This is a genomic window from Caulobacter sp. LARHSG274 (assembly GCF_052871235.1).
On sequence record NZ_JBIXJO010000006.1, the window covers coordinates 1 to 57,671 of the forward strand.

At 68.6% G+C, this 57,671-nt stretch carries 39 protein-coding genes (1 of these 39 running past the window's edge); 26 read left to right on the top strand and 13 right to left on the bottom strand.

Annotated features, from left to right (window positions below; translation table 11 throughout):
• Positions 1-583: 583 nt before the first annotated feature.
• From cysT to ACIPQB_RS12670, 3 genes are all read left to right on the top strand, one after another.
• On the top strand, positions 584-1,480 hold the full coding sequence (cysT, locus tag ACIPQB_RS12660; RefSeq protein ID WP_446485774.1) for a sulfate ABC transporter permease subunit CysT: 897 nt from the start codon (positions 584-586) through the stop codon (positions 1,478-1,480).
• Positions 1,480-2,352, top strand: a complete 873-nt coding sequence (cysW, locus tag ACIPQB_RS12665) for a sulfate ABC transporter permease subunit CysW (protein WP_446485592.1) — start codon at positions 1,480-1,482, stop codon at positions 2,350-2,352. The genes cysT and cysW overlap by 1 nt, the downstream gene beginning before the upstream one ends.
• A gap of 65 nt (positions 2,353-2,417) precedes the next feature.
• The gene (locus tag ACIPQB_RS12670) at positions 2,418-3,437 is read left to right on the top strand and encodes a sulfate/molybdate ABC transporter ATP-binding protein (protein WP_446485593.1); all 1,020 of its coding nucleotides are present in this window, start codon (positions 2,418-2,420) and stop codon (positions 3,435-3,437) included.
• Positions 3,438-3,443: 6 nt separating this feature from the next.
• On the opposite strand, the gene ACIPQB_RS12675 is transcribed toward ACIPQB_RS12670, so the two are convergent.
• From ACIPQB_RS12675 to ACIPQB_RS12685, 3 genes are all read right to left on the bottom strand, one after another.
• Positions 3,444-4,427, bottom strand: a complete 984-nt coding sequence (locus ACIPQB_RS12675; protein ID WP_446485594.1) for a transglutaminase family protein — start codon at positions 4,425-4,427, stop codon at positions 3,444-3,446.
• A gap of 18 nt (positions 4,428-4,445) precedes the next feature.
• Positions 4,446-5,387 (bottom strand): alpha-E domain-containing protein, encoded by a 942-nt coding sequence (locus tag ACIPQB_RS12680; RefSeq protein WP_446485595.1) that lies wholly within the window; start codon positions 5,385-5,387, stop codon positions 4,446-4,448.
• 65 nt (positions 5,388-5,452) lie between these two features.
• Positions 5,453-6,964, bottom strand: coding sequence for a circularly permuted type 2 ATP-grasp protein (locus ACIPQB_RS12685; RefSeq protein ID WP_446485596.1), 1,512 nt, complete (start codon positions 6,962-6,964; stop codon positions 5,453-5,455).
• A 256-nt stretch (positions 6,965-7,220) separates the two neighbouring features.
• Here ACIPQB_RS12685 and ACIPQB_RS12690 point away from each other — a divergent pair, with 256 nt between their 5' ends.
• From ACIPQB_RS12690 to ACIPQB_RS12720, 7 genes are all read left to right on the top strand, one after another.
• The gene (locus tag ACIPQB_RS12690; RefSeq protein WP_446485597.1) at positions 7,221-9,005 is read left to right on the top strand and encodes an autotransporter assembly complex protein TamA; all 1,785 of its coding nucleotides are present in this window, start codon (positions 7,221-7,223) and stop codon (positions 9,003-9,005) included.
• Positions 9,002-13,177, top strand: a complete 4,176-nt coding sequence (locus ACIPQB_RS12695; RefSeq protein WP_446485598.1) for a translocation/assembly module TamB domain-containing protein — start codon at positions 9,002-9,004, stop codon at positions 13,175-13,177. The genes ACIPQB_RS12690 and ACIPQB_RS12695 overlap by 4 nt, the downstream gene beginning before the upstream one ends.
• A 186-nt stretch (positions 13,178-13,363) precedes the next feature.
• Positions 13,364-14,623: a hydrolase gene (locus ACIPQB_RS12700; protein ID WP_446485599.1), complete on the top strand. Its 1,260-nt coding sequence runs from the start codon at positions 13,364-13,366 to the stop codon at positions 14,621-14,623.
• 1 nt (position 14,624) lies between these two features.
• Positions 14,625-15,629: an arginine N-succinyltransferase gene (locus ACIPQB_RS12705; RefSeq protein ID WP_446485600.1), complete on the top strand. Its 1,005-nt coding sequence runs from the start codon at positions 14,625-14,627 to the stop codon at positions 15,627-15,629.
• Positions 15,626-17,080, top strand: coding sequence for a succinylglutamate-semialdehyde dehydrogenase (astD, locus tag ACIPQB_RS12710; RefSeq protein WP_446485601.1), 1,455 nt, complete (start codon positions 15,626-15,628; stop codon positions 17,078-17,080). Before ACIPQB_RS12705 ends, astD begins: the two co-directional genes overlap by 4 nt.
• Positions 17,077-18,420 (top strand): N-succinylarginine dihydrolase, encoded by a 1,344-nt coding sequence (gene astB, locus ACIPQB_RS12715; protein WP_446485602.1) that lies wholly within the window; start codon positions 17,077-17,079, stop codon positions 18,418-18,420. Before astD ends, astB begins: the two co-directional genes overlap by 4 nt.
• 2 nt (positions 18,421-18,422) lie before the next feature.
• Entirely contained in the window at positions 18,423-18,935 is a 513-nt protein-coding gene (locus ACIPQB_RS12720) for an N-acetyltransferase family protein (RefSeq protein ID WP_446485603.1), read from the top strand.
• A gap of 142 nt (positions 18,936-19,077) precedes the next feature.
• Here the strand turns inward: ACIPQB_RS12720 and ACIPQB_RS12725 are convergent, their stop codons facing one another.
• Positions 19,078-19,881 carry a LytTR family DNA-binding domain-containing protein gene (locus ACIPQB_RS12725; RefSeq protein ID WP_446485604.1) on the bottom strand — a complete coding sequence of 268 codons (804 nt, stop codon included), beginning with the start codon at positions 19,879-19,881 and terminating at the stop codon, positions 19,078-19,080.
• A 135-nt stretch (positions 19,882-20,016) separates the two neighbouring features.
• Between ACIPQB_RS12725 and ACIPQB_RS12730 the strand changes: the two genes are divergently transcribed.
• Positions 20,017-21,225: an acyltransferase family protein gene (locus tag ACIPQB_RS12730; protein WP_446485605.1), complete on the top strand. Its 1,209-nt coding sequence runs from the start codon at positions 20,017-20,019 to the stop codon at positions 21,223-21,225.
• Here ACIPQB_RS12730 and phhA read toward each other — a convergent pair.
• Together phhA and hspQ are read right to left on the bottom strand one after the other, a co-directional pair.
• A complete protein-coding gene (gene phhA / locus ACIPQB_RS12735; protein WP_446485606.1) occupies positions 21,183-22,064 on the bottom strand; it encodes a phenylalanine 4-monooxygenase in 882 nt (293 codons plus the stop codon). The genes ACIPQB_RS12730 and phhA overlap by 43 nt on opposite strands.
• A gap of 81 nt (positions 22,065-22,145) precedes the next feature.
• Positions 22,146-22,475: a heat shock protein HspQ gene (gene hspQ / locus ACIPQB_RS12740; RefSeq protein ID WP_446485607.1), complete on the bottom strand. Its 330-nt coding sequence runs from the start codon at positions 22,473-22,475 to the stop codon at positions 22,146-22,148.
• A 160-nt stretch (positions 22,476-22,635) separates the two neighbouring features.
• Between hspQ and ACIPQB_RS12745 the strand changes: the two genes are divergently transcribed.
• From ACIPQB_RS12745 to guaA, 8 genes are all read left to right on the top strand, one after another.
• The gene (locus tag ACIPQB_RS12745; RefSeq protein WP_446485608.1) at positions 22,636-23,766 is read left to right on the top strand and encodes a Ppx/GppA phosphatase family protein; all 1,131 of its coding nucleotides are present in this window, start codon (positions 22,636-22,638) and stop codon (positions 23,764-23,766) included.
• Positions 23,763-24,470, top strand: a complete 708-nt coding sequence (locus ACIPQB_RS12750; protein ID WP_446485609.1) for an RlmE family RNA methyltransferase — start codon at positions 23,763-23,765, stop codon at positions 24,468-24,470. Before ACIPQB_RS12745 ends, ACIPQB_RS12750 begins: the two co-directional genes overlap by 4 nt.
• 222 nt (positions 24,471-24,692) lie before the next feature.
• A complete protein-coding gene (locus tag ACIPQB_RS12755) occupies positions 24,693-24,896 on the top strand; it encodes a hypothetical protein (protein WP_446485610.1) in 204 nt (67 codons plus the stop codon).
• A gap of 137 nt (positions 24,897-25,033) precedes the next feature.
• Positions 25,034-26,497 carry an IMP dehydrogenase gene (gene guaB, locus ACIPQB_RS12760; RefSeq protein WP_446485611.1) on the top strand — a complete coding sequence of 488 codons (1,464 nt, stop codon included), beginning with the start codon at positions 25,034-25,036 and terminating at the stop codon, positions 26,495-26,497.
• A gap of 3 nt (positions 26,498-26,500) precedes the next feature.
• On the top strand, positions 26,501-26,896 hold the full coding sequence (locus ACIPQB_RS12765; RefSeq protein WP_446485612.1) for an MAPEG family protein: 396 nt from the start codon (positions 26,501-26,503) through the stop codon (positions 26,894-26,896).
• A 7-nt stretch (positions 26,897-26,903) separates the two neighbouring features.
• Entirely contained in the window at positions 26,904-28,175 is a 1,272-nt protein-coding gene (locus tag ACIPQB_RS12770) for an RsmB/NOP family class I SAM-dependent RNA methyltransferase (protein ID WP_446485613.1), read from the top strand.
• Positions 28,172-28,696 (top strand): hypothetical protein, encoded by a 525-nt coding sequence (locus ACIPQB_RS12775; RefSeq protein WP_446485614.1) that lies wholly within the window; start codon positions 28,172-28,174, stop codon positions 28,694-28,696. The genes ACIPQB_RS12770 and ACIPQB_RS12775 overlap by 4 nt, the downstream gene beginning before the upstream one ends.
• On the top strand, positions 28,686-30,245 hold the full coding sequence (gene guaA / locus ACIPQB_RS12780) for a glutamine-hydrolyzing GMP synthase (RefSeq protein WP_446485615.1): 1,560 nt from the start codon (positions 28,686-28,688) through the stop codon (positions 30,243-30,245). The genes ACIPQB_RS12775 and guaA overlap by 11 nt, the downstream gene beginning before the upstream one ends.
• Positions 30,246-30,400: 155 nt before the next feature.
• Here guaA and ACIPQB_RS12785 read toward each other — a convergent pair whose 3' ends face one another.
• The 3 genes from ACIPQB_RS12785 to ACIPQB_RS12795 all read right to left on the bottom strand — a co-directional run bounded on the left by ACIPQB_RS12785 (position 30,401) and on the right by ACIPQB_RS12795 (position 35,372).
• Positions 30,401-31,243 carry an NmrA family NAD(P)-binding protein gene (locus tag ACIPQB_RS12785; protein ID WP_446485616.1) on the bottom strand — a complete coding sequence of 281 codons (843 nt, stop codon included), beginning with the start codon at positions 31,241-31,243 and terminating at the stop codon, positions 30,401-30,403.
• A gap of 529 nt (positions 31,244-31,772) precedes the next feature.
• Positions 31,773-34,478, bottom strand: coding sequence for a glycoside hydrolase family 2 TIM barrel-domain containing protein (locus ACIPQB_RS12790; protein WP_446485617.1), 2,706 nt, complete (start codon positions 34,476-34,478; stop codon positions 31,773-31,775).
• 90 nt (positions 34,479-34,568) lie between these two features.
• Complete coding sequence (locus tag ACIPQB_RS12795; protein ID WP_446485618.1) at positions 34,569-35,372, bottom strand: FadR/GntR family transcriptional regulator; 804 nt, start codon at positions 35,370-35,372, stop codon at positions 34,569-34,571.
• Positions 35,373-35,603: 231 nt separating this feature from the next.
• On the opposite strand from ACIPQB_RS12795, the gene ACIPQB_RS12800 reads away from it, so the two are divergent.
• Positions 35,604-37,850, top strand: a complete 2,247-nt coding sequence (locus ACIPQB_RS12800) for a TonB-dependent receptor (RefSeq protein ID WP_446485619.1) — start codon at positions 35,604-35,606, stop codon at positions 37,848-37,850.
• A 924-nt stretch (positions 37,851-38,774) separates the two neighbouring features.
• Here the strand turns inward: ACIPQB_RS12800 and ACIPQB_RS12805 are convergent.
• Positions 38,775-41,543: a TonB-dependent receptor gene (locus ACIPQB_RS12805; RefSeq protein ID WP_446485620.1), complete on the bottom strand. Its 2,769-nt coding sequence runs from the start codon at positions 41,541-41,543 to the stop codon at positions 38,775-38,777.
• A gap of 222 nt (positions 41,544-41,765) precedes the next feature.
• On the opposite strand from ACIPQB_RS12805, the gene ACIPQB_RS12810 reads away from it, so the two are divergent.
• The 5 genes from ACIPQB_RS12810 (at position 41,766) to ACIPQB_RS12830 (ending at position 48,567) form a co-directional block, all read left to right on the top strand.
• The gene (locus ACIPQB_RS12810; protein WP_446485621.1) at positions 41,766-42,527 is read left to right on the top strand and encodes a DeoR/GlpR family DNA-binding transcription regulator; all 762 of its coding nucleotides are present in this window, start codon (positions 41,766-41,768) and stop codon (positions 42,525-42,527) included.
• A gap of 83 nt (positions 42,528-42,610) precedes the next feature.
• Complete coding sequence (locus ACIPQB_RS12815; RefSeq protein ID WP_446485622.1) at positions 42,611-43,192, top strand: RNA polymerase sigma factor; 582 nt, start codon at positions 42,611-42,613, stop codon at positions 43,190-43,192.
• Complete coding sequence (locus ACIPQB_RS12820) at positions 43,156-44,106, top strand: FecR family protein (protein ID WP_446485623.1); 951 nt, start codon at positions 43,156-43,158, stop codon at positions 44,104-44,106. The genes ACIPQB_RS12815 and ACIPQB_RS12820 overlap by 37 nt, the downstream gene beginning before the upstream one ends.
• 70 nt (positions 44,107-44,176) lie before the next feature.
• Entirely contained in the window at positions 44,177-47,029 is a 2,853-nt protein-coding gene (locus tag ACIPQB_RS12825; RefSeq protein WP_446485624.1) for a TonB-dependent receptor, read from the top strand.
• Positions 47,030-47,106: 77 nt separating this feature from the next.
• The gene (locus tag ACIPQB_RS12830; RefSeq protein WP_446485625.1) at positions 47,107-48,567 is read left to right on the top strand and encodes a CehA/McbA family metallohydrolase; all 1,461 of its coding nucleotides are present in this window, start codon (positions 47,107-47,109) and stop codon (positions 48,565-48,567) included.
• Positions 48,568-48,803: 236 nt separating this feature from the next.
• Here the strand turns inward: ACIPQB_RS12830 and ACIPQB_RS12835 are convergent, their stop codons facing one another.
• From ACIPQB_RS12835 to ACIPQB_RS12845, 3 genes are all read right to left on the bottom strand, one after another.
• Complete coding sequence (locus ACIPQB_RS12835; protein ID WP_446485626.1) at positions 48,804-51,824, bottom strand: TonB-dependent receptor; 3,021 nt, start codon at positions 51,822-51,824, stop codon at positions 48,804-48,806.
• Between the two features lie 374 nt (positions 51,825-52,198).
• Positions 52,199-53,713 carry a glycoside hydrolase gene (locus ACIPQB_RS12840; RefSeq protein ID WP_446485627.1) on the bottom strand — a complete coding sequence of 505 codons (1,515 nt, stop codon included), beginning with the start codon at positions 53,711-53,713 and terminating at the stop codon, positions 52,199-52,201.
• A gap of 1 nt (position 53,714) precedes the next feature.
• Positions 53,715-55,301 (bottom strand): DUF5597 domain-containing protein, encoded by a 1,587-nt coding sequence (locus ACIPQB_RS12845; RefSeq protein ID WP_446485628.1) that lies wholly within the window; start codon positions 55,299-55,301, stop codon positions 53,715-53,717.
• A gap of 261 nt (positions 55,302-55,562) precedes the next feature.
• Here ACIPQB_RS12845 and ACIPQB_RS12850 point away from each other — a divergent pair, with 261 nt between their 5' ends.
• Positions 55,563-57,671, top strand: the 5' portion of a protein-coding gene (locus ACIPQB_RS12850; RefSeq protein WP_446485629.1) for a TonB-dependent receptor. It continues 687 nt past the right edge of the window; the window shows 2,109 of its 2,796 coding nt (coding positions 1-2,109); its start codon is at positions 55,563-55,565; its stop codon lies off the right edge, out of view.

Consider the following 57,671-nt stretch of genomic DNA (forward strand, 5'->3'; position numbering starts at 1 on the left):
AAAGGGCGCATGGCCAGCGACCGATGCGGCGGCGGGGGGCGATCGAGCGGGACTGGGCTGGAGGGGGTTACTTCAGCGTGTCCGGGGAGCCTGGCGTTGCAGGCCCCGCCCGCCGTCGGCGTCGACGAGGATAAAGCGCGTGTGTCGAAGATCCGCGCCCTCGTCGCCGGAGCCCGTCGGAAACGGCGGGTTCCGGAGTCCGGCTAGGCCTTAACAGGGCCGCCTACCGGACGCGGACGGAAAACGAGCGCGCGGAGCGATCGGCTTCGTCGAAACGGTACTCACTCAAACACTCCGGACGTCGTCCGGCGCTCCGCGACCCTTTCCATTCCCTCAGCGGTCAGCCGCGTGAGGCGGTCGAAATGCGCCTGCGCCATGGCGCGCGCGCAACGCGGGAGGGTGCTACGGTCCGCGAGAGTTTTTCTGCAAGGCGCGTTTGGCTAACTCTGTTGACCCCACTGGCGTGGTGGGGATTTAAGCCGAGCCAACTTCACCGCGTCCGGGCGCCGTTCGGCGGCCTGGCGCGTTCCTGTCTTCATGGCTCCGTGCGGAGCCCCGCCGGATGCTGGACGACGATCACCTGATGACCGCCGAAACGATTTCCGCGCCCCGTTCCCCTGCGCCCCCCGCCGGACCCAGGCCGCCCGCCGTCCGCCGGCCGCTGTTTCGCCGCCGCTCGGCCATTCCGGGCTTCGGCCTGACCCTGGGCGTCACCCTGACCATCCTGTCGCTGATCGTGCTGATCCCGCTGTCGGCCGTGGCCATCAAGGCCTCCAGCCTGTCGCCGGCCCAGTTCCTGGCCGCCGCGTTCTCGGAGCGGGCGGTGGCCGCCTATCGCCTGACGTTCGGGGCGGCCTTCGTGGCGGCGGTGATCAACGGGGTGTTCGGGGTGCTGACCACCTGGGCCCTGGTCCGCTACGACTTTCCGGGCAAGGCGGTGGTCAACGCCCTGGTCGACCTGCCGTTCGCCCTGCCCACCGCCGTGGCCGGCATCGCCCTGGCCACCCTCTACGCCCCCAACGGCTGGATCGGGCAGGTCCTGACCCCGCTGGGGATCAAGGTCGCCTACAACCCGGTCGGCGTGACCATCGCCCTGACCTTCATCGGCCTGCCGTTCGTGGTCCGCACGCTGGAGCCGGTGATGCGCGACCTGTCGGCCGACGTCGAGGAGGCCGCCGCCAGCCTGGGGGCCGGGCGCCTGGCCACCATCGTCCGGATCATCCTGCCAGCCCTGGGCCCGGCCTGGCTGACCGGCTTCGCCCTGGCCTTCGCCCGCGGGGTGGGCGAGTACGGCTCGGTGATCTTCATCGCCGGCAACATGCCCTACAAGTCGGAGATCGCCCCGCTGCTGATCATCATCCAGCTGGAGCAGTTCGAATACGCCAACGCCGCGGCCATCGCCCTGGTGATGCTGGGCGTGTCGTTCCTGATGCTGCTGGTCATCAACGCGGTCCAGGCCTGGGCCCGGAGGTTCGCCTGATGGCCGTCCCAGCGTCCCCCGTCCAAGCGTCTAAGGCCCGCCACCCGACCGAGGATCCGGTCTGGGCCAAGATCGTCGTCATCGGCCTGGTCCTGGCCTTCCTGGGCCTGGTGCTGATCCTGCCGCTGACGGTGGTGTTCGTCGAGGCGCTGCGCAAGGGCCTGGGCCCGGCCCTGCAGGCCATCGCCGATCCCGACGCCGTGGCGGCCATCAAGCTGACCCTGATCGCGGCCGGCATAGCCGTGCCGTTCAACGTCGTCTTCGGCCTGTGCGCCGCCTGGGCGATCGCCAAGCACGAGTTTCCGGGCAAGCCGCTGCTGATCACCCTGATCGACCTGCCGTTCTCGGTGTCGCCGGTGGTCGCCGGCCTGATCTATGTGCTGGTGTTCGGCATGCAGGGCTGGTTCGGCGAGCGGCTGATCGACCACGACATCAAGATCATCTTCGCCACCCCCGGCATCGTGCTGGCGACGATCTTCGTGACCTTCCCGTTCATCGCCCGCGAGCTGATCCCGCTGATGCAGGAGCAGGGCGTGGCCGAGGAGGAGGCCGCCGTCTCGATGGGCGCCTCGGGGATCTACACCTTCTGGCGGGTGACCGCGCCCAACGTGCGCTGGGGCCTGCTGTACGGCGTGCTGCTGTGCAACGCCCGGGCCATGGGCGAGTTCGGCGCGGTGTCGGTGGTCAGCGGCCACATCCGCGGCCTGACCAACACCATGCCGCTGCACGTGGAAATCCTCTACAACGAATACAGCTTCGTGGCCGCCTTCTCAGTCGCGGCCCTGCTTTGCCTGCTGGCGGTGGTGACCCTGGCGCTCAAGAGCCTGCTCGAGATCGCCCAGCCCGCGGTCAAGCGCGGCGGCGGGCACTAGGGGCGCGCCCATGCCATCGCCGCCTCGCCTGACAACGTTTTGACAGACCGGAACGAAACGACCCCATGACCATCTCCATCCGTTCCGTCGAAAAGAAGTTCGGCCGCTATCCGGCGCTGAACAAGGTCGACCTGGAGATCGCCGACGGCGAGCTGCTGGCGCTGCTGGGGCCGTCGGGCTCGGGCAAGACCACCCTGCTGCGCACCATCGCCGGCCTGGAGTTCCCCGACCAGGGCCAGGTGCTGTTCGAGGACCGCGACGTCACCTTCGCCTCGGCCGCCGCCCGCCGGGTGGGCTTCGTGTTCCAGCAATATGCGCTGTTCAAGCACATGACCGTGGCCAAGAACATCGCCTTCGGCCTGGACGTCCGCAAGGGCGGCGACAAGCCGTCCAAGGCCGAGATCAAGGCCCGGGTCGAGGAGCTGCTGAAGCTGGTCGAGCTGGACGGCCTGGGCGGTCGCTATCCCTCGCAGCTGTCGGGCGGCCAGCGCCAGCGGGTGGCGCTGTCGCGGGCCCTGGCCGTGCAGCCCAGCGTGCTGCTGCTCGACGAGCCGTTCGGGGCTCTGGACGCCACGGTGCGCAAGTCGCTGCGCAAGGAGCTGCGCCGGGTGCACGACGCCACCGGCGTCACCACCATCTTCGTCACCCACGACCAGGAAGAGGCGCTGGAGCTGGCCGACCGGGTGGCGATCCTCAACGCCGGCCGCATCGAGCAGATCGGCACGCCGCACGAGGTGCACGACGATCCGGCCTCGCCCTTCGTCTGCGGCTTCGTCGGCGAGGCCAACCGCTTCGAGGGCACAGTGTCGGGCGGCCGATTCACCGCCGGGCCGGTGGCGCTGCCGGCGGCCCAAACCGTCGACGGCCCGGCCGTGGCCTTCGTGCGGCCGCACGACTTCGTGCTCGAGGCCGGCGGCTTCCCGGTCCAGGTCCAGCGCGTGGTCATCCAGGGGCCGCTGGCCCAGGTCGACGCCCGGCTGCCGGACGGCCGCCACATCGAGATCTGCGCCGCCCGCGACGAGGCGGCCAACTTCACCGGCGAGGTGACGCTGTCGGCCCGCCGGGTCCACGTGTTCGCGGTTTAGGCTGACCTACTGCTGCTGCTGCTGGCGCTGCTGGTGCTCGCGGATGGCGTCGGCGTTGGCCCGGCGGCGGTTGGAGCCGAACGGCGTCGAGGGCCGCGGCAGGCGCAGGAACTCCGGCTCGGCCAGGGCGGCGCGGGCCCGCCGCACCGAGACTCCGACCGCCAGGTGGCTCTCGGAATCGCCCTTGTAGACGCCGCGCGACGGGGTGACGTCGCCATAGTCCCGCCCGACCGCCACCGCCACGTGCCGCTCGCCGGTCATGACATTGTTGGTCGGGTCGAAGCCGATCCAGCGATAGCTGGGCAGGAACACCTCGACCCAGGCGTGGGTGGCGTCGGGATCGGAGCGGTCGCCGGCCTCGCGGTCGGTGAACAGATAGCCCGAGACGTAGCGGGCCGGCACGCCCCAGGCGCGGCAGATGGCCAGCATGATGTGGGCGAAGTCCTGGCAAACGCCGCGGCCGGCGCTGAGGGCCAGGTCGATCGGGCTGTCGGCGTCGGTGACCCCGGGCTGGTACTCGAAGGCCTTGTAGAGCGTGTCGCACAGGGCCTGGACCGCCGAGAACGGGTCGCGCCGGCGCAGCTCGTCGATCCCGTGCTCGGCGATGAAGGTCTCCAGGGCGGGGGTGACCCGCACGAAGCCGTGGGGCTGCAGATAGTCGAAGCACTCGCCGCGCACGAAGCCGCTCTTCAGCCGCTCCCACTCGCCCATGTCCAGGGCCGTCGGCAGCTCGTGCACCGGCTCGGTCTCGACCGCCGAGCGGGCGATGATGGTCAGGCCGTCGTGCGGCTGGGGGACGTCGAAATGGTAGACGGCGTTGCCGAAGCTGTCGGCGTAGGAGAACACCTGGGCGGCCGGCTCGATCTCCAGCTCGAAGCTGACCAGCCGCTGGCGGGCGCCCTTCTGGGGCTGCATCCACAGCTCCATCAGGCTTTCGCGGACCGGCCGCTCATAGTGATACTGGGTGATGTGGCGGATCTCGAGCAGCACGGGAACGTCTTTCTGGGCCTAGGCGGGAAGGCGCATTTCGAGGGGATAGGCGACGAAGGTCTCATAGATCGCCTCGTGAATGCGCGAACATTCGTTGACCACGGTGGTCAGCAGGGCGCTGGCCCCCTGGGCCTGCAACTCGTCGAGATCGGCGAACTGCAGCCGGGCCTTCAGTCGCCCGGCCAGGCGTTCCGGACCGGTGCGGCCGTTGGCCTCGGTGTGGCGGGCCAGGACCGCCAGGTGCTCCTCGATGCGCGAGGTGACGAAGCGGATCGAGCGCGGGAAGTCCTCGTCGAAGACCAGGAACTCCAGGATGTGCCGCGGCTCGATCTCGGCCGTGTAGACCCGCAGATAGGGCTCCAGGGCGCAGGCCATGCGCAGCAGGCTGACCAGGGCGATGTGGTCGTTGATCTCGCGACCCGGACCCTCGGCGAAGCACACCTCCAGCAGGCTGGAGACCAGCTGGGCGCGCTCCAGGTACATGCCGACCATCATGAACCGCCAGCTCTCGCCATGGCTCATGGTGGCGTCGGCCGCGCCCTTGAACAGATGCACGTCGGAGATCATGTCGTGCAGGAAGTTGTCGGCCCCGTCGGCGAACTCGCGCCCGGCCCGCTCGTCGGTGACCTTCAGATAGAGCAGGTTCAGCCGCTCCCAGGTCTCGGTGGTGATCTGGTCGCGGACCTGGCGGGCGTTCTCGCGGGCCCGGGCCAGGGACGAGACCACCGAATTGGGGTCGGCCCGGTCGAGGACCAGCGAGCGCGCGGCCTCGAACGGGGCGACGGCCCCGATCTCGGTCTTGCCAACCGCCGACAGGGCGATCCACACCGCCTGGGCCCCGGCGTCGGTCTGGTCGAGGGTGGCGTTGAGCATGACGCTCGACAGCCGCGCCAGGTGTTCGGCCCGCTCCATGTAGCGGCCCAGCCAGTAGAGGCTGTCGGCGACCCTGGCGAGCATCATGCGAGCACCCCCTTGCTAAACAAGTCGAGCATCATCGACGCCTCTTTTCGTCAGGGAACCGGGCCTCATGCGTGCCCTCCCGCGCCGTTGGTCGGCGCCTCTTCGGCGAGCACCCAGGTGTCCTTCGATCCGCCGCCCTGGCTGGAATTGACCACCAGGGAGCCGCGCTTGAGGGCCACGCGGGTCAGGGCCCCGGGGGTGACCACGGTCTTCTCGCCCGACAGGATGAACGGCCGCAGGTCGACGTGGCGCGGCTCGATCCGCCCGTCGACCAGGCAGGGGGCGGTCGACAGCTGGATGGTCGGCTGGGCGATATAGTTGGCCGGGTCGGCCCGCAGGGCGTCGGCGAAGTCGGACCGCTCCTTGGCCGAGGCGTGCGGCCCGACCAGCATGCCGTAGCCGCCCGACGCGCCCACGGCCTTAACCACCAGCTTGTCGAGATTGGCCAGCACGTGGCTGAGCTGGGCCGGCTCGCGGCACAGGAAGGTCTCGATGTTCGGCAGGATGGCGTCCTCGCCGAGATAATAGCGGATGATGTCGGGCACGAAGGCGTAGACGGCCTTGTCGTCGGCCACCCCGGTGCCGGGCGCGTTGCACATCACCACATTGCCGGCGCGGTAGGCGTTGAACAGGCCCGCCGCCCCCAGCGACGAATCACGGCGGAAGGCGAGGGGGTCAATGAAGTCGTCGTCGACCCGGCGATAGATCACGTCCACCCGCCGCAGGCCGGTGGTGGTGCGCATGTAGACCATGTTGTCATGGACCACGAGGTCGCGCCCCTCGACCAGCGGCACGCCCATCAGTCGCGCCAGGTAGGCGTGCTCGTAATAGGCCGAGTTATAGACACCGGGGGTCAGCACCACGACCTGCGGATTCGGCCGCCAGTCGGCGCTCATGCTCTTGAGCGTGGCCAGCAGCAGGTCGGGATAGCGCTCGACCGGCCGCACCCCCGCCTCGCGATAGGCGCCGGGGAAGGTGCGCTTGGAGGCGTCGCGGTTGGCCAGCATGTACGAGACGCCCGAGGGCACCCGCAGATTGTCCTCCAGCACCGCGAACTCGCCGTCCTGGCCGCGGATCAGGTCGCTGCCGCAGACATTGGCGTAGGCCTTGTGCGGCACATAGACGTTCTGCATCTCGCGACGGTACGAGGGCGCGCCCAGCACCAGTTCGCGCGGCACCACCCCGTCCATCAGGATCTGCTGCTCGCCATAGATGTCGGCCAGGAACATGTTCAACGCCTGCAGGCGCTGGATCAGCCCGGCCTCTATCTTGGCCCATTCCTGAGCCGGCAGGATGCGCGGGAAAAGGTCGGTGGGGATGATCCGTTCGGTGGCGCTGTCGGCCCCGTAGACCGTGAAGGTGATGCCCTGCAGCAGGAACGACCGCTCCAGCATGCGCTGGCGATCGGCCAGCTCTCCGGCCCCGAGGGTCGAGATTCGGGTCTGCAGCGCCGCATAATGCGCCCGCACGTCGCCGCCCTTGGCGATCATCTCGTCATAGGCGACGCCCGGCAGATAGGCCGCCCCGGTCATCGGCAGGCTGGGAGTATCGTCGATGGTCTGGATTTTCACCGGCACGCCCGTGTCCACTTTGTCCGCCCTCCACGCCGAATTGGGCGGCGTGTTCGCCCCAACCTAGAACGTCGGATCGCCGCAAGGCGCGCTTTTCTTGTCGCGTCGCTCCGATGTGCACGACTGCCCATCATTTGGGCGCCATTCTCGGCGAGAGAGAAGGGGCTGGTTGTCAGGTTTGGATACATTTCGTCGCGTGACACGCGACGGGGGGGCGACTACAGGGGTTCAGGGGCGCTCCGCGCGGGGATTTGAAGGCTTGGTGCGTAAGAGATTTGCCCTAGGTGCGACCCTGGCGATCTTGCTGATCGCCGGCCACGCCAGCGCGGAAGAGCCGGCGGCGACCGTCACCGGCGTCGACGACCGTTCGCTGCGCGAGGCGATCCAGCGGGCCATGACGCAATCCAAGATCCCGCCCCGCAGCCGTTCGGAGGCCCGGCGCCGCGCCCGCGACGCCGGCGACCAGGCCGTCGCCGTGTTGCGGGCCGAAGGCTATTACGCCTATGTCGTCGAGCCCGAGGTCAGCGAAGCCAATCCGCCGCGCGCCATCCTGAAGATCACCCCGGGTCCGGTCTTCGTCTTCGCCGATCCCAGGCTGGCCTGGAGCGGCGCGGCGCCGGACGAGGGCGTCGTGCAGCGCGCCCAGGCGGCCATGCACCTGACGCCGGGGGCGCCGGGCCGCGCCGCCGACGTCCTGGGCGCCGAAGGGCGGGTGATCGCCCAGGTGCAGCAGCTGGGCTATGCGGACGCCGTGGCCGAGCCGCGCGAGGTGATCGTCGACCACGCCGACCACACGGTGCGCCCCACCTTCAAGATCGCCGCCGGCGACCTGACCCGGGTCGACGGCGTCCAGGTGATCACCCAGGGGCGCTCCAGTCTGGAATGGGTGCAGCGGCTGGCCCCGTGGAAGCCGGGCGACGTCTACGAGCCCGACGACGTCGCCGAGCTTGAGCGCCGGCTGCGCGACACCGGGGTCTACGACACGGTGTCGGTGGCGCTGGCGCCAAAGGAAAAGGCCACTGCCGACGGGTTGCGACCGATCATGGTGACCCTGGCCGACCGCAAGGCCCACACGATCGAACTGGGCGCCGGCTATTCGACCACCGACGGTCCGGGCGTCGACGCCAAGTGGATCCGCTACAACCGCCTGCATCGCGCCGACACCACCACCCTGACCGCCAGGCTGGCCAAGCTGGACAGCCGGCTGGAGGCCGAGCTGGCGCTGCCGCACTGGCGGCGCAGCCAGCAGACCCTGAAGCTGAACACCGCCATCTTCCGCGACAACACCGACGCCTATCTCGAAACCGGGGCCCATGTGGGCGTCGACCTGACCCGTCGGCTGCAGCCGACCATTTACCGCACCTATGGCGTGTCGCTGGACCTGTCGCAGATCGATTCGCCCACCGCCGTGACCGGCGGGACCGCCAATGTCCGCCAGAACTTCGCGACCCTGACCACCCTGGCCGCCTATGCCTGGGACCGCTCCGACAGCGTGCTCGATCCCACCCGCGGCTGGCGCGTGGCGTTCCGCGGCGAACCCACGGCCCTCACCGGCGACATCACCATGGCCTTCGTCAAGGCCCAGGCCCAGGGCTCGGCCTATCTGCCGTTCGGCGAGGGCGCGCGCACCGTGCTGGCGGCCCGGGTGAAGGCGGGGCAGATCCTGGGCGGGACCATGCCGGAGGTGCCGGCCTCCAAGCGCTTCTATGCCGGCGGCGGCGGCTCGGTGCGCGGCTATTCCTACCAGGCGATCGGGCCGCGGATCGGAACCACCAGCACGCCGCAGGGCGGGCTTTCGCTGCTCGAATCCTCGGTCGAGCTGCGCCACCGGTTCACCGACCACTGGGGCGGGGTCGCGTTCATCGACGCCGGGGCGGTGGGCGTCGACAAGTGGCCCAACGGGGCGGATTTCGGGGTGGGCGTCGGGCTTGGCGTCCGCTACGACCTGGGCTTCGGACCCATCCGCGCCGACTTCGCCGTGCCGATCGACAAGCGCCAGGGCGACCCGGCGTTCCAGATCTATATCAGCATCGGGCAGAGCTTTTGACCGACGCCGCGCCGCCGCCTGAAGACAGCTCGGAAGCCGCCGCCGAGGCGGTGGTCAAGGTCGCGCGCAAGATCGGCGGCCCCGGTTGGCTGATCATTATTTCGGTGAGCCTGGTGGTGCTGGTCGCCGCCCTGCTCGGCGGGGTGCGGTTGGGCGTCCTCACGCCCCAGGGGCGGGCCTTCCTGGAGGCGCGGACCAGCGGCCTGAAGCTGGGCCGCATCGGCCGCCTGAAGATCGAAGGCCTGACCGGCGACATCTGGAGCGATTTCGCCGTCCGCCGCCTGACCATCGTCGACGAGAAGGGCGTCTGGCTGGAGGCCGCCGACGTCAAGGTCGCCTGGCGGCCGGCCGAGCTGTTCGGCCGCCGATTCCACGCCGACTCCATCGCCGCGCGCCAGGTGCTGCTGCTTCGCCGCCCGACCCTGGGCCCCAAGGGCAAGTCCAGCGCCGCTCCGCTGTCGGTCGATCTCGACCGCGTCGCTCTGCGGCTGACCTCCCGGCCCGAGTTCAGCCGCCAGGCCGGCGACTTCGACCTGAGCGGCGACTACGAGTCCGAGCGGAACGGCGGCCAGAAGGGCGCCCTGACGGTGCTCAGCCGCATGCACGCCGGCGACCACCTGAAGCTGGTCTTCGACCTGGGCCGCAACCAGACCCTGCTGCTCGACGCCCAGGCGCGCGAGGCCAATGGCGGGGCCCTGGCCGGGGCGCTCGGCCTGGCCCCGGACCGCGCGTTCGACCTGGACGCCAAGGCCAGCGGCACGACCAGCCAGGGCGCGTTCACGGTGCTGGCGCGATCGGGCCAGGCGACGCCGCTCAAGGCCGGCGGGGCCTGGAGCCCGCAAGGCGGCTCGGCCTCCGGCGACATCGACCTGTCGGCCTCGACCCTGACCCAGCGCGAGGCGGCGATGTTCGGCGCCAGCGCCCGGTTCTCGATCGTCGGCCGCAAGGCCGGGGCGTTCAGCGCTCTCGACCTCAAGGTCGCCGCGCCCAATCTCGACCTGGTCGCCCACGGCCCGGCCGACCTGGCCAAGCGGCTCACCGGCCCCGAAGGCCTGGCCTTCACCGCCAAAGTCGCCAACCTCTCCAAGGTCACGCCCCTGCCGACGATGGGCGCAGGCGTCGCCGACGGCGTCTTCCACCTGGACGACCAGGGCTTCGCGATCGACGGCCGGGTCGACGTGCGCAACCTGTCCTGGCTCGGCTACCGCCTGGCCCGGGCCAAGGGGCCGGCCAGCCTCGCCTGGAAGCGCGGCGAGCTGACGATCAAGGCCGACGCCACGACCGAGGGCGGCGGCGGCGAGGGCCTGCTGGCCGTGCTGGGCCGCGCGCCCTCCGCCCGGTTCGAAGGGGCGCGGCTCAAGGACGGCCGTTTCCTGATCCGCTCGGCCAAGGTGACCGCCCCCAACCTGGTCGTCGACGCCGCCGGCGAACGCGGCGTACTGGGCGGGCTGTCGTTCAAGGGCGAGGCCAGGGTCGCGTCCCTGGCCCCCGTCCATGCCGGCATGGCCGGCCAGGCCAGCGCCCGCTGGTCGGCCAGCCAGGCGGTCAACCGGCCCTGGCTGCTGTCGGTCGAGGCGCGGGGCGCCAATTTCGCCTCCGGCCTGCCGGAGTTGGACCGGCTGCTGGGCAAGACGCCCCGGCTGAACGCCCGCGGCGACTGGGCCGACAACCGCCTGTCGATCGCCGACGCCAAGCTCGACGGAACCGCCGCCGCGGTGCGGGCCTCCGGCGTGCTCGGCCCGGGAACGGCCCTGGGCTTCAAGCTCGACTGGACGGCCAGCGGGCCGTTCAGCGCCGGCCCGGTCGAGGTGGCCGGCAAGGCCAAGGGCACCGGCGCGATCACTGGAACCCTGGCGGCGCCCAAGGCCGACCTGGTCGCGGACTTCGACGCCATCGACGTGCCGCGCCTGCCGCTGAAGAACGCCCATGTGGTGCTGTCCTTCGCCAAGGGCGCGGACGGAACCGACGGCGCGGCGTCGATCGAGGCCGGCAGCCAATATGGCCCGGCCCGCGGCCGCACCGCATTCCGCTTCGCGCCGGGCGGGCTGGAGCTCTCCGGCCTCGACGTCGACGCCGGCGGGGCCAAGGCCAAGGGCGGGGTCAGCCTGCGCAGCGGCCGTCCGGCGACCGCCGACCTGACCCTGGCGGTCGGGCCCGGCGCCTTCCTGCCCCAGGGCACGGTCACGGGCGCGGCGCGGATCACCGACGGCGCGGGCGGGGCGATGGCCCAGCTCGACCTCGTCGCCGACGACGTGATCGGCGGGGCGTGGAAGGTGCGGCACGCGGCGATCAAGGCCTCCGGCCCCATGGCCCGCCTGCCGCTGACCGTCGACGCCCGCGGCGAGGCCTCGGCCGGGCGCTGGAAACTGGCCGGTTCGGGCGTGCTCAGCCAGGAGGGCGAGCAATATCTGCTGGGCCTGGACGCGGCCGGGAGCATGGCCCGCACCGAGATCAAGACCCGCGAAGCCGCCCAGATCCGCTTCGGCGGCCCGCGCACGGCCGCGCGGCTGCGGCTGTCGGTCGGCGACGGCCAAGCCGATCTCGACGCCGACGTCGGCGGCGACCTGGCCAATCTGAAGGCCGAACTGACGGGGGTCAGCCTGACGGCCCTGAATCCCGACCTGGCCGGCAAGATCGACGCCCGGGTCGCTCTCAACGGTGCGGGGCCGGCGCTGTCGGGCGAGTTCAACGCCGTCCTGGCCGGAGCCCGCGAGCGCGGGTCCCGCCCCGACCAGGCCTTGAACGCCCAGATCCGCGGCGCGCTGCGCGACAGCCAGATGACGATCACGGCCACCAGCTCCAACAGCCTGGGTCTGCGGGCCGAAGCCGAGGTGACCCTGCCGACCGAGGCTTCGGCCAAGCCGTTCCACCTGGCGATCGACCGCACCCGCGCCGTGCACGGCCAGTTCCTGGCCCAGGGCGAAATCAAGCCGCTGTGGGACCTGCTGGGCAGCTCCGAGCGCAGCGTGTCGGGCAAGGTCGACGCCCAAGGCACCCTGGCCGGCACCCTGGCCGACCCGCGCCTGACCGGCCGGGCCAGCCTGGAGGGCGGCCGGGTCGACGACGGCCAGACCGGCTTCAGCCTGCGCGACGTGTCGGTGCAGATGGCTCTGGCCGACAACGCCATCGACGTCAGCCAGGCGTCCGGCGGCGACGGGCAGGGCGGTTCGGTCTCGGGCTCCGGCCGCATCAGCCTGGCCCGCGACGGCGTCGGCAGCTTCCGCCTGGACCTGAAGGGCTTCCGGGTCATCGACAACGACCTGGCCTCGGCCACGGCCACCGGCCAGACGACGATCAACCGCGGCGCCGACGGCAAGGTCAAGCTGGTAGGGGCCCTGACCATCGATCGGGCCGACGTCTCGGCCCAGAGCAAGACCCCGGCCGGGGTGGTGACCATGGACGTGGTCGAGCGCAACCGGCCGGACGAAATGGACCAGGGCGTCGAGGCCCGCAAGGTCGCCCCTGGCAGCGGCATGGCCCTGGACGTCACCTTGAAGGCGCCGCGCCGGATCTTCGTCCGCGGGCGCGGCCTGGATGTCGAGCTGTCGCTGGACGCCCATGTCGGCGGCTCGACCAACAGCCCCACCCTGACCGGCGAGGCGCGGGTGGTGCGCGGCGAATACGACTTCGCCGGCAAGCGCTTCGAGTTCGACGACGGCGGCACGGTGCGGCTGGCCACCCAGATCGACCGCATCCGCCTGGACCTGACCGCGACCCGCGAGGATCCCACCCTGACCGCCGTGGTGCGGATCCAGGGCACCGCCGCCAAGCCGGAGATCACCCTGACCTCCAAGCCCGAGCTGCCCAGCGACGAGGTGCTGTCGCAGGTGCTGTTCGGGTCGTCGGCGGCCAACCTGACCCCGATCGAGGCGGCGCAGCTGGCCTCGGCCCTGGCGGCGCTGGCCGGCGGCGGCGGCTTCGACGTGATCGGCAACCTGCGCAGCCTGGCCGGCCTGGACCGCCTGTCCTTCGCCGAGAGCGCCACCGGCATGACCGTGTCCGGCGGCAAGTACGTCACCGACGACGTCTATGTCGAGATCATCGGCGGCGGCCGCGAAGGCCCCTCGGCCCAGGTCGAATGGCGGATCCGGCGGGCCCTGTCCCTGGTCTCCAAGATCGCCAGCCAGGGCGACACCCAGCTTTCGGTGCGGTGGAGAAAGGACTACAAGTAGCCCGCTGCCGCCGAATCCGCAGGAATTCGGCGCGGCATGCAGTAGCGATCCGGACTTCGCCCTCGCGGCCCGATGCGAGCCCGTCCGGAGCAAGGCTGTTGCGCGGACGTCCGGTTTCCCCCAGCCAGGAAGCACGAATTGTCCGCGGCCCTTGGTTTAGTTTGAACTGAGGGAGACCACGACTTCATGCGACTCAATGACGAGGATCGCGCCGTCCTGGGGCGTCTGGCCGCGCAAGGTCCGCTGATCATCGACCGGGCGGTGGCCTGGTGCGCGATCAATTCGGGAAGCCGGCACCTGGCCGGACTGGAGCGTCAGCGGCAGGTCCTGCTCGACGCCTTCTCGGGCCTGCCCGCCGCCCCGGCCGACATCCCGCTGGCCGCCTCGCCCGAAATCGACGCCGACGGCAAGCTGGGCGAGCAGCCGCATCCCTGCGCCATCGCCGTGGTGGTGCGGCCCGAGGCGGCGGTCCAGGTCGTGCTGACCGGCCACTACGACACCGTCTATCCGCAGACCAGCCGCTTCCAGACCGTCTCGACCCGGCCGGACGGAGCTCTGCACGGCCCGGGGATCGCCGACATGAAGGGCGGGATCTCGGTGATGCTGGCGGCGCTGGAGGCCTTCGAGCGCCATCCGCTGGCCGATCGCGTCGGCTACCGGGTGCTGCTGTCGCCGGACGAGGAGATCGGCTCGGTCGCCTCGGCCCCGGTCCTGGCGCAGTTCGCGCGCCTGGGCCATGTGGGCCTGACCTATGAACCGGCCCTGGCCGACGGCGCCCTGGCCAGCGCCCGCAAGGGTTCTGGCAATTTCCACATCGTCGTCCACGGCCGCGCCGCCCACGCCGGCCGCGACTTCGCCGCCGGCCGCAACGCAGTGATGGAGGCCGCGCGTCTGGCCCAGGCCCTGCACGCCCTCAACGGCCAGCGTGACGGCGTGACGGTCAATGTCGCCAAGATCGACGGCGGTTCGCCGCTGAACATGGTGCCCGATGTGGCGGTGGTGCGCTTCAATGTCCGCTTCCCCGCCGCCCAGGACGCGGTCTGGTTCGAGGGCGAGGTCGACGCGATCGTCGCCTCGGTGACCGGCGAGGGCCTGCACGCCCACTTGCATGGCCACGTCACCCGCGGCGCCAAGCCGTTCAACGCCGCCCAGCGGCAGCTGTTCGGGGCGGTGCGCGAGGCCGGCGCGCTGCTCGGCCAGGACATCGCTTGGAAGCCGTCCGGCGGGGTCTGCGAGGGCAACAACCTGTTCGCCTCCGGCCTGCCCAATGTCGACACCCTGGGGGTGCGCGGCGGCGACATCCACAGCGAGGCCGAGCACGCCTGGCCCGACAGCTTCGTCGAGCGCGCCCAGCTCTCGGCCCTGATCCTGATGAAACTGGCGAGCGGCGAGATCGATGGTCCCGCCCTGCGCGCCGCCATGACCGACCTTGCGGAGTCCCGTTAGCATGCTCGTCGTCCGTCCCGCGCTGCCCGCCGATTTCGACAGCCTGATGGAGCTGGCCGTGCTGTCGGGCCGCGGCTTCACCAGCCTGCCGGCCGACGAGCAGACCCTGCGCTCGCGCCTGGCGCTGTCCCAGGCCAGCTTCCATTCCGAGGTCGCCGCGCCCGAGGCCTGGTACACCCTGATGCTGGAGGATCTCGAGGCCGGCGATATCGTCGGGGTGGCCGGGATCAAGGCCGGGGTGGGCCTGAAGCGGCCGCATTTCTCGTTCCGCGTCGTGACCCTGGCCCAGTCTTCTCCCACCCTGGACAAGCGCTTCGACCACCGGGCCCTGGTGCTGGTCAACGAATGCGCCGGCTGGTCGGAGGTGGGCTCGCTGTTCCTCAAACCCGAGCGCCGCAAGGGCGGGGCGGGCCGGCTGCTCGCCCAGTCGCGCTACATGCTGATCGGGCTGGAGCCGCAGCGCTTCGCCGAGATGGTGCTGGCCGAGCTGCGCGGCTGGTTCGACGAGGACGGCGGCTGTCCGTTCTGGGACCACGTGGCCAGCAAGTTCTTTCGCCTGGAGTTCGACGAGGCCGACCGGATGAGCGCCTCCACCGACGGCCAGTTCATCCTCGACCTGGCACCGCGCCATCCGATCTATGTCGAACTGCTGCCGTCGGCCGCCTCGGAGACCCTGGGCCGGGTGCACCGCGAGGGCGAGGCGGCGCGGGCCATGCTGGAGGCCGAGGGCTTCCGGTTCTCGGGCCTGGTCGACATCTTTGACGCCGGCCCGACGGTGGCGGCGCGGCGGGATGACATCAAGACGGTGCGCGAGGCGCGGCGGCTGCGGGTGCGGCTGGGCGAGGACGCCTATGGCGAGGAGGCCCTGATCTCCTCGGGCGCGGTCGCCAGCTTCCGGGCGGTGCGGGCGCCGGTGCTGATCGACGGCGAGACGGCGATCATCGGCCGCGACGCGGCGGCGGCCCTGGGCGTGAGCGAAGGCGAAATGGTGCGGGTGAAGGCATGAGCGGCAGCGTGTTCATCGACGGGGTCTGGCGCGCGGGCGCCGGACCGGAGGCGGTTTCGGTCGATCCGACGACCGGCGAGATCATCTGGCGGCAGGCGGTCGCCGACGGCGCGGACGTCGTCGATGCGGTCGCCGCCGCGCGTCGAGCGTTCCCGGCCTGGGCCGACCGGCCGCGCGACGAGCGGATCGCCATCCTGCGCCGCTACAAGGAGGTGCTGACCGCCCGCACCGCCGACTATGCCCAGGCCCTGAGCCGCGAGACCGGCAAGGCGCTGTGGGAGACCAAGGCCGAGCTGGGCTCGATGGCCGGCAAGGTCGACGCCTCGATCAAGGCCTATGAGGAGCGCACCGGCGAGCACGAAAACGCCATGGTCTTCGGCCGGGCGGTGCTGCGCCACCGGCCGCACGGGGTCATGGCGGTGCTGGGACCCTTCAACTTCCCGGGCCACCTGCCCAACGGCCACATCGTGCCGGCCCTGCTGGCCGGGGACACGGTGGTGTTCAAGCCGTCGGAAGAAACGCCCTTGGCCGGGCAGCTCCTGGTTGAGGCCTTGGAGGCGGCCGGGGTTCCGGCCGGGGTCGTCAATCTGGTGCAGGGCGGCCGCGCAGTCGGCCAGGCCCTGATCGACCAGGAGATCGACGGCCTGCTGTTCACCGGCTCGGCCGCCGCCGGGGCCTTTTTCCGCCGCCACTTCGCCGACCGGCCGGACGTGATCCTGGCCCTGGAGCTGGGCGGCAACAATCCGCTGGTGGTCTGGGACGCCGGCGACGCCGAGGCCGTGGCCGCCCTGGTCGTGCAGTCGGCCTTCATCACCACCGGCCAGCGCTGCTCCTGCGCCCGGCGGCTGATCGTCTCGGACGACGCGGCCGGGCGGGCGGTGATCGACGCGGTGGCGGCCCTGGCCGAGCGCCTGGTCATCGGTCCGTGGAATGGCGGCGAGGAGCCGTTCATGGGCCCGCTGATCTCCGACCGCGCCGCCGCCATGGCCCTGGCCGGAGCCAACGCCATGGGCGGCCGAACGGTGCGCGCCATGGCGCCCGTCGACGGCCTGAGCAAGGCCTTCGTCTCGCCGGGCCTGGTCGAGGTCACCGGCCTGGAGATTCCCGACGAGGAGCTGTTCGCGCCCCTGCTCCAGGTGCGCCGGGTCGCTTCGTTCGACGAGGCGATCGCCGCCGCCAACGCCACCCGCTACGGCCTGTCGGCGGGGCTGATCTCAAACGAAACAGCGCATTGGGAGCATTTCCTCAGGCGCATCCGGGCCGGCGTCGTCAACTGGAACCGGCCGACCACCGGGGCGGCGGGGACCATGCCGTTCGGCGGCCTGGGCACCTCGGGCAACCACCGGCCCAGCGCCTATTACGCCGCCGACTATTGCGCCTATCCCGTCGCCAGTTTCGAGGCCGCCAGCGTCAGCGACACCCTGGGCGACATCAAGGGGCTGCGCGCGTGAGCCCGAAGGCGGTCGAGGCCAATTGCGACGGCCTGGTCGGACCCACCCACTCCTATGTCGGCCTGTCGCCCGGCAACATCGCCAGCCAGGCCAACGCCGGCGAGGTCTCCAATCCGCGCGCCGCGGTCCTGGAGGGCCTGACCAAGATGCGGCAGCTGGCCGACTGGGGCGTGCCGCAGTTCGTGCTGCCGCCGCATGAACGGCCGGACCTGGCCCTGCTGCGATCGATCGGCTTTTCGGGCTCCGACGCCCAGGTGCTGGAAACGGCCTGGAAGGACGCCCCGGCCCTGGCGGCGGCGGCCTGTTCGGCCTCGCCGATGTGGGCGGCCAACGCCGCCACCGTCACGCCCAGCGCCGACGCCGCCGACGGCCGGGTGCATTTCACCCCGGCCAACCTGCTGACCAATCTGCATCGCAGCCTGGAGGGGCCGCAGACGGAGCGTTCGCTGCGGCGGTTGTTCCCCGACCAGGCCCGGTTCGCCGTCCATGATCCGCTGCCGGCCCAGCCGCATTTCGCCGACGAGGGCGCGGCCAACCATGTGCGGCTCTGCGCCGACCATGGCGAGCCAGGCGTCAACCTGTTCGTCTGGGGGCGCGAGGCCTGGGAGCACTGGGACGGCCGCTACCCGGCCCGCCAGACCCATGAGGCTTTCGAGGCGGTCGAGCGCCGCCACGGCGCGGCGCGCGGCGTCTTCGCCCGCCAGGGCCGGGCGGCGATCGACGGCGGGGCGTTCCACAACGACGTGGTCTGCGTCGGCACGCGCCAATGCCTGCTGTTCCATGAGCGCGCGTTCGAGGACCGCGCGGCGATGGAGGCCGACGTCCGCCGCGCCGCCGACGGCCTGTTCGAACCGGCCTTCGTCGAGATCAGCGAGGCCGACCTGCCGATGGACGACCTGGTGAAAAGCTATCTCTTCAACTCCCAGCTCCTGGTCCTGCCCGGCGAGGACCGCCTGGTGCTGCTGGCCCCCGGCGAGACCCGTGACAACCCGCGGGCCCACGCCGTCGCCCAGGCCCTGGCCAGCTCCAACGGACCGATCGGCCGGGTGGACTATGTCGACGTGCGCCAGAGCATGCGCAATGGCGGCGGTCCCGCCTGCCTGCGCCTGCGGGTTGTGCTGACCGACGCCGAGCTGGCGGCCGCCAACCCGGCCCAGAGGCTCGACGCCGTCCTGCACGCGCGGCTCAACGCCTGGGCCGAGCGCCGCTATCGCGACCGCCTGGCCCCCGCCGACCTGGCCGATCCGGATCTGATCGTCGAGGGGCGCGAGGCGCTGGACGAACTGACGGCCATCCTCGATCTTGGCGGCGGCTTCTACCCGTTCCAGAGGGCCCTCTGACCGTGAGCGACTTCACTATCCGTCCGGCGACGCCCGACGACGCCGACGCCATCCTGGCCCTGCACCGCAGGGCCGCCGCCCAGCCTGGCGGCCTGGCGCGGCAGCCCGAAGAGGTGACGGCCGACTATGTCGCCCACGCCCTGGCGGCCGCGGCCGACGGCGGCGTCAACCTAGTGGCCGAGAGCGCCGACGGGACGCTGTGCGGCGAGCTGCATGTCGAGCGGATGAAGGTGGCGATCTTCGCTCACGTGCTGACCGACCTGACCGTGGCGGTCGATCCGGACTGGCAGGGCCGGGGCGTCGGCTCGGCCCTATTCCGCGCCCTGATCGCTGCGGCCCGGACGATGACCCCGCCGGTCGGGCGGATCGAGCTGTGGACCGGCGCGGCCAATATCGGCGCCCAGCGGCTCTATGAGCGGCTGGGGTTCAGGATCGAGGGCCGGATGATCGGCCGCGGCCGGCTGCCGGACGGCACGGTGGACGACGACATCGTCATGGGACTGCTGTTGGATTAGGGCGGATCGACATTCAGGCGGTGCGTGGTCCTCGTCCTTCGACAGGCTCAGGATGAGGACCATGTGCGAGCTCGGCGCTTAGAAATCCTCATCCTGAGCTTGTCGAAGGACGAGGTTTTCGGCCGCCACGGCTGAAGCCGTCCTACCCACGCAACGCCGCCAGGGCCTGCGGGAAGCGCCTCGACAGGGGCGCCTCCACCCCGCCGAGTTCGACCGCGTAGTCGCCCGAGCCTTCGGGGCGCAGGCCGGTCACGCGGACCGGATTGACGAGCCAGGAGCGATGGGTGCGCACGAAGCCGTGCTCGGCCATGCCGGTCTCCAGCGCGCTGAGGGACGAGCGCATCAGCGGTCGCCGGCCGTCGGCCAGCAGGAACTCGGCATAGTTGCCGGCCGAGCGCACGGCCAGGATCTCGGAGGCCGGCACGCGCACCAGCCGGGCGCCGTCGCGAATGTCGAAGCTGACGGCGGCCGTCGCCGTCTGGGCGTGGGCCGCGGCCTCGCGGGCGCTGCGTCTCAGCGACAGATAGAAGATGATCGACGCCAGGCCGTAGGCCAGCAGGTCCTTGCGGAACTCGTAGGGAAATTCCGTCGACAACGGCCCGAACCGATAGGGCTCGTGCATCACGGCCAGATAGGCCAGCTTCCGCAGGGCCACGAAACCGGCGACGTGCAACACCGAATAGAGCACGACCGCGGCCAGGTGAACGGGCAGCGCTCGCCACCAGCGCGGCGCCGTTCGCGTGGTCCACACCGCCACAGCAGCGGGAAGCAGGAAGATCACCATCGTCACCAGGGCGCTGCTGGCCTCCCAGATGGTTGGCGCAAGCGCGCCCAGGCGCGGCGCGTCGTGGCGGACGGTCAGGACATTGACCACGGCGAAGCAGCAGACCAGGCCTGCGCCCAAGAGCCAGGCGCGCCAGACGCCCTGGCGCTCTTCGCCGCTCATCCCGAAGAGCGCGCCGCTGGTCCCTGGGGGTTTTCCGTTCGTCCCTGCCGGCGGCCGCCGGTCCCCGGGCGCTTGGCTGCCGGCGGCGGTCCGGGCCACGACGGTCGCATCATCTTTCACGCCGGACGCCTCGCCATGCCTCTGACCGCTTCAAACCCTGACCGCCGCCATGACCTCGACTGGATTCGGGTCGGGGCGTTCTTCCTACTGATTCTGTATCACGTCGGCATGTTCTACGTGCCCTGGGACTGGCACGTGAAGTCGCCGCATCCGGTCGAGGCGCTGGAACTGGCAATGTTCCTGACCAATCCCTGGCGCCTGACACTGTTGTTCCTGGTGTCGGGCGCGGCGACCCGGTTCATGGCCGACAAGGTCACGGTCGGGAAACTGACCGGCGCGCGGATCGCCCGCCTGCTGCCGCCGCTGCTGTTCGCGATGGTCGTGATCGTGCCGCCGCAGTCCTATTATCAGATCGTCGAATATGCGGCCGCCCATCCGGGGAGTTCGCTGACGGTGGACAATTTCTGGGTCCGTTACATCACCGCCTCGGGCCACTGGTGCACCCCCGAGGGCTGCCTGATCACCCCGACCTGGAACCACATGTGGTTCGTGGCCTATCTGCTGTTCTACACCCTGGTGCTGGCTGGCCTGCTGCTGGTCTGGCGGCGACTGGGCGCCCATCTCCAGGCCGCCGCCGAGCGCGTGCTGCGCGGTCCCGGCCTGATCCTGTGGCCGATCCTGTTCCTGGGCCTGCTGCGCGCCACCCTCTATCCGCGCTTCGGCGAGACCCACGCCCTGGTCGGCGACCACTATGTGCATGCGGTGTCGTTCTCGGCCTTCCTGCTGGGGTTCGGCCTGGCCAAGTCCGAAGCGCTGCGCCAGCGGCTGATCGCGGCGCGCTGGCCGGCCATGGTCCTGGCGATCGCCGGCTATCTGGGCTGGGCCACCTACGCCTATGTCTATCGCAACGACACGCCGATCCCGCCCGAGTGGCTGCGCCCGATCATGCGCTTCGTCCAGGCCACCGACGCCTGGTGCTCGATCGCCGCCATCCTGGGTTTCGGGGCCAGGCATCTGAACCGCGGCGGCCCGGTCCTGCGTTACCTGACCCTGGGCGTGTTCCCGTTCTACCTGGTGCATCAGACCCTGATCGTGGTGATGGCCCACCACCTGGCCAAGCTGGGCCTGCCGCAGCCGCTGGAGGCGCTGATCCTGATCGTCTTCACCTTCGCCGGCTGTTTTGCGACCTACGAGATCGTCCGGCGCGTTCCCGGGGTGCGGATCCTGTTCGGCCTGAAAGGTCAGCCGGCCGCCGAGGCCAGCCGGCCGCCGGTTTTCGCATAGGCCTGGGTTCCGGTGGTGATCACCCGGTCGGCGGCGGTGATCTCGGCGATGCCGAGGTCGCTGGCGCCGGCCAGCCGGTCATAGAGCGGGGCGAAGTCGCGCAGGGTCACCTCCTGCAGGGTCTGGATCGACGGGATGACGAAATAGACCTGCTGGAAGTCGTCGATCCGGTAGGGGGTGCGCATCACCCGCTCCAGGTCGAAGCCCAGCCGGTTGGGGGAGGGATCGTCGAGGGCGAAGATAGACTCGGCCCGGGAGGAGGCGATGCCAGCCCCGTAGATACGCAGGCCGGCCGGGGTCTCCATCAGCCCGAACTCGACGGTGTACCAGTAGAGCCGCGCCAGGTTGGCCAGCCGGCCCAGGCTCAAGGCCCGCCGCCCGCCCTGGCCGTAGGCTTGCATATAGTCGGCGAACACCGGGTCGGTCAGCATCGGCACGTGGCCGAACACGTCGTGGAAGACGTCCGGCTCCTGCAGGTAGTCCAACTGGTCGGGCTTGCGGATGAACTGGCCGGCCGGGAAGCGGCGGTTGGCCAGATGGTCGAAGAACACGTCGTCGGGCACCAGGCCCGGCACGGCGACCACGCTCCAGCCGGTCAGGCGCTGGAGTTCCTCGTTGATCCGCCGGAAGTCGGGAATGCCCGACCGGTGCAGGTCCAAGGCGTCGAGGCCGCGCAGGAAGGCGTCGCAGGCCCGGCCCGGGAGCAGGGCGGTCTGGCGCTCATAGAGGGTGATCCAGACCTCGTGCTCGGCCTGGCTATAGGTTTCCCAGCCCTGGTCGATCGTCCAATCGGCCCTCGCCCCCGGGGGCGGGCCGCCGCTGAAGCCGTCTGCGCTCATGCGGTGACGTTACGCCGGGCCGGCGGCAAGTTCCGTTCGGATTTTGCGCGATACCAGCGTCTTCCCGGGCAGACGTTGCGTCTAGTGCGAGATCCGGGGGCGAAGCTTGTAGGCGCCGTGGTCGAAGCTTTCGAAGATCACCGCCGTCTGCGGATGGCCCACCGGCTGACCGGAGTCGTCGGCCAGCAGGTTCTGTTCGGAGACATAGGCGACATAGGTGTTGTCGTCGTTCTCGGCCAGCAGGTGGTAGAACGGCTGGTCCTTGGTCGGCCGGATGTCTTCGGGAATGGAGTTCCACCATTCCTCGGTGTTGGCGAACACCGGGTCGACGTCGAACACCACCCCCCGGAACGGGAAGATCCGGTGCTTGACCACCTGGCCGATCGCGAATTTGGCGAATCTCGAATTCATGCGCTCAGACTAGACCGAGTCTCCTGACTAGAAGCTGAACGTAAAGTTCCGTGGCCAGATAACAAGGCGACGCCTTCCGGCGGGGGAATCTGGTTGCTATGCTCGCTTCCGAAGTGAGGCGGTTCGGCATGAATCGCCTGCGAGACAAGGTGGAAAGACCATGTCGGAGGCGCCGCGAGCGCCCGGCGCGCCTGCGACCCACGCTCAGGGTTCGGGCCGGCGCCGGCCGCCGGGCGAGTCGTCGTGCTATGCGGCGCTCGACCTGGGAACCAACAACTGCCGCCTTTTGGTGGCTACGCCGTCGGCCCGCGGTTTCCGGGTCGTCGAGGCCTATTCCCGCATCGTCAGGCTGGGCGAGGGGCTGTCGCAGAGCGGCCGGCTGTCCGACGAGGCCATGGACCGGTCGATGGCGGCCCTGAAGGTCTGCGCCGAAAAGATCCGCCGCCGCAAGGTGCTGCGGGTCAAGGCGGTGGCCACCCAGGCCTGTCGGGGTGCGACCAATGGTCCCGACTTCGTGCGCCGGGTGGCCGAGGAGACCGGACTGCGGCTGCAGATCATCACGCCCAAGGAGGAAGCCCAGCTGTCGGTGGCCGGCTGCATGAGCCTGTTCGACCGCGAGGCCGAGGCGGCCCTGGTGGTCGATGTCGGCGGCGGCTCGACCGAACTGTCCTGGGTGGACCTGAAAGGCGGCGGGCTGGACGCCAAGCCCCGGCAGTTCGCCGCCTGGCGCCTGCCGATCAAGGCCTGGCTGTCGATCCCGATCGGCGTCGTCACCCTGGCCGAGCGCTTTCCCGAGGGCGAAAGGGTGGAGGAGGGTTGGTTCCGGGCCATGGTCGACGACGTCAAGGCGCGGATCGAGGCCTTTCCCCACGCCGAACCGATGCGAGGCCTGTTCGAGAGCGGGCGGGCCCACATGGTCGGCACCTCCGGCGCGATCACCAGCCTGGCGGGCCTGCACCTGGGCCTGCCGCGCTACGACCGCAACGTCGTCGACGGCCTGTGGATGCACCGCAGCGAGTGCGAGGCGGCCGCCGACCGCCTGCTGGCCCTGAACGCCCGGGAGCGGGCTCTGGAGCCCTGCATCGGGGCCGATCGGGCCGATCTGGTGCTGGCCGGGGCGGCGATCCTGCAGGCGGTGCAGGAGCTTTGGCCGTGTTCGCGCGTGCGTGTGGCCGATCGGGGGCTTAGAGAGGGGCTGCTGATGTCCCTGATGTCCGAGCAACAGAAGAAGCCGCGCCGGCGTCGGCGCGGCGGCGCGGGCCGCGCCAGGCCCGAGACGGTGAACGCATGAACGACGAGCCTCCCCGCAAGCGCATGGTCAAGCCTCCGGCCGGCGGCAACGAGAGCGGTCGCGCCAAGCCGGCGCGGCTGAAGACCGCCTTCGGCCGCACGCCCTCGCAGCAGGCCTGGCTGGAGCGGCAGATCAACGATCCGTTCTCGGCCAAGGCCCGGGCCCTGGGCTATCGCAGCCGCGCGGCCTTCAAGATCAGCGAGATCGACGACAAGCATCACTTCTTCCGCAAGGGCGCGCGGGTCATCGACCTGGGCTGCGCGCCGGGGGGCTGGCTGCAGATCGCCACTGAGCGCGGCGTCACCGACATCGTCGGCGTCGACCTGCTGCCGGTCGATCCGGTGGCCCCGGCCCACATCCTGGAGATGGACTTCACCGACCCGGCCTGTCCGCCGAAGATGCTGGAGCTGCTGGGCGGGGCGCCGGACCTGGTGATGTCCGACATGGCCCCCAACACCGTCGGCCACCGCGAGACCGACCACCTGCGGATCGTCGGCCTGATCGAGATCGGCGCCGACTTCGCCATTGAGGTGCTGAAACCCGGCGGCGCCTTCGTCGCCAAGGCTTTCCAGGGCGGCGAGACGGCGGCGGTGATCGCCCAGCTGAAGAAGCACTTCACCAAGGTCGTCCACTTCAAGCCCAAGGCGAGTCGCAGCGACAGCTCCGAGGTCTTCCTGGTGGCGACAGGTTTCAAGGGGCGGTAGGCGTTGGATTAAGACGCCTTATGATTGATTAACTAATAAAAACTCCTCTCCAGGAGGATTTTCTCAAAGTAGTTTCGGAAATATTTTAAACCTTGAGGAAATATTCCAGCTCCCAAAATCTTGGTGAGTCACGAATTTTACAATTCAAACGCTTGCGATGAAGCGGTGGTCGGCGCGACCTTCACTGCGCGTATTTGACGCGTGAAGATGAGAGGCCGCCCTATGTCCAAGTCCCTGACTATCGCCATTGCGCTCGCCATCGGACTGTCGGCGGCGGGCTCGTCCGCCTTCGCCGCGCCCTGCAAGGACGCCAAGGGCAAGTTCACCAAGTGTCCGGCCGCCGCCGCGGCCAAGCCGGTCAAGTGCAAGGACGCCAAGGGCAAGTTCGCCAAGTGCTCCGCGCCCGGCGCCAAGCCCATGACCTGAGGCGATCCGGCGGCGCCGAGCCTCGTTCGACGCCGCCGACCCTGAACTTCAGGCTCCATCGTCACCATTTATGCCGCCAATCGGGTCGACACGACGGCCCTGCGTAGGTATACGCGGCTCGCAAAATGGAGACTCCAATGGAGATTCGCGAAGGGCTCACCTTCGACGACGTTTTGCTCGAACCCGGTCCGTCAGACGTCATGCCCACCCAGGTGACGACCGAGACCAAGTTCACGCGTGAAATCAGTCTGAACATCCCGCTCGTGTCCGCGGCCATGGACACCGTGACCGAGAGCCGCCTCGCCATCGCCATGGCCCAGGCCGGCGGCATGGGCATCCTGCACCGCAACATGACGGTGGACGAGCAGGCCGACCATGTGCGCGAGGTCAAGCGCTACGAAAGCGGCATGGTCATCAACCCGCTGACCATCAATCCCGACACCACCCTGGCCGAGATCCGCGAGATCAAGGCCCGCCGCAAGATCTCGGGCTTCCCCGTGGTCGAGGCCAGGACCGGCAAGCTGGTCGGCATCCTGACCAACCGCGACATGCGGTTCGAAGGCGACGATACGGTCCCCGCCTCGGCTCTGATGACTCGCGAGAACCTGATCACGGTGTCCGAAGGCATCGATCACCGCGAGGCGCGCGAGATGCTGCGCAAGCACAAGATCGAGCGGCTGATCGTCGTCGACGACGCCTATCGCGCCGTCGGCCTGATCACCGTCAAGGATATCGAGAAGGCCCAGGCCCACCCCCTGGCGGCCAAGGACGACAAGGGCCGGCTGCTCGTCGGCGCCGCCTCGACGGTCGGCGACGTGGGCTTCGAGCGGTCTATGGGCCTGGTCGAGGCCGGGGTCGACGTGGTGGTGATCGACACCGCCCACGGCCACTCCAGCCAGGTCGCCCAGGCGGTCAGCCGCCTGAAGCGCGAGGCCAATCGCGTGCAGATCGTCGCCGGCAACATCGCCACCTACGACGCCGCCCGCGCCCTGATCGACGCCGGCGCCGACGCGGTGAAGGTCGGCATCGGTCCCGGCAGCATCTGCACCACCCGCATCGTCGCCGGGGTGGGCGTGCCGCAGCTGACCGCCATCGCTGAAGCCGTCCGCGCCGCCCGCGAAAGCGGCACCCCGGTGATCGCCGACGGCGGCATCAAATATTCCGGCGACCTGGCCAAGGCCATCGCCGCCGGGGCCTCGACGGCGATGATGGGCTCGATGTTCGCCGGCACCGAAGAGGCGCCCGGCGAGGTGTTCCTGTACCAGGGCCGCTCGTACAAGAGCTATCGCGGCATGGGCTCGGTGGGGGCCATGGCCCGCGGCTCGGCCGACCGCTACTTCCAGAAGGAAGTCACCGACAGCTTCAAGCTGGTGCCCGAAGGCATCGAGGGCCAGACGCCGTTCAAGGGCCCGATCGCTCCGGTGCTGCACCAGCTGGTCGGCGGCCTGCGGGCGGCGATGGGCTATGTCGGCGCGCCCGACATCGCCGAGTTCCAGAAGCGGGCCCGCTTCGTGCGGATCACCGGCGCCGGCCTGCGCGAGAGCCACGTCCACGACGTGATGATCACCCGGGAAGCGCCCAACTATCCGAGCGCGGTCTAGCCGGTGCGGATGGCCTTCGAACTCCAGATGCTGGCCGCCGCGGTGGTCATCGGCCTGGTTCACCTGTTCTGGGCGGCCGCGGCCGCCCAGCCGCAGCGGGGCCTGAAGTGGAACGTCGGCCCCCGCGACACGCCAGTCGTGCTGACGGGCATGGCGGGGCGCCTGGAGCGCGCCTTCGTCAATTTCCGCGAGACCTTTCCGTTCTTCGCCGCCGCCGTGCTGGTCGCCTATCTGGGCGGCCGGCTGGGTTTCGTCAGCGCCCATGGCGCGGCGCTCTATGTCGGGGCGCGGGCGGTCTACATCTTTCTCTATGCCTTCGGCGTGCCGGTTGTCCGGTCGCTGGTCTGGCTGGCCTCCGTGATCGGCATCGGCCTGATCCTGGCGGCCTTGGTGATCTGAAAGCAACATGCGCGACGGCGGCAGACTAGCAGCGGCGATCGAGGTCCTGACCGAGATCGAGACGCGTCATTTCCCCGTACGGATGGCGCTGAAGCGCTGGGGCGAGAGCGCCCGCTATGCAGGCTCCAAGGACCGCGCCTTCGTCTCGGGCCTAGTGCTGGACGCCCTGCGCCGCAAGCGCTCGCTGGGCTGGATGATGGGCGACGACAGCCCGCGCGGCGTGGTGCTGGGCGTGCTGGCCCACGACTGGAACTGGTCGCTGGACCGCATCGCCGAAGCCGCCGGCGAGGACCACGGTCCCGGCGCCCTGAGCGAGGCGGAACGCGAGCGCCTGGCGGCGCCGCGATCCCTGGCCGACGCCCCGGCCCCGGTGGCCGGCGACTATGCCGACTGGCTGCAGCCGCACCTGGTCCGCGCCCTGGGCGCTAATCCTGCGGCCGAGATGGCCGCCCTGGCCGAACGCGCGCCGGTGGACCTGCGCATCAACCTGCTGAAGACCGACGTCGAGCGCGGCGGCAAGGCTGTGGCCCTGATCGGCGCCGAGCCGGCCGGCGTGCTGGACACGGCCTTCCGCATCCCCGCGCCGGGCGCCGCCGACCGCACGCCCTCGGTCGAGGCCGTTCCGGCCTTCTCCAAGGGCTGGTTCGAAGTCCAGGACCTGGGCTCGCAGATCGCCGCCGCCGCGGCCGGCGAGATCAAGGGCAAGCAGGTGCTCGACTTCTGCGCCGGGGGCGGGGGCAAGACCCTGGCCCTGGCCGCGGCCATGGGCAACAGCGGCCAGATCTACGCCCACGACAGCGACGCCCGCCGCCTGGCCGACACCATCCGCCGCGGCCAGCGGGCCGGGGTCCGCAACCTGCAGATCCGCTCGCCGATCGAGGGCGAGCCGCTGAAGGGGCTGGAGGGCAAGCTGGACCTGGTGTTCGTCGACGCCCCCTGCACGGGTTCCGGCACCTGGCGCCGTCACCCCGACGCCAAGTGGCGGCTGTCGCCCGACCAGCTGGCCAAGCGCCAGATCGAGCAGGACGCGGTGCTGGCCGACGCGGCCGACTTCGTCAAGGTCGGCGGCCGGCTGATCTATGTGACCTGCTCGCTGCTGGTCGAGGAGAACGAAGACCGCGTCGCGGCCTTCCTCGAACGCCATCCCGGCTTCGCGGCGACGCCGATTACGCTCGACAGCGTGCAACAGCACATCACCGCGCAGGGTCACCTGCGTCTGACGCCGAAGAGCGCCGGCACGGACGGCTTCTTCGCGGCGGTGCTGGAGCGGAAGGCGTGATGGCGCGAGCAAGGCGTCTCCTGACCGGTGCTTTGCTCGCGTTCGCATTTGGCGGTGTCGCCCGCCCTAGCGAGCCTCTGACCACGGCGATAGAGGTCGTTTACTTCCAGGCGAACTCCGCCAAACCCGAAATGCCGGAAAGGTTTTCTTCGACCTTGGCTACCGTCGCCGAGCAGGCGAAAATTTTAAAGGCAGGGGCTGTGTTAGTCGTGCCGGAGGGAGCGCTTGAGACGACTTCCGCCGCCAAGAAGCGAATCCTTGATGCGCGAGTAAATGTCGTCGTCGACGCCCTGCTCGCCGACGGCGTCGCGCGCGAGACTATCTTTGTGCGATCGAAATTTGGCGAGGGTGTCGAAATGTACAACGGCGATCCCGCGCGGAGCGCCGAGCTGAACGGCGTCAACATCCAGGTCGTTCCTGATCCCGCCCTATATGGCCCCGGTTACCGCCCCATGCTGCTGGAACCGACGCCGCTCCCCGCATCCTCCAAGCTTCCGGAAGGCCATCTTGATGACCACTGAACCCCACCACCAGCGCGTCCTGATCGTCGACTTCGGCAGCCAGGTGACCCAGCTGATCGCCCGCCGGGTGCGCGAGGCCGGGGTCTATTGCGAGATCCATCCGTTCGACAAGGCCGAGGCCCTGGTCGACGACTATCAGCCCTCGGCGATCATCCTGTCGGGCGGCCCAGCCAGCGTGCTGGAGGAGGACAGCCCCCGCATCGGCCGCAAGCTCTTTGACCTGGGCGTGCCGATGCTGGCGATCTGCTACGGCCAGCAGTTGCTGTGCGACGTGCTGGGCGGCAAGGTCGAGGGCGGCCACGCCGGCGAGTTCGGCCGCGCCGAGCTGACCATCGGCAAGCTCAGCCCGTTGTTCCAGGGTCTTGCCGGCGTCGGCGAGCTGGAAACCGTCTGGATGAGCCACGGCGACCGCGTCACCGCCATCCCCGAAGGCTTCGAGGTCGTCGCCACCTCGACCGGCGCGCCTTTTGCGGCCATCGCCAATGACGCCAAGAAGATCTACGCGGTCCAGTTCCACCCCGAGGTGGTCCATACCGTCAACGGCTCGCGGATCTACAGGAACTTCCTGGCCCTGGCCGGCCTGAAGGGCGACTGGACCATGGCCGCCTTCCGCCAGGAAATGGTCGCCAAGATCCGCGACCAGGTCGGGGCCGGCAAGGTGATCTGCGGCCTGTCGGGCGGGGTCGACAGCTCGGTGGCCGCCGTGTTGATCCACGAGGCGATCGGCGACCAGTTGACCTGCGTGTTCGTCGACACCGGCCTGCTGCGCCTGAACGAGGCCGAACAGGTGGTCACCCTGTTCCGCGACCACTACAACATCCCGCTGGTCCATGTGGACGCCGGCGCGGAGTTCCTCGGCGCCCTGGCCGGGGTCAGCGATCCGGAGACCAAGCGCAAGATCATCGGCGGCAAGTTCATCGACATCTTCGACCGCGAGGCGGCCAAGATCGACGGCGCCGACTTCCTGGCCCAGGGCACGCTCTATCCCGACGTGGTCGAGAGCGTCTCGGCCCGCGGCGGTCCCTCGGCGGTGATCAAGAGCCACCACAATGTCGGCGGCCTGCCCGACTTCATGAAGCTGAAGCTGGTTGAGCCGCTGCGCGAGCTGTTCAAGGACGAGGTCCGCGCCCTCGGCGTCGAGCTGGGCCTGGCCCCGGCCTTCGTCGGCCGCCACCCGTTCCCGGGTCCTGGCCTGGCCATCCGCATCCCCGGCGACATCACCCCTGAGAAGGTGGACGTGCTGCAGCAGGCCGACGCCATCTATTTGGACGAGATCCGCAAGGCCGGCCTCTACGACAAGATCTGGCAGGCCTTCGCGGTACTGCTTCCCGTCAAGACGGTGGGAGTCATGGGCGACGCCCGCACCTACGAGAACGTCCTGGCTCTGCGCGCCATCACCTCGACCGACGGCATGACCGCCGACTTCTTCGAGTTTCCCTGGGACGTCCTGGGTAAGACCGCCACGAGGATCATCAACGAGGTCCGCGGGGTCAATCGCGTGGTCTACGACGTGACTTCCAAGCCGCCCGGCACGATCGAGTGGGAATGAGGAGCGCGAAATAATCATACGATGTTCCGCGTGCTTCGATCGAAATCAAACCATCATCCTTCGAGTTTCGTAGATAGAGGGCAGTGGCGTGGTCTGGCGTAGAAATCGGCGGATTGGCATAACGAGTGAGAGCCCCGTGATGCTTTCATGGTCCCTTAGCCGCCTACTCGGCGATCCTGATTCGCCAATTCCTCGAAATAGGCCCTGAGTGCGCGCGGCTCCTTGTTCAGGATCGCGGTCAACGTCAGTGGATTGCCGAGCAGATCGTGCCGATCGTAGTGCTCGAACATCGTCCTCTGGGCTTGGGGAACATCGCCCAGTGCATCCGGGCCTCGACGCTCTTTGATTTCGCGACCCAGCACCACGCTCATAAGGCCGGCAATGTCCCGGCGGTTCCAATATCCAGGCGCGCAGAGCTCAAACGTGCCGTGGAGCAGTCGGTCCTCGGTCAGTGCGATCGCTGCGACCTCCGCGACATCGCGATAGTCCACCAGGGAGAAACGTGTATCCGCCGACCACGGCTCCACCAGTGCCCCGTCCTCAATCACCTTGGGCCAGAAGGCTGCATAGTTCTGATAGAACCGAGCTGGATGGAGAAACGTGTACGCCATGCCCGAAGTCAAGATAGCCTCCTCGACGGGGACCTTGGCAGCGTGGTTGGGGAGCACGGATAGGACTGGGTGGATGACCGCCGAGAACACGATCCGCCGAATGCCGGCGCGGACAGCCGCCTCAACCACGCTTTTGCCAACTTCGGCTTCGTCCCGCATGAAAGCCGGGGCGATATAGAACAGAGAATCTATGTCTTTGAGCGCTGCGTCGAGTTTCTGCCGGTCACGAAGATCGCCGACCGCGACCTCAGCTGCACCGCTGCTGCGCGCCTGATCGGCATGCTCAGGCCGATGGACGAGACCCCGTACTCTTGCGCCACGCTGCACCAGGGCCGGAACGACGTAGGCGGCAAATCTGCCGGCTGCACCGATCGCGAGGATCGTCATGGTCGAGCGTCCATGTCATGAAAGCCCCTGCTCTGGGCGTGTCTTCCCAGCCGGAAGCCCGATCGGAGCGCCATAGTCGAAGACGCAAAGCGCTTACGGGTGGAGACCAATGGCTTCGGTGAACTCGTCATGATGTTAGCGAGGTGATCGAAAGCATAGGCGAAGCGCGCACAATCGGGCGCATCGGAGAACCTGAATCCCGGAAGGTCCGGCGCCGCCGTGTGCCACTCAACGCTGTTCGGCGTCCAACGCGGCTCAGGCGCGACGAGTTCCGCGCGTAGGCGGTCTGATGGCTCGAGCAGCTTCGTGACGGATCCGCTACAGAGCACTATAACATGCCGATAAATAAGATCGTTCAGGCCGGATAATGAAGACGACTTCTGGTCGAGCTGTGAACGCCCCATCCGGGTCGGCTCAAACGTCTGGGTCGAAGCGGCCGGCGAACCAGCAGAGGACTTCTCCCCAACGGGCATCGGTCGCGGCGCCGGCGAGCAAAAAAGATCGCCCCGAACAGGACCTAGTCAGCCTCTCATTGCGTCGCTGGATTCTGACGTTTGGCGGCCTGCAGAGGCGTAATCTCGATCGCCGAGACGATCGCCTCACCCTTGGTCGGGTTGAACGCCAGCGTCAGCCCTTGATCGGCGGCGCTTGCTTCGAAGGTTTTGGTCAGCGCCTTGAGGGGGCCGCCGGCCTGGGCGGCCACGTCCAGGTCCGGCAGGGCCGGCGCGCCGTTGGCCACGACGTCGAAACGGCGTTCGCCGGCCGCCAGCTTGGGCTCGACGAACGTCAGGCGCACGCTGTAGCGGCCGGGCGACAGGGGTATCGCATAGGTGAAGCGGCCTTGCCGGTAGCTGCTGGCGGCGTCGATCTCCTCGGTCCCGGTGATCGCGGCCCGGACCTCGGGGCGCCCGTAGTCGGCGGGGGTGTTGGCCGACAGGGCCTGGCCGCCCTTGAAGAAGGCGTCCGAACCGAACTTGACCGTCTTGCCGACCCCGACAAGAGATCCCGCGTCGATGCGGATCGGCGCGTTCGGGTCGCGTGGACGACGCCAGACGATGCGGTCCTCGACCAACCGGCCTTCGAACCGGGCGCGGGTGACCAGGACGTTCTCGCCGGGCTCAAGGCGGACGGCCGGCCAGACGCAGACTCGCTGCGGACAATCGGCGCGCTCGCCCAGCGAGCGGCCGTTCAGCGTGAGCTCCGTGGCCGCGCCGTTCGAATAGACGCGCACGTCCGTGACCGGATAGGCGCGGTCGACATAGCGCCGGCCATTGATGTGGACCGTCGGCGTCGTCGCCCAATTGGCCTTGTAGAAGTACCAGGCGTCCTTGCGGATCTTGCGGTCGTAAGTGACCAAGCCCTTGGTGTTGATGTCGTCGGCGTCGCCTTCGTGACGAATGGTGGTGGCGAAGTCGAAGGCGTTCCACAGCCAGGTTCCCCAGAGATAGGGCTTCTGCGACAGCGTGGCCCAGGCCGTCTCGTGGATGTAGCTCTCATATTCCTCCGGCTGCACGCGGCCGCGGGAGTCGATCGGCCCGCCCAACACGTCGTCTGTGTGGATGGTCACCCCGCCGCCGGCGCCGTATTCGGTGACGGATAGCGGCTGACGGGGCCGCTTGGCGTGCAGCGCGTCCAGGTGCGGACCAAGATCGTCGGGCGCGCCGAAGTACCAGCCGAAGTAGCGGTTGGCGCCGCCCAGATCGGCCGCCTCGGCGGTGGTCGGAACGTCGACCCCGGCCGCGAACACCCGGCCTTCGCAGCAGGTCGCCAGCGCCGTCGGGCGACTGGGATCTTCCTCGTGCGCCAGGGTGTTCAGCGCCTTCAGCAGCGGCATGGGATCGGGCGCGCCGTTCTTGTAGCCGGTCAGGAAGGCCGGGAACGAGTTGCCGAAGTCGACCTCGTTGGCGATGCCCCAGGTCGCCACCGAGGGGTGATTGGCGTTCTGGCGGATCAGTTCCTGGAGCTGCTGGCGCGCATTGGCCACGAGCGCCGGGGTGGGTTCGAGCGCGCCGCCCGTCGTCCAGGCCGACACCAGCGGGATCTCGTCCCACAGAACGAAGCCGTACTTGTCGGCCAGGTCGTGGATGATCTGACCGTGCTGGTAGTGCGTCAGGCGAATGGTGTTGGCGCCCATCTCCCGCAGGATCGCCATGTCTTCCTCGACATCGGCGGCGTCGATCGCCCAGCCCTTGCCCTCGCGATCCTGGTGATAGCCGACGCCATGCAGGCGGTAGGGCTTGCCGTTCAGCAGGAAGCCGCGATCGGGGTCGAAGCCCATCTGGCGCACGCCGAACGGTGTCGAGACGCGGTCGAGCACCTTGCCGCCGGCGCCGACCAGCTCAGTCTCCAGTCTGTAGAGATAGGGATCGGCCGTGCCGTTCCATGGATGCGGATCGACCAGCGACAGCGACAGGGCCGCGTCCTGGACACCTTTGGCGGGCAGGGCGACCGAAGCGCTGGCCTGGGCGGCCAGGCGACCGGCGGCGTCGTAGAGCCTGGTCACCAGCCGGACCGGCCGGGCCTGGGCCAGATCGTTGCGGAGGCGGGCTCGGACCTGGATCCCGGCCCTGGTCGTCGACAGCTCGGTGGTGGCCGCATAGACCCCGGGACCGCCGAAATCGAGCATGTCGAAATGGATGGGGCTGGTCAGCACCAGGCTGACAGGCCGGTAGAGGCCGCCATGCACGAAGAAGTCGCCGGTCAGGGGCAGGTTGTCGACGGTCGACGAGCCTGGCGCGGGCTTGCTGTTGTCGGTGCGCACGACCAGCAGGTTCTGGCCGTCGGCGCGCAGGGCGTCGGTGGCGTCGAGGCGGAACCGCGAAAACCCGCCCTGGTGTTCGCCGAGCAGGACGCCGTTCAGCCAGACCTTGGCGGTGCGGCTGGCGGCGTCGAACTGCAGATAGGCGCGGCGGCCGTCCAGCTTGGGCGCCGCAAACGACAGGCGGTACCAGCCCACGCCCTGGGTCTTGTTGATCGTCTCGGCCTTGTGCGTGCGTTCGACCGGTCCGGGCAGGTAGAGGCCGACGCGGTTCCAGGTGTGCGGGACCGCCACCCGTTGCCAATCCTGGCCGTCGAAGGCGGGGTTCTCGACGCCGCTCAGTCTGTCGTCCTGGCGAAAGCGCCAGTTTTCCGTCAGGGGCGTCACGCTCCGCGCCTGAGGGGTCGGCGCTTGGGCGTGCGCGAAGGCCGGAGCGACCAGGGCCGCCAGGGTCGAGACCAGCAACAGGCGTTTCATCGGCATGCCTCCCGTTCGCCGCGTGAGCTGCGACGTTTTCGGGACCTTAGCGTCTGAAACTAAATCTGCCAGATCGATTTTTGAAATTGGTCAGTCAGGTGTGGTCGTCGCCGAGAACCGTGCGCGAACTCCGGCGGCGGCGCGCCGCGCCGCTTCCAGCGCCATTTCCTCGGTGGTGAACAGGAGATGGTCCATGACCGCGGCCAGATGGGCGCGCATGGCCGCCCGGGCCGCCTGCGGGTCACGGGCCTTCAGCGCCTCGACGATGCGGCGGTGCTCGGCCACCACAGGGCGGATCTTGGCGTTGCGCGCCTTGTCGTGGAGGAGGGCGCAGGCGGGGGAGGTCGAGCGCAGTCGCCAGAGCTCATCGATCATCAGGACGATGCCGGCGTTGCGCGTGGCCCGGGCGATGGTCATGTGGAATTCGCGATCGGCGTCCTCCGTCACCTTGGGGCGCAGGTTCTCGACGGCCATTTCCTCCAATAGGCTTTCGAGCTGGGCGATCTCGTCGTCGGTAATCTGCTTGGCGGCCAGGGCGGCGGCCTCGCCCTCGAAGGCCACACGGGTCTCGGTAAGCTCGAAGGCGGTAATGGCGAAGCCGGGATGATCCTCGCGGCCCGGCAGCCGGCGGACATAGGCGCCAGAGCCGACGCGCGTGTCGATATAGCCTTGGACCTCCAGGGCGATCAGCGCCTCGCGCACGGCGGGACGACTGGCGCCGTACTCGGCGCAGAGTTCGCGTTCGGCGGGGAGGCGGCTGCCGATCGCGTAGCGACCCGCGACCAGATCGTCGAAAATGTGCCGGGCCAGTCTCTGATAGAGGCGCTCGCCGTTCGGCGCGCCGTCCTCGGCGGCCCCGGCCTTTTCCGCGCTCCCCTTTGCGCGTGCCGTCATGTCCTACCTCCAGAGCGCCTTCGACATCCGCCTCGAACGAAGCGGCCAGCAAACCGGTTGCCGAACTTGATTGTGGTCCGGATCGGCCAAGTTGTCAGGCAAAAAGAGGTTGACGCAAATTCGCTTGCCCCGAGAATTGGTCAGGCAAATCAAGCGCGAGTGGACAGGCCACTCATAAAGAAAATTGGAGGGGAAATGAACAGGCGTCTTCTTTGGATGGCGAGCGCCGCCATGGTTGCGGCTTCAGGCCACGTCTGGGCGCAGGAGGCGGCTCAACCAGCGGACCAGCTCGACGCCATCGTCGTGACCGCCCAAAAGCGCGAGCAGAACCTGCAGGACGTGCCGGCCGCCGTCAGCGCCGTCACCAGCGAACAGCTGGAAGCGCGCAATGTGGTCCAGGTCACCGATGTGGTCCGGGTCTCCCCCAGCCTGACGGTCACCGAGAACACCAACGCCACCGGCAACAGCATCAATCTGCGCGGCATCGGCACGTTCTCGTTCAGCATCGGCATCGAGCCCAGCGTCGCCGTCGTGGTCGACGACGTCGCGCTGCTGCAGCAGGCTCAGGCGTTTTCGGGCCTCAACGATATCGCCCGCCTTGAAGTGCTGCGCGGCCCGCAAGGCACGCTGTTCGGCAAGAACGCCGCCGCCGGCGTGATCAACATCGTCACCCAGAAGCCGACCAAGACCCTGACCGGCTCCATCGGCGGGGCCTTGACCACCGACGGCGAAAAGCGTGTCGAGGGCATGGTCTCCGGACCGATCTCGGACAGGGCCGGTTTCCGCCTCAACGCCTTCTATGGCGACCGCGACGGCTACATCCGCAACCTCAATACCGGCCACAAGCTCAACGGCGACCGCTCCTATGGCGTGCGGGGGCGGCTGGAGCTGGATCCGACCGACAACCTCAACATCGCCCTGACGGCCTCCCACACCAACACCAAGACCGATGGCCAGGTCCGCACCTTCCGCAGCATCAATCCCGGCGCCATCGCCTTCGGCGCGCCGCTGGCCCTGTCGGCCGTCGGCCTGACGCCCGGCGACGACAACTACAAGATCCGCCTGGACACCGAACCGAAGAACACCAGCAAGCAGACCATGCTGACCGGCCGCGCCAGCCTGGATCTGGGCCAGGCCAATCTGGTCTCGATCACGGGCTATCAGGACTGGCGCTTCCGCTTCCGGGAAGACCTCGACACGCTCGGCACGCCGACCTTGCTCAACGCCGCCGACCCGACCAGCATCCTGCCGAACGGCTCCACCGCAGGCGGTCCGTTCCACTCGACGAACTTCACCCAGGAACTGCGCCTGGTCTCAAGCGGCGCACGCAAGCTCGACTACCTGTTCGCCCTGTTCTACGCCGACGGCGACTCCAACCGCTCGTTTTCGCGGGGGCCCAATGCGGCGACCAGCTGGGCGGCGACCGCCGGCACCAAGACCATGGCCGCCTTCACCCAGATGACCTACCACGTCGGCGAGAGCACCCACCTCGACGGCGGCCTGCGGTTCAACCACGAGGTCATCGAAGCCACCTTTATCAATCGCAACCCGGTGGTCACGCCGCCCGCCAACAACGCCTCGTGCCTGGTCACCTGCTCGGGCAAGGCCAAGGATGACCACGTCACCTACAAGGTGGCGTTGCGCCAGGACCTGGCCGAAGACGTCATGGCCTATGCCTCGTTCTCGACGGGCTACAAGGGCCAGGGTTTCGACATCAGCACCGGCTTCACGCCGGCCCGGGCGGCCAGGCCTGTCCGCCCCGAGACCAGCAAGGCCTACGAACTGGGCGTCAAGAGCCGGATCCTGGAAAACCGCGTCCAACTGAACGTCACCGGCTTCCTGACCGACTTCACCGACTTCCAGGCCCAGGGCGGCGTCACCCAGCCGGACGGCACGATCGTGCCGCAGCTGAGCAATGTCGGGGCGCTGCGCAGCAAGGGCGTCGAGGTCGAGGTCTCGGCCAAGCCGATGCGCGCCCTGCGTCTGGACGCCTCGGCCGCCTATACCGATGCGACGATCCGCGAGTTCGCCAATGCGCCGTGCTACACCGGCCAGACGCTCGCGCAGGGTTGCCGGCCGGTGGGAGGCTCCAATTTCCAGGACCTCTCGGGCAAGCCCTTGGCCAATTCGCCGAAGTTCAAGTACTCGCTGGCCGGCGCCTATGACGTCGCGCTGCCGAGCCTGCCCTTCGACGGTTTCGTGACCGCCGAATACACCCATCAGAGCGCGGTCATGCTCGACCTGCTGGGCACGCCGATCTCGCGTCAGAAGGCGTTCGGCGTGGTCAACGCCAGCATCGGCGTGGCCGGACGCGACGAGCAGAACTACCGCGTGGCGCTGTTCGTCAACAACCTGCTTGACCAGCACTACGCGACCTCGCTCGGCTATACCGGCTCCTCCAACGCCGGGGCCGTCGCCCAGCTGCTGCCGCGCAATTCCAGGCGCTATGTCGGCATCCGCGCGCGGATGGGCTTCTAGCCGCAGGCTTCGCGCGGCCGATCGCGCTACGCCTTCCCCCAGGGATTCCCTCTCCGTTCCTGGGCCCTGCTCGTTTGATCGAGCGGCGGCGCGCCCGGCTGGCGCGCCGCCTTTTTTTGCCTAAGGCGCGACCGGAAAGACCTCGCGTGCGCCGGAGTTCGACAGCGATGTCAAGACGATGGCTCATAGACAACGTTGTCGTAAGCGAGTACGACAACGTTGTCGTAACCACCATTCACAAGGCGGGGCGGCGATGGTCTCGATCAGGAGGCAGGAGGAAGCAGATGGACATCCCAAGACGATCGGCTTCGCCGCGAGCGCCCGCCGGCCAGTCGGCCCTGGATACCCGCATGAACATGGTGCTTGTTAATCAAGAGCAGGTCCTGGCCCTTCGCAAAGCGTTGCCGGCGGTGACCAAGGCCTGGCTTCAGGAGGTGCTGGGCGTCAGCGAAACGACCTGGCGGTCTCTGCGGGACGGGAGGCCGATCCGCCGGTCGACCTACGCTCGGCTGGTCGCCAGGTTTGAGAGAACGCCGCACGGCTCCGTGGTCGGCTGGTTTGACGGCGCCGCCTCAAGAAACGGCGCTGCGTCAACAGACGCTCAGCGAAGCGGCGCAGCTTGCGCACAACGAGGCTGATCTCGGATGTTGGATCGTAGTGGCGGCGCCGCTTAGCGAATGAAGCCTCGGCCGGCCAACGTCCGGTTTGTGGCGGTCGGCCAACGTCTGCTAGTGGCGCATGTCGGTCAGGCGCGTTGCGGCGGGAGGCGACAGAGACGAAAGAGGGAGAGTTCGAGGCTGCGCCGAGCGGCGTCAGGATCCGCGGCTTGAGGACCAGCAAGGCCGCATCGCGTGACAGGCGTGGGCGCTCCGGCTTGGCCGCTTCGCGAGGGGAGGCGCGAAGCGGCCGGGGCGAGGGGAGGGATCAGAAGCTGTAGGCCGCCGACAGGAAGGCGTTGCGACCCGACGAGACCAGTTGCGGGATCGTGCCGCTGTCGCGGCCGACCGTCCGATAGTAGCCGTAGTCGTTGAGCAGGTTCGAGGCGGACAGGGTCAGCTTCAGCCCGCTGCGGAACTGGTAGGCGACGCTGGCGTCGAGGGTGCGGGTGGAGCGTTGCCATTCGTTGAGATCGACGCCGCCATAGTCGCCGAAGCGGTAGCTGACCAGGGTCGGCCCGCCGTAGCGATAGGACAGGGCCGCGCTCACCCCGTCGCGCTCGTAGAACAGCGAGGCGTTGTAGAGCAGGTCGGGCGAGCCCTGCATCGGCATGTCGCTGTCGGTGTCCGGGTCCTTCAGGTCGACCTTCGAGCGCTGCAGGGTCAGGTTGCCGCTGACACCCAGGCCGCCCCACCAGCCCGGCAATTCGGCGAACTGGCGTCGAGCCGACATTTCCAGGCCATAGACCCGCGCCGCGCCGCCGTTCTCGGGGCGGCTGATCGAGGAAACCCCCGTCTGGGCCACGGTCTGGGCGCGGTAGTTGGTGCCGCGGTCATAGAGGTAGTCGGACATGTCCTTCAGGAACAGGCCGACCATGAACTGGGTCCCCTCCGGCGCGGCGTGCTCGTAGGAGACGTCGTAATTGACGGCCGAGATCGCCTTCAGGTTCGGATTGCCCTCGGTGATGTCGATCGAGCCGTCGGCGTTGAGGGTCGTGCGCCGGCCCCCGGCCAGCTGGAAGAAGGCCGGCCGCACATAGCTGCGCCAGATCGAGGCCCGGACCACCGTCTCGGCGTCGGGGCGATAGTTGGCGTGAACGCTGGGCAGCACGAAGTCGTACTTCGTCTGGTTGGAGGCGAAGGCCGAGGCCCCGGCGCTGTCGTCCGGATTGGTGACCTGGTTCCAGAAGGTGTCGTGGATGTCGGTGTGCTCGTAGCGCAGGCCCGGCTGCACCTCGACGCCGCCGAGCTTGAGATTGGCCAGGACGTAGACCGAAGAAACCTTTTCCGTGCCCGACATGGTGTTCTTGTTGAAGTCATCGGCCGACAGGGTCTGGGTCTTGGACAGTCGGGCCATCAGGTCGGTCAGGGCCGCGCCGTCGCCGATCGGCAGGGCGTAGGGATAGACGCCCTTGACGGTCTGGCCCAGCGTCCTGTCGATCAGCGGACTGTCGGCCAGGGTCGAGCCCGCCGGATAGGGATTGAGTCCGCTGTAGTCGCGGGACGTGGTCTCGCGGCGGCTCTCGACGTATTTCGCCCCGAACGCCACGTCGCGCAGGACGTCGCGATCGAAATCGTAGTGGAAGTCGACCTTGCCGCCGGCTTTGCGCTGTTCGCTGTGGGAGCGGGTGAATTCGCCGCTGTCCTCGCCGACCAGGAACAGGCTGCTGTCGTTCAGTCGCGCCAGCTGGGCGGGTGTCAGCTGCGGTATGGGGTAGCGGTCGCGATAGGTTACCGTGAACGGGCCGTTGAGATCGTGATCGGCGTCGGTCTGGTAGGTGATCTCGGCGTGATCGGGGGCCGAATTCTCACCCCAGCTGTAGAAGGCGTTGTAGTCCACGGTCAGTTTGCCGAATTTCGACTGGCCGCCGAGTTGGAACGAGTCCAGCTCCGAAACTTCGGGCGAGGTCTCGAACCAGTAGTGGTACTCGCCGTCGTCCTCGGCGTTCTGGTAGAGGCCGTCGGGCCGCTGGACCCCGGCCGAATAGCCGTCGGCCTGGATGCTCTTCTGGAAGATTTCCTGGTCGATGGTCGAGCGGGCGAAGCTGCCGCGGGCGTAGAGCATCGTCTGCTCGCCTTCCCAGTCCAGCGAGGCGATGGCGCCGTAGCGCTTCTGCTGGCCGCGCGTGAACTGGGCGTTGAGGCTGGTCAGCAGCAGGTTGTCGCTCTTGTCGAAACCGGCCGGATTGCTGCCCTGTTCGCCCTCGGAGATGGCGTGCTCCCACTGACCGGCCTGATAGTCCTGCATGGTCGAGGCGAAGTTGCGCCTGCCGTAATAGGCGGTGGCGTAGATGCCGAACCGGTTGTCGGCGCCGAACCGGCGGGCCAGTTCCGCCTGGGCCAGGCCCGACCCGCCCTTGAGGCCATAGCGCAGCGGCAACTGCGCCAGGCCGGCCTGGACGTAGATCCGCGTCATCGGTTCCTTGAAGTCCAGCCCGGTTGGGGTGCGGAAGTCGATCGTGCCGCCGATAGCGTCGCCGTCCATGTCGGCGGTCGAGGTCTTGGACACCACGATCCGGTCCAGGCCGACCGGCGGCAGCAGGCTCAGTTCGATCTGCCGGCTGTAGGGCATGCCCTGGGCGGCGTTGACGCCGTTGAGCAGGTTGACGTTGTAGGCGCCGTTCAGGCCGCGGAGGCTGACGAACGAGCCTTCGCCGCGACCGGCGGCGTCGACGCCATGGTGGTTGCCCTGCGACGGCGAGCCCATGTTGTCGGTGGGCGAAACCGAAACGCCGGGTAGGCGGGCCAGGGCGTCGACCACGTTCTGGTCGGGGTTGCGCTGGATCTGGTCGGCCGACAACACGCTGGTGGCGCCGATCGCCTCGACCTGCTGGGCGGCGCTGGCGCTACGCTTGCCGTTGACGACCACCGCCGAGACGTCGGCGCCGCCGTCGTCCAGATCCGCCGCATGAACGACGGGCCCCAGGGCCGCCAGGAGCAGGGCGCCGACGGCGCTTCCAGTCCGCCAGAGCCCCCGCGCGCGCGCCAACGGCTCGGCGCCGGGGTTGTTGATACGGCCTATGGGCGATCGGGTCATGTTGTCACCAGGTCGGGCGCGGCCCCCAGCGGGTCCGTCTGTCGGCGCTGTCCTTAGTGAGCTGACGCGTCAGTTCTGCGACATTTTTGACCGAAAAATGCGTATATCGGGAGATATCCACATTTTGGCCGCATATGTCGCTGCATTTCCTGGAAAATTTGCGGCTATCTTGACCTATTGATCGTAATTCGGTCATTTCTCCGCCAGTTTTATGGGGCGGTCATGACCAAGCGACGAGTTCGGCAACAGGCGATCATCGCCCGCGTCCAGGCCGCCGGAACCTATGCGGTTCGCGAGCTGGCCCAGGACCTGGGCGTTTCCGAGGAGACCATCCGCCGCGAGCTCAAGGTGCTGGAGGCCAGCGGCGCGATCTCCAAGGCCCATGGCGCCGTCAGCCTGCCGGTCGGTGTGACGGAGGGGCCCTTCGAACTGCGGTTGCGGGAAAACGCCGAGGCCAAGCAGCGCATCGCCCGGGCCGTCGCCGGCCTGGTTCCCGAGGGCGGCGTTGTCCACATCGACAGCGGCACGACGAGCTATTACGTCGCCAAGGCCTTGCGCCAGCACAAGTCCCTGACCGTGATCACCAATTCGGTGGCGGTGACCTCCGAACTGGGCGGTCGCAACGACAACAGGGTTTTCCTGTCGGGCGGCGAGCTTGACTACCAGTACAAGGCCTTCTTCGATCATCGCAGTTGCGACTACCTGGCTGACTTCACCCCCAGCTTGGCGGTGCTTTCGGTGGGCGCGATCAGTCGCGACCAGGGGCTGATGGACTTCCATTCGGGCGAGGCCGCCGTCAACAGGATCATCTACGGCAAGGCGCGAACCGTGATCCTGGCCGCCGACGCCGCCAAGTTCGATCGCTACGGACTGATCCGGACGGCGCAGCTGACCGATGTCGACGTGCTGGTGACGGATCTGCCCCCAGCGCCGGACTATGCCGAAGCCTTCGCCCACGCGCGGGTTGTCGTCGCCGGCGGCTGACCGGCTGTCAGCAAACTGACACGGAGCGGCGCTAGTGCAGCGCCTCGAGAAGTCGGTGGTCGTCGCCGACGGGACGCGGCGCGATGGCCTGGCTACGTGACATCGACAAGTGGTTCGCCGAGGCGGTGCTGCCGTTCGCGCCGACCTATCGCGCCTACGCCCGCAAGCTGACCGGCGACCTGGCCGACGCCGAGGATCTGGTGCAGGAGGCCTACGCCAAGGTGTTGGGCGTGGCGGACTGGCGGCGTCTGGAGCAGCCGGAACGGTTCGTCCTGACCATTATCCGCAACCTGGCCTTCGAGCGTTTTCGCCGGGCCAAGGTGGTCGGCATTCGCCAGATCGGGGTGCTGGAGATGGAGGCCTTTCCCGACCCGACGCCGGACGCGCACGCGATCGCCAGCGCCCGGGAGGACCTGCTGCGGGTGCTCGAGGCGGTCGACCGCCTGCCCGAACAGTGCCGACGCGTGGTCACCTTGCGAAAAATGGACGGACTTTCGCCCGGCCAGATAGCGGTTCGGCTGGGTCTGTCCATCTCTACGGTTGAGAAGCACCTGGCCAAGGGCCTGATGCTCCTGACCAAGTCCCTGGCGGCGAGCGAAGGCGGCAGGATCGGGAATCGAGCGAGTCCATGGCGAAAACGGGCGATCAAGACAGAGACGCGCTGATCGCCCAGGCCTCGCAATGGCTGGCGCGTCTGGACGCCGGCCGGACGACTCCCGAGGCGTTCGAGGCCTGGCGCAGCGCTGATCCACGCCGGGCCGCCGCGTTCGCCGAGGTCGCCGCCGCCTGGAGCAAGCTGGACGGCCTGCGCGACGTCGAGCCTCGCAAACGGCCGATGATCATGAGCCGCCGCGCCTGGCTGGGCGGCGGCGCGGCCCTGGCGGCGAGCCTGATGGCGGCGGCCTATCTGGAACGCGACGAGTTTCTGCGCGCCCGCACCGTCACCGGGGTCGGCGAGCGACGCACCCTGGCCCTGCCCGACGGCAGTTCGGTCGAGCTGAACACCGACACCGAGGTTCTCTGGCGGTTCGACGACAAACGTCGCCGGTTGTGGCTGGAGCGCGGCGAGGTCGCCCTGACCATCGCCCAGGACGCCCTGAGGCCGTTCGAGCTGTTCACTCGGCAGGGCCTGGCGCGGCTGGCGGCCGGCCAGTTCAACGCTCGCCTCAAGCCCGCCCGCCTCGATCTGATCGTCGTGGCGGGCCGCGCCGTGATCGAGACCGCGGCCGGCGAGGCCCAGGCCGCCGTCGAGGGCGCCGCCGACGCTCGCCGGGCCCTGGCGATCAGCGCGGCGGGCGTCGCCGTGACCGCCGCGCCGGAAGCTGAAGTACAGGCGGTGCAAGCCTGGAGGCGCGGCGAGATCGTTTTCGAAGGTCAGAGATTGTCCGAGGCGGTCGAGGAGTACAATCGCTATCTTAGCCGGAAGATGATTATAGAAGATCCAAAAGTCGGAGCGCTGCGCCTAGGCGGCCGTTTCCTGACCGGCGATCCCGAAAGTTTCCTGGACGCCCTTCACGCGACTTTCGGTATACGGACCATCACCGACGATCCGTCACGAATTTTTCTCAAATCTCGATAGAGGTTTTGCTCCTTCCCCCCGTCTTGCCCAGCGAGACGCCGGCTTTCGGCGACATATGGGGGTGATTGTGATGACCAAGTCTTGGACGCCATTCGGAGCGGCGCGCGTTGGCGCCTGCGTACTTCTGGCGACAACGGCGCTGGTCGCCGTCGTTCCCGCCGCCCACGCCCAGGCGGCGGCCAGGGTGGCGTTCAACATCCCGGCCGGCGACACCGCCCAGGCCCTGAACGCCTTCTCGCGCCAAGCCGGCGTGCAGATCCTGTTCCCCTACGACCTGGCCGCCCAACACCGCACGGCCGGCCTGCAAGGCGCGTTCGGCCGCGAGGACGCGGTCCGCAGGCTGATCGACGGCAGCGACCTGGAGATCGCCTCGGCCACCGCCCAGGTCATCACCCTGCGCCAGCGGGGCGGCGGCCCTTTGGACGCCGCCTCGGCCGGCGCTGACGCGTCCGACACGGTCGAGGAACTGATCGTCACCTCGCGCGCCGGCTCGGACGCCCGCACCCGCCTGGCGACCAGCTACGCCGTCACCACCATGAACGAAGAGACCCTGCGCCTGCGCTCGCCAATGGGCGTGGCCGATGCGCTGAAGTCGGTGCCCGGCTTCTGGGTCGAGGCCTCGGGCGGCGAGGCCAGCGCCAATATCCGGGCCCGCGGCATCCCGCAGGAGGGCTTCTCGGCCATCGCCCTGCAGGAGGACGGCGCGCCGGTCCAGCACGACGCCGGCCTGGGTTATCTGAACGCCGACCAGTCGTTCCGCCTCGACGAGACCATCGACCGCATCGAGGTGGTGCGCGGCGGCCCGTCGTCGATCTTCGCCTCCTACGCTCCCGGCGGCACGGTCAATTTCATCACCCGCAAGGGCGGCGATACGCCCGAAGGCCTGGCTAAGGTCCAGGTCAGCGACTACGGGACCAAGCGCGTCGACCTGTTCTACGGCGGGCCGCTGGCCGGCGGCTGGCATGGGTCGGTCGGCGGCTTCTGGCGCGAGGACGACGGCATCCGCGACCCGGGCTACACGGCCGACAAGGGCTATCAGTGGCGGGTGGAGGCCGGTCGCGAGTTCGAGCGCGGCAGCATCGAATTCAACGTGAAGCACCTGGACGACAACGTCATCCTGTTCGCCGGCGTGCCGCTGAAGTTCAACGCCGCCGGCGAACCCAGCGACGCCCCCGGCTTCGACGCCCTGAAGGACACCCTGAACGGTCCCGAAACCGCGCACCTGACCCTGCGCGGCCCCAAGGGTCCGTTCAACTGGGACCTGACGCGCGGCACCGAGGTCGAGCTGACCCAGGCCACCGCCATCTTCAAGTACGAGCCCTTCGAGGGTTGGCGTTTCCAGGACACGCTGCGCTACCGGACCTCGGAGTCCAAGCGCATCGGCCTGTTCCCCAACACTCCGGTGCTGGGAACGGCGCGGATGAGCCAGGTGGAGGCCGACTTCCTGAAGGCCAAGAAAGCCGCCACCCTCGGCCAGGTCATTCCCGGCGCCGTCGGCCTGCAACTGCGCTACAGCACCACCCCCGACCAGGTGTTCCAGACCGCCGGCGCCGGCCAGAACGGCAACGGTTTGGTGCTCGACGGCTCGCTGCGCTACGTCTCGGTTCCGCTGGACGAGCTGATCAACGACGCGCGGTTCTTGCACAAGTTCGAGGTCGGCGGCCAGACCCACGACGTGGCCTTCGGCGTCTATACCGCCCACGTGGAAGAGGCCTTCAACCGCTATTCGGCCAACACTCTGCTCGACGTGCAGAGCAACGCCCGCCGTCTCGACCTGGTGGCCGTCGACGCCAGCGGCAAGGCGCTCTACAGCTTCACCGAGAACGGCGTCAGCAAGTACGGCGCCGAATTCGCCAACGGCGACGGCAAGGCCAACACCGTCGCGCTCTATCTGACCGACGAATGGAGCATCACGCCCAAGCTGCGCCTCGACGCCGGCGTTCGCTGGGAGAAGATCGCCTTCAAGGGCCGCAGCGAACGCAGCGCGGCTATCGACCTGGGTCAGTCGCCAACCCCCGCTGACGATGCGGTCCTGGCCGGGACCGGCGTCTATGACCGCCTGGACCGCAGGTTCGAGCATGCCGGCTGGACGCTGGGTCTCGACTACAAGATCACCGGCCAGATGGGCCTGTTCGGCCGCTACACCTCGGCCTTCCGACTGCCGTCCCTGGGCGACTACATCACCAACGCCGCCAATGCGACGGGCCGGGTCCAGACCATGGACCTCAGCGAGCTGGGCTTCAAATGGGTGACGCCGAAGGCCGAGGTCTACGCCACGGCCTTCCAGACCACCTATGACAATCTCGGCTTCGGCACCGCGGTGTACAATCCGACGACCGGCTTCTACGTCAATCAGACCAGCATCACCGACACCAAGACCCTGGGCCTGGAGCTGGAGGGGACGGTGAGGCCGACCTCGTGGTTCGACCTGCGCTTCAGCGCCACCGTCCAGAACCCGGAATTCGGCGACTACAAGTTCGAGGAGACCTGCACGATCTCGGCGACCGATCCGACCTGCATGGTCAAGCCGCCGGCCGCCACCGCCAGCCGCACGCGCGACTTCACCGGCAACCAGCTGATCCGCGTGCCCAAGACCTCGTTCCGCCTGACACCGGGCATCAATCTGCTCGACAGCAAGCTGCGTCTTGAGGCCAGCGTCGAGCGTTACGGCCACCGCTTCTCCGACGCCGCCAACACCTCGAAGCTGCCGGCCTACACCCTGGTCAACGCCACGGTGCGCTATGCGATCACCGACGACCTGACGCTCTACGCCTACGGCAACAACCTGTTCGACGAGCTGGGCCTGACGGAGGGCAATCCCCGCGCCGGCCAGATCATCAGCGGCGAGGCCGGGGCCCTGTACGGCATCGGCCGGCCCGAGTTCGGCCGTTCGTTCAAGGCGGCGCTTCTCTACAAGTTCTAGGGCGCGCCGCCCGATTTCCCTCCCCTGAAACTTGGGCGGCCGCGGCGTCGGCCGCCCTTCTTTTCCGGACTCCGCCAATGCTCCGCTGGCTCGCCCTCGTCGTCCTGCTGATCGCCTCGCCGGCCCTCGCCCAGGAAGCTGGCAAGCCCGACCTGGTCCTGACCGGCGAGATCACCGGCGCCGACCACCAGACCTATAGGCCGGTGACCTTCGACGTGCCGGCCGGCGTCACCCGCCTGTCCGTGGCCTTCGACTACACCGGCCGCGAGAACCGCACGGTGATCGATCTGGGCCTGCTGGACCCGGTCCGCTTCCGCGGCTGGAGCGGCGGCAACAAGAAGGGCTTCTTCGTTTCGGCCGAGGCGGCGAGCGCCAGCTATCTGCCCGGACCCTTGCCCGCCGGCAAATGGACGCTGCTGCTGGGCGTGCCCAATGCGCGGCCGAACTCCAGGGCGACCTACGAGGCCAAGATCTGGTTCGAGAAGACGCCGATGCCGCTCCCGGCCGCCCTGCCCAGGGCGACGACGCCGGGCTGGTACCGCGGCGACCTGCACATGCACACCGCCCACAGCGACGGCGGCTGTACGACGGGCGAAGCGCCACGCGCGCCCTGTCCGGTCTATCGCACCGTCCTGGCCGCCCAGGCCGCCGGCCTCGACTTCATCGCGGTCACCGACCACAACACCACCAGCCAGGCCGAAGCCTTGGCCGAGCTGCAGCCGGCCTTTCCCGGGCTGCTGCTGATGACCGGCCGCGAGGTCACCACCTTTCAGGGTCACGCCAACGTCTTCGGGCCCACGGCCTTCATCGACTTCCGCCTGGGCTCCAGGACCGTCCCGACCATCCGCAGCCTGCAGCAGGCGGTGAAGGCGGCCGGCGGCGTCTTCTCGATCAACCACCCGGCCGTGCCGTCGGGCGAGCAATGCATGGGCTGCGGCTGGACCGCCAAGGACACCGACTACGACGCCGTCCAGGCCATTGAGGTCGCCAACGGCGGCAACGAAAAGGCGCTGGGCGGCTTCGAGGGCGTCCTGTCGGGCGTGCCCTTCTGGGAGGCCCAGCTGAACCAGGGCCGCCGGATCACGGCCGTCGGCGGCAGCGACAACCACGACGCCGGCATCGCGCACGACAAGCCTTCGGCGGTCGGTCGTCCGACCACGGTGATCCACGCCGAGGGTCTTTCGAGCGAAGCGATCCTGGCGGGTCTGCGCGCCGGCCGGGTGTTCGTCGACCTCGACGGGACCCGCGACCGCATGCTGGATCTTTCGGCCACGACCGGCGCCCGGAGCGCGGTGATGGGCGGAATGCTTCCGGCGAAGCCAGGCGAGGCAGTGACCTTTGTCGCGACCATCGCCGGCATCGACCTCGCCGGTCTCGAGATCGTCCAGGACGGCGCCAAGATCGCACCGGCCGTCTCCCCCACCGGCGAGTTCTCCGTCCGCATGGGCCAGCGCGCGAGCTGGGTTCGAGCCAACGTGCGCGACGCCTCCGGCCGGCTGCTGCTGATCGGCAATCCGATCTACCTGACGCCGCCGTAGGAGAAACGGATGACCGCGCCTGCGGTGGCCAGCTCCTGTCGCCGGACGGCGGCCAGGATCAGCACCCCGCGCGAAAAGTGCGGGTGCTCACCGAAATGCTGATCGAGTATTTCAAACGAAACCCGGATCTCCGGGGCCTCGATCGCTAATCGGTATCGTTGGCCCGAACTGATGGTGTTTTTGGGCGCGCCGCACCTTGGATGTCAGGAATGGTGTGCCGCGCGCGCCGTCGGCGTCTAGAAGACGTATGATCCTCCGAAGAAGAACTGCCGGCCGGTGGTGCTGAACACCCGCTGCGAACGGCGCTCCTTGCCGCTCCACTGGTCGGCTTTCTGGTTGGTCAGGTTCAGGGCGTCGGCCGTCAGCTTGAAGTGCGGCGTCAGCTGGTACGAGAACGACGCGTCGACATTGGTCGTGGCGTAGCTGCCGTTGGCGTCCGGCACTTCGGACTTGAAGGGCAGGGCGGTCAGGTACTCGTCGCGATACGCCACCGAGACGCGGGCCGACAGCTTGGAGTCCTCGTAATACAGCGTCGCATTGACCGAGTGCGGCGAGACGTTGAGGAATTGATCGTGGACCTGGGTGGCCGGCTTCGTCGCGGTGCCTGACGACAGATAGTAGAGCACCGACGAGTCGACATAGGTATAGTTGACCATCGCCCCCATGTTGTCGAACGGGCCGGGCAGGAACTTGAACGGCTGCTGCCAGGAGAGCTCGACGCCGCGGATATAGCCGCCCTGGGTGTTGCGCGAGCGGGTGACCAGGTAGGGCGTGTTGGCGTCCTGGCCGGCCGGCAGCAGGGCCAGGGGCAGGCCGGTGCCGCCGTAGGGCTCGGTGGTGGCGATGGTCTGGATCGAGCTCTGGATCTCCTTGTCGAAGAAGGTCGCGCTCAGGATCGTGCCGTCGTTCGGGTACCATTCCAGGCTGACGTCGTAGTTCTTGGCGCGATAGGGATCCAGGAACGGGTTGCCGATCGAGGCCGTCTGGGCGCCGAAGGTGGTGTTGACCGAGCCGCCCGGGGTCAGGTTGCTGAAGCTGGGCCGGGCCATGACGCTGGCATAGGCGAAGCGGGCCACCAGGTCGGGCGTGACGTCCAGGGCCAGGTTCAGCGACGGCAGCCAGTCGTCGTACTTGTGGTTGACGGTGATCTGCGACGTCAGCGAGGTGTAGCCGGTGGCGGCCAGGTCGGTCTTCACGTAGCGGACGCCGGCGTTGCCGCGCAGGCGGCGGCCGTTCAGCACCTCGGTGTCGAAATTGACCTGGACGTAGCCGGCGGTGTCGTCCTCCTTCACCGCGCGGTTGTTGCCCAGGGCCGAATTGATGGCCAGGGTGAAGTCGCCGTACTTGTTGGCGCAGTTGCACAGCAGGCCCAGCTTGTCGACATAGGCCGAGACGTCCGGCACGACCCAGCTGCTCACAGAGCCGTCCGGCAGGCCCAGCTGCTTGCCAAAGCCGCTGATGGTTTCGAAGAGCGGGGCGCTGCCGGGGAAGTCGGCCGCGAAGTTGGCGAAGTTGAACGGGATGGTGCCGGTGGCGGTGACGCCGGTCGCGCCGTTGTTCGGATAGAGCCGCTGCACCTGCTTGGTCTTGAAGTCGAACGACTTCAGCGAGACGCCGGCTTTCACGGTGAAGACGTCCGTCAGCTTGTACCTGAGATTGCCCTCGACCGTGGACAGGGTGTTGAACACGCTGGCCTTGACGATGCGGATGTCGGGCGTCAGGCCGGTGCCGGCGTTGGTGAAGGTGACATTGGCCGGATTGGCGACGTCATAGCCGTAGTTGATGAACGGGCGCCGCAGCGACTCCCGCGCGTCCCAGACATAGCCGGCCTTGTTGAAGCCGTCATAGGACATCAGCACGTCCCAGGGCTGGTCGAAGTCCGAGCCCGAGTGCCCGACCTTCACATTGCCGCTGAGCCGGTCGTCGAAACTGTGCTCGATGTTCAGGCCGATCTGGTGGGTCTTGGTGGTGGTGACGCTCTTTTCCTCGATGTGCTTGATGTCGACATTGTTGATCTGCATGTAGTCGACCTGTCCGGTCGGCAGCACGTGGACGTCCATGATCTGGGAGTCGACGCGGCCGGCGAACAGCGGGAAGGCGGCGCTGGCGCCGTTGACGTTGCGGTTCAGCGAGGCGTTCGACAGGGCGTAGTCGGTGCGGTCCTGGTCGAACTTCGAATAGACGATGTCCAGGGTCACGTCGGTGCGGTCCGACGGGCGCCATTGCAGGGCGATGGTCAGGCCCAGCCGCTTCTGGTCGAGGGTGAAGCGCCCCAGGCCCGGATTGCGCGGCAGGAAGACGTTGGGCTGGTTGATCGCTGCATAGGCCGCCGGATTGGACGGCAGGCCCGAGAAGCACTGGCCGGCGGGACGGTTCCCCGAGCCGGACAGCGGGTTCACATAAGGGATCGGCGTGTTGATCACCTGGCTGCCGGCCTGGTTGGGATCGTCCGCGGCCAGGCCGCAGAAGCCGTTGTTGGCGTCCGAATAGTCCGACTGCGAGGTGTCGCTGTAGCCGTCCTCCTGCTGCAGGCGCTCGTTATAGGCCAGGGAGAACAGCGCGCCGAAATTGCCCCAGGTGTCGCTGATCAGGCCGGCGAAGCGTGGCGAGGTGGTCTTGTTGTTGTCGTAATAGGCGCCCTGGGCCGAGGCGGCGGCGCGGAAGCCGCTCTTGTCGAACGGCCGCGCGGTCTGCAGGTCGACGGTGGCGGCCAGCGACCCCTCGTCCATCTCGGCCGATTGCGACTTGTTGACCGTGACGCTGTTGAACAGCTCCGAAGCGAAGGTCGAGAAGTCGAAGCCGCGCGAGCGGTTGATCCCGGCGGTGACGCCCAGGGTCGAGCCGGTGGTGGCCGAATAGGCCTCGATGCCGTTGAGGGTGGTGCGTACGAAGTCGCCGCCCAGGCCGCGCACGGTGATGTTGCGGCCCTCGCCGCCGTCGCGGGTGATCGAGACGCCGGGGATGCGCTGGATCGACTCGGCCAGGTTGGCGTCGGGGAAGCTGGCCATGTCGTCGGCCTTGATGACGTCGACGATGTTGTCGGACCGGCGCTTGGTGTTGATGGCGCTGGTCAGGCTGGCCCGGAAGCCGGTGACCACCACCTCGTCGACCGCGACGGAGGCCTGGGCGGCCGGCGCGGCGGGGGCGGGGGCGGTCTGGGCCGAGGCGGTCGCCGCCGTCAGCAGGGACGCGCCAAGGGCCAGGGCCGAACAACTCGCGCGCAACGCGCCGCGATTCTTGACCTGAAGAGCAGACATCGGTTCCTCCCAGTGGACCGGCGCTCGCGCGCTCGGCCCTATTGCTTCCATCCTGGCCGCCCTTTGCCGGACGGCGCGTGCTTGGGCGGATCCGGGAGCTGGTCCCGGGGAGTTCTCATCGCGGTGCTCAAGCCGTGCCGCCCGCGATCCGAAGTCGCCGGCGGTTTGTGGCTTAAATTCTCACAATGTGGACTTTTGTCCCACCTTGTGATCGGAAGATAGCGGGATCGACGTCGAGCGCCAGCCGATAGTGACGGATCTCGCCCGAAAAGTTGCTTTTATGTCGCGATGTTTCAGATTGTGGGATTTGGAGCTTGGCGCCGGCGGAGGAAAACCTCCGGCGGTAGAGGCGATCAGAAAGTCGCCTCAGGCGCCTAGGCGCGCAGCCGGACGGTGACGACCGAGCGCGGCGGCGCCATGATCCGCAGGGGCGCGCCCGATCCCCCTGTCTGGCCGGGCGTACGGCAGAGGGCTTCAGCCCGCCGGTTCTGGTCGGTGACGACCGTCTCGGCCGACCAGGCGCCGCTCTTCAGGCCGTGCAACTCCAGCGCACGGGGGGCCAGGCCGGGATTGACGTGCACGAAGACGATCTCGCCGCCGCCGGGGGCGACGGCGGCGACGGTGTCGGGGTCGTCGACCGTGAGCAGGCGATAGCCGGGACGGATGTAGCGGCTGAAATTGGCCATGGCCCAGTATTTCGTCGTCACATGCCAGGGGTGATCGGCCGGGGCGTCAGGGGACAGGTCCATCTTGATCAGGCCCCAGTTGGACCCGCCGCCCTGCCGGCCGGAGAGATCCTCGATCGCCTGCCAGAACACCCAGGCCGACGGCTCTAGCCGCTTGAGGTCAAGGACGACGTGCTCAGCCAGGGCCAGGGCCGAATCCAGGTTCTGGAAGTCCTCGTGGCTGTTGGCCGCCGACAGGTCGACCTCGGACATCCAGAGCCGGATGCCGGAGGCGGCGGCGAGGTCGCGCACGCCGGTCTGGCCGGTGATGTCGTAGCCGTGGACATTGAGCTGGCCAATCGCCGCCCGGGCGGGCGCGCCGTAGCGGGCCCAGTTGCGCACGAAGGTCTGGGAATTGGTCTCGTCCATCGCCGCCACCCGGGTGTCCAGGCCCCGGGCCTTCAGCGCGCGATCGGTCGCCAGGATGATCCGTTCCTGGGCCTCGGGCGACCAGTGCGAGCCTTCCTGGCGGTTGGCGGCGTGCCAATAAGGGGTGTTCGGCTCGTTGACCGGCGACAGGGTGCGGAAGCGGATCTGGTGGCGTCTTTGCAATTCGTCGACGGTCCGGGCCAGATAAGCGGCGAAAAGGGCCTCCTGTCCGGGGCGAAGATTGTTGTCGAGGCCGCTCTGCGCCCCCGAGACGCGGCCGCTGACGGTCATGAACCAGGGCGGAGAGTTGGAGAAGGCCTCGAACAGCCGCTCGGACTCCGGAACCCGGTTGCGGATGGCGTCCAGCCACCAGCGCTGGCGCGGATCGGCCGACCAGTCCCACTGGGCCTCGTTCTCCGGCCGCCAGGCCGGGTCCGGACCGACCTGACGCCAGAACCCCGGAACATCCGCCCCTGGACGCAGATAGGGCGTGATCCCGGCCGGATTGCCGCCGCCGATATTATAGCGGGCGATGGTGAAGCCCAGGCCCCCGGGGCCGTAGAGCAGGTCGGCCAGCTTCTCGCGGACCGGCTCGGGATAGCCGCCGGTGACATTGGCGAACCAGGCCAGCGCCGTGCCCCAGCCCTCGAACTCGGTGCGCGGATGGTCGAGATCGGCCTGCACCGTCACCGGCAGGGCGCCGGCGACGGGGGCGGAGCAGTCGACCTCGGCCAGGGCGGGACCGGAGAACGACAGGGCGACGACCGCCGCCAAGGCCAGGAGCCGCGACCTCATCTCAGCGGACCATCAGGCTGACCATCAGGCTCGCGCCCTCAGCGGGCAGGCGCAGGCCGAAATAGGTCTCGTCGCCGTTGAGCAGGCGCTCGCGCACCCAGCGGCCCTGTTCGAAATGGCCCTGTTCGACGGTCAGCAACTGCGCGGCGCCGTCGACGCCCAGCTTGGGCGCGAAGGCGACATTGGCGTCGGCGCCGACGATCAGGAACCGGTCGGGCGCGACCTCGGCCATCAGCACCCGGCCGCCCAGGCCCGGATTGCCCTGGCCGCGGTCGCCGCCATAGACGTTGCGCACCTCGCCGAACCGGGCGACCGCGTCGAAGGCGGAGAACGACAGCGGGACGTTGGCCAGGCCGTCTTCTTCCACGGCGGCCTGCACCTTGCCGGCGTCGCGCAGCGGCAGCAGGAACGGTGCGGCCTCGCGCAGCAGGCGATAGTTGACCGCGACCGGATCGGACTTCAGGGCGAAATCGGCGTCGAGGCCGAACTTGGAGACGCCCATCGCCCGCGGGCGGGCCAGGGCCAGGAACATGTGCCGGGCATGGGCGATCGAGCCGCCGGTCTCGGGGATCAGCAGCGGATTGTCGGGCCGATCATAGGCGTTGGCGATCTCCAGATAGGGCGCGACGTTGGTGTCGTAATTGTCCGGACCGATGACGTCGATCGCCGGGGCCAGGGCCTTCCACATCGGCAGCAGCCACGACACCGCCCCGCCGCTGGGCGAGGACAGGCCCGGGCGCAGCAGGCCCGGCTGCTCGCGCGGCCAGACATTGATATAGAGCGGCAGGTCATAGGCGGCCTTGCCCGCCGCCGCGACCGCCTGGATGTAGTGGGCGGTGTGATAGGCCATGAAGGCCTCGGGCGCGCGGGGCCCGAAGGTTTGCGGCCAGTTTCCCTGGCCGGTCCCCTCGATCCGCGGCATGTCGGCCGGGACGGCGGCATTGTAGAGCGCATTGGCGGCGGGGGCGTGGTCGCGGTCGGCGCCGAGCGTGCCGGCCTCGTTCTCGACCTGGACCATCAGCACGGTGCGGGTCTTGGCGTCGATCGCCTTCAGGTGGGCCATCAGGGCGGCGAAGGCCTGGGCGTCGCGGGCTTGGCTGAGGGCGCCGATCGGCGACAGCACGTCGATCGGCCGCCCGGCCGGGTCGATCACCCGCGGGTAGTGCTCGGTGTCGCGCTTGACGAATTCCGGCGTGTAGCTCATGCCGCCGTTCTTCCAGGTGCCGAACCACAACAGCACCAGATGGACGTTCTGGCGGCGGGCTTCTTCGACCAGGCCGTCGACCAGGCTGAAATCGAAGCGGCCGGAGACGGGCTCGATTTCCTCCCAGCTGACCGGCGTCATGATCGTGTTGGCGCCGCTGCGCGCGATCGCGCCAGCAAGGTCGCGAAGCGCCGCGGGGACGCCGCTGCTGTTGTTGACCTGCAGACCCAGGATCAACCAGGGCTTGCCGTCGACGCGAAGGGGCAGGGCGGGGCGTTCGGTCGCGGCTTGCGGTTGAGGCGGGGCGGCCGCTTCGGCGTGCGCGGCCATCGCCCACAGCGCCGTTCCCACCGCCAGCCCGCGCCAAATCGCCGATCTCCGCAAGTCCATCTCCCTGGTCGTTCTGCGCGGCGCCGCGCGCCGACGGCCGCTCTGCGGACCGATGTCGCCCGAAATGGCCATAGAAAGATTTATCCTACAAACGCATTTTGCATACTTGTCGTACAAATCGGAAATCGATATGCCTTGAAGCAACATAACCTCGGTTTCAAGTTTAAGGCAAAGCTTAGGCCTTACACCCAAGCAAGCTTGACCGTTCAATTAGGCAGGGGACAAATGATCAAAGGCATCTTCACGCGTCGAGTCTTGGCCGGTGTTTCCCTCGGAACCCTGGGCTTGGCCGCCTTCGGCCTGCCGGCCTACGCTCAACAGGCCACGACTGCAACGCCGCCGGCCAGCCAGGCCCCCAGCGACGGTCAGACCGTGGACACGGTGGTCGTCACCGGGGTCCGCGCCAGCCTGCGTTCAGCCCAGGCGATCAAGCGCAACGCCGACCAGGTCGTGGATTCGATCCAGGCCCAGGACATCGGCAAGCTGCCCGACGCTAACACCACCGAGGCCCTGCAGCGCGTGACCGGCGTCCAGATCCAGCGCCGCTACGGCGAAGGCGCGACGGACTTCGACCACCGCACCCAGCCGGCGATCGCCATCCGCGGCCTGACCCAGGTGCAGAACTTCCTCGACGGGCGCGCGGTCTATTCGGCCTCAGGCGGCCGGGCCTTCGATCTGGAAGGCGTGCCGCCCGAATTGCTGGCCGGCGCCGACGTCTATAAGAACGCGCCCGCCAACATCATCGAAGGCGGCGTTGGCGGCGCGGTGAACCTGCGCACCCGGCTGCCGTTCGACTCGTCCAAGCGGGTCCTCAGCGCCACGTTCCGCGGCAACTATTACGACCGGGTGCGCAAGAACGGCGGCTCGATCTCGGGCCTCTACAGCGACCGGTTCGACACCTCGATCGGCGAGGTCGGCGTGCTGCTCAACGCCGTGCTGAGCAAGAGCCGCTATCGCCAGGACGGCCTCCTGGCAGGGCCGTTCGACACCGTCGCGCCCGGCTCGATCGCCAACGCCCCGGCCAACGCCCAGGTGCCCTACGGCTTCGAAATCTATGACGACACCGGCGACCGCAAGCGCCTGGGCATCGCCGCGGCCGTGCAGTGGCGGCCCAGCGATCAGCTGCTGCTGACGGCCCAGTACCAGCGGACCAAGTACTGGTTCAACCGGACCGGCGCCTACTATTACGACTTCAACAACCGCTCCAACGTCCGCAATGCCGCCGGAGTGGTGACCAGCTACGGCACCGATCCGCTGCCGGGCGCGGCCTACACGTTCAACGACGAAGGCTACGCCACCAAGGGGTCGCTGCAGAACCAGACCTTCGAAACCGGGCGCTACGACCAGCAGCTGTGGAGCCAGAGCCAGAACTTCACGCTGAACGCGGCCTGGACCCCGACCGACCGCCTGAAGGCCAATTTCGACGTCCAGTACCTGAAGTCCTACTACAACGCCGACCGCAACGGCCACGTGCTGTCGCTGTACTCCCAATCGGGCCAGACCGGCCTGACCTCGCCCCACAAGTCGATCGTCGATTTCGACCTGACCGGCAAATATCCCCGGTGGGAGGTGCGTGACGCCTCGGTCCTGAACAACCCGGCCAACTACACTACGCCGTACATGGCCGACTCCCTGCAGCGCAACGACGCCGACACCCTGTCGTTCGCGACCGACGTCGAGTACGACCTGGAAGGCGGCTTCTTCGACAAGCTGCGCGGCGGCGCCCGCTATTCCGACAACAGCATCGACCTGCGGGGCACCTGGCACGGGGTCTGTATCACCGCCCTGGGCCCGGACGCGAGCTGTTCGGCGCCGACGGGCACGCCGCTGATCCCGCTTTCGGCCCATCCGGAACTGTCGATGCCCGGTCCGTCGATGCGCTGGTTCGACGGCAACACCGTCAAGGGCGGCCTGCTCTATCCGGCCTTCCCGAAGGGCGACGGCGTCTGGGCCCAGACCAAGGCGCTCTACGCCCTGTTCGGGGCGCAGACCAAGGACGCCTTCACGCCAGGCGACCTCAACAGCCAGACCGAGAAGACCTATACCGGTTGGGCGATCGCCGACTACGCCGGCGAAGTGGCCGGCGTGCAGATCGACGGCGGCCTGGGCGTGCGGGTGATCAAGACCGAGGCGACCTCCCAGGGCACCCAGTTCAACAATGACGGGACCACCACGCCGATCGACGTGGACAACAGCTACACGCGCGTGCTGCCCAGCTTCAACCTGCGCGCCAAGCTCACCGACACCCTCCAGGCGCGCCTGGCCTATTCCAAGGGCCTGGCCCGCCCCAACTTCGACCAGCTGTCGACCAACCTGACGCTCAACAACCCCAACCAGGTCAATCCGGTCACCGGCCACCCCAGC

What these genes read in the sequence shown, in the direction of transcription:
- cysT (WP_446485774.1), top strand. Translation starts at nt 584, where the DNA reads ATGACCGCCGAAACGATTTCCGCGCCCCGTTCCCCTGCGCCCCCCGCC.
- cysW (WP_446485592.1), top strand. Translation starts at nt 1,480, where the DNA reads ATGGCCGTCCCAGCGTCCCCCGTCCAAGCGTCTAAGGCCCGCCACCCG.
- ACIPQB_RS12670 (WP_446485593.1), top strand. Translation starts at nt 2,418, where the DNA reads ATGACCATCTCCATCCGTTCCGTCGAAAAGAAGTTCGGCCGCTATCCG.
- ACIPQB_RS12680 (WP_446485595.1), bottom strand. Translation starts at nt 5,387, where the DNA reads ATGATGCTCGCCAGGGTCGCCGACAGCCTCTACTGGCTGGGCCGCTAC.
- ACIPQB_RS12700 (WP_446485599.1), top strand. Translation starts at nt 13,364, where the DNA reads ATGCGACTCAATGACGAGGATCGCGCCGTCCTGGGGCGTCTGGCCGCG.
- ACIPQB_RS12705 (WP_446485600.1), top strand. Translation starts at nt 14,625, where the DNA reads ATGCTCGTCGTCCGTCCCGCGCTGCCCGCCGATTTCGACAGCCTGATG.
- astD (WP_446485601.1), top strand. Translation starts at nt 15,626, where the DNA reads ATGAGCGGCAGCGTGTTCATCGACGGGGTCTGGCGCGCGGGCGCCGGA.
- ACIPQB_RS12725 (WP_446485604.1), bottom strand. Translation starts at nt 19,881, where the DNA reads ATGAGCGGCGAAGAGCGCCAGGGCGTCTGGCGCGCCTGGCTCTTGGGC.
- ACIPQB_RS12730 (WP_446485605.1), top strand. Translation starts at nt 20,017, where the DNA reads ATGCCTCTGACCGCTTCAAACCCTGACCGCCGCCATGACCTCGACTGG.
- phhA (WP_446485606.1), bottom strand. Translation starts at nt 22,064, where the DNA reads ATGAGCGCAGACGGCTTCAGCGGCGGCCCGCCCCCGGGGGCGAGGGCC.
- hspQ (WP_446485607.1), bottom strand. Translation starts at nt 22,475, where the DNA reads ATGAATTCGAGATTCGCCAAATTCGCGATCGGCCAGGTGGTCAAGCAC.
- ACIPQB_RS12745 (WP_446485608.1), top strand. Translation starts at nt 22,636, where the DNA reads ATGTCGGAGGCGCCGCGAGCGCCCGGCGCGCCTGCGACCCACGCTCAG.
- ACIPQB_RS12750 (WP_446485609.1), top strand. Translation starts at nt 23,763, where the DNA reads ATGAACGACGAGCCTCCCCGCAAGCGCATGGTCAAGCCTCCGGCCGGC.
- ACIPQB_RS12755 (WP_446485610.1), top strand. Translation starts at nt 24,693, where the DNA reads ATGTCCAAGTCCCTGACTATCGCCATTGCGCTCGCCATCGGACTGTCG.
- guaB (WP_446485611.1), top strand. Translation starts at nt 25,034, where the DNA reads ATGGAGATTCGCGAAGGGCTCACCTTCGACGACGTTTTGCTCGAACCC.
- ACIPQB_RS12770 (WP_446485613.1), top strand. Translation starts at nt 26,904, where the DNA reads ATGCGCGACGGCGGCAGACTAGCAGCGGCGATCGAGGTCCTGACCGAG.
- guaA (WP_446485615.1), top strand. Translation starts at nt 28,686, where the DNA reads ATGACCACTGAACCCCACCACCAGCGCGTCCTGATCGTCGACTTCGGC.
- ACIPQB_RS12785 (WP_446485616.1), bottom strand. Translation starts at nt 31,243, where the DNA reads ATGACGATCCTCGCGATCGGTGCAGCCGGCAGATTTGCCGCCTACGTC.
- ACIPQB_RS12790 (WP_446485617.1), bottom strand. Translation starts at nt 34,478, where the DNA reads ATGAAACGCCTGTTGCTGGTCTCGACCCTGGCGGCCCTGGTCGCTCCG.
- ACIPQB_RS12795 (WP_446485618.1), bottom strand. Translation starts at nt 35,372, where the DNA reads ATGACGGCACGCGCAAAGGGGAGCGCGGAAAAGGCCGGGGCCGCCGAG.
- ACIPQB_RS12800 (WP_446485619.1), top strand. Translation starts at nt 35,604, where the DNA reads ATGGTTGCGGCTTCAGGCCACGTCTGGGCGCAGGAGGCGGCTCAACCA.
- ACIPQB_RS12805 (WP_446485620.1), bottom strand. Translation starts at nt 41,543, where the DNA reads ATGACCCGATCGCCCATAGGCCGTATCAACAACCCCGGCGCCGAGCCG.
- ACIPQB_RS12810 (WP_446485621.1), top strand. Translation starts at nt 41,766, where the DNA reads ATGACCAAGCGACGAGTTCGGCAACAGGCGATCATCGCCCGCGTCCAG.
- ACIPQB_RS12815 (WP_446485622.1), top strand. Translation starts at nt 42,611, where the DNA reads ATGGCCTGGCTACGTGACATCGACAAGTGGTTCGCCGAGGCGGTGCTG.
- ACIPQB_RS12820 (WP_446485623.1), top strand. Translation starts at nt 43,156, where the DNA reads ATGGCGAAAACGGGCGATCAAGACAGAGACGCGCTGATCGCCCAGGCC.
- ACIPQB_RS12825 (WP_446485624.1), top strand. Translation starts at nt 44,177, where the DNA reads ATGACCAAGTCTTGGACGCCATTCGGAGCGGCGCGCGTTGGCGCCTGC.
- ACIPQB_RS12830 (WP_446485625.1), top strand. Translation starts at nt 47,107, where the DNA reads ATGCTCCGCTGGCTCGCCCTCGTCGTCCTGCTGATCGCCTCGCCGGCC.
- ACIPQB_RS12835 (WP_446485626.1), bottom strand. Translation starts at nt 51,824, where the DNA reads ATGTCTGCTCTTCAGGTCAAGAATCGCGGCGCGTTGCGCGCGAGTTGT.
- ACIPQB_RS12840 (WP_446485627.1), bottom strand. Translation starts at nt 53,713, where the DNA reads ATGAGGTCGCGGCTCCTGGCCTTGGCGGCGGTCGTCGCCCTGTCGTTC.